The organism is Gordonia sp. AC31 (assembly GCF_031844505.1).
Taxonomy (GTDB): Bacteria; Actinomycetota; Actinomycetes; order Mycobacteriales; family Mycobacteriaceae; genus Gordonia; species Gordonia hongkongensis.
The window spans coordinates 56,202-112,398 of the sequence record NZ_JAUZVK010000012.1 but is presented as its reverse complement, the minus strand read 5'-3'; the positions used below and the strand labels follow the sequence as shown (position 1 = coordinate 112,398).

General features: G+C 68.7%; 52 protein-coding genes, 1 tRNA gene and 1 pseudogene (2 of these 54 only partly in view). 28 read left to right on the top strand and 26 right to left on the bottom strand.

Translation table 11 applies throughout. The features are described from left to right. Nucleotides 1-598, top strand: a pseudogene (locus Q9R39_RS15635) (putative zinc-binding metallopeptidase); it begins 555 nt to the left of the window's first position. Here the strand turns inward: Q9R39_RS15635 and otsB are convergent. The 4 genes from otsB to Q9R39_RS15615 all read right to left on the bottom strand — a co-directional run bounded on the left by otsB (nt 595) and on the right by Q9R39_RS15615 (nt 4,745). Beyond that, a complete protein-coding gene (gene otsB / locus Q9R39_RS15630) occupies nt 595-1,383 on the bottom strand; it encodes a trehalose-phosphatase (RefSeq protein ID WP_311277747.1) in 789 nt (262 codons plus the stop codon). The pseudogene Q9R39_RS15635 and the gene otsB overlap by 4 nt on opposite strands. Beyond that, on the bottom strand, nt 1,380-2,867 hold the full coding sequence (locus Q9R39_RS15625; RefSeq protein ID WP_171011667.1) for a trehalose-6-phosphate synthase: 1,488 nt from the start codon (nt 2,865-2,867) through the stop codon (nt 1,380-1,382). The genes otsB and Q9R39_RS15625 overlap by 4 nt, the downstream gene beginning before the upstream one ends. A 46-nt stretch (nt 2,868-2,913) precedes the next feature. Next, the gene (locus Q9R39_RS15620; protein WP_165630609.1) at nt 2,914-3,084 is read right to left on the bottom strand and encodes a hypothetical protein; all 171 of its coding nucleotides are present in this window, start codon (nt 3,082-3,084) and stop codon (nt 2,914-2,916) included. 164 nt (nt 3,085-3,248) lie between these two features. Beyond that, nucleotides 3,249-4,745, bottom strand: coding sequence for a threonine/serine exporter ThrE family protein (locus tag Q9R39_RS15615; RefSeq protein WP_137810482.1), 1,497 nt, complete (start codon nt 4,743-4,745; stop codon nt 3,249-3,251). Between the two features lie 167 nt (nt 4,746-4,912). On the opposite strand from Q9R39_RS15615, the gene Q9R39_RS15610 reads away from it, so the two are divergent. Together Q9R39_RS15610 and Q9R39_RS15605 are read left to right on the top strand one after the other, a co-directional pair. Further along, the gene (locus Q9R39_RS15610; RefSeq protein WP_277243828.1) at nt 4,913-5,299 is read left to right on the top strand and encodes a RidA family protein; all 387 of its coding nucleotides are present in this window, start codon (nt 4,913-4,915) and stop codon (nt 5,297-5,299) included. A 69-nt stretch (nt 5,300-5,368) separates the two neighbouring features. Beyond that, nucleotides 5,369-5,443: transfer RNA gene (locus Q9R39_RS15605), tRNA-Thr, on the top strand. A 70-nt stretch (nt 5,444-5,513) separates the two neighbouring features. Here Q9R39_RS15605 and Q9R39_RS15600 read toward each other — a convergent pair. After that, nucleotides 5,514-5,867, bottom strand: coding sequence for a Fe-S protein (locus Q9R39_RS15600; RefSeq protein ID WP_065631513.1), 354 nt, complete (start codon nt 5,865-5,867; stop codon nt 5,514-5,516). A gap of 72 nt (nt 5,868-5,939) precedes the next feature. On the opposite strand from Q9R39_RS15600, the gene Q9R39_RS15595 reads away from it, so the two are divergent. After that, nucleotides 5,940-7,577 carry a carboxylesterase/lipase family protein gene (locus Q9R39_RS15595; protein WP_207624922.1) on the top strand — a complete coding sequence of 546 codons (1,638 nt, stop codon included), beginning with the start codon at nt 5,940-5,942 and terminating at the stop codon, nt 7,575-7,577. 12 nt (nt 7,578-7,589) lie between these two features. On the opposite strand, the gene Q9R39_RS15590 is transcribed toward Q9R39_RS15595, so the two are convergent. Next, nucleotides 7,590-11,363, bottom strand: a complete 3,774-nt coding sequence (locus Q9R39_RS15590) for a hypothetical protein (RefSeq protein ID WP_311277746.1) — start codon at nt 11,361-11,363, stop codon at nt 7,590-7,592. Nucleotides 11,364-11,862: 499 nt separating this feature from the next. Between Q9R39_RS15590 and Q9R39_RS15585 the strand changes: the two genes are divergently transcribed. The 4 genes from Q9R39_RS15585 to Q9R39_RS15570 are packed head-to-tail and all read left to right on the top strand — an operon-like array spanning nt 11,863 to nt 14,961. After that, nucleotides 11,863-13,068 carry a winged helix DNA-binding domain-containing protein gene (locus tag Q9R39_RS15585; RefSeq protein WP_311277745.1) on the top strand — a complete coding sequence of 402 codons (1,206 nt, stop codon included), beginning with the start codon at nt 11,863-11,865 and terminating at the stop codon, nt 13,066-13,068. Nucleotides 13,069-13,110: 42 nt separating this feature from the next. Further along, nucleotides 13,111-13,473, top strand: a complete 363-nt coding sequence (locus Q9R39_RS15580; RefSeq protein ID WP_065631509.1) for a helix-turn-helix transcriptional regulator — start codon at nt 13,111-13,113, stop codon at nt 13,471-13,473. Continuing rightward, nucleotides 13,470-14,558 carry an ACR3 family arsenite efflux transporter gene (gene arsB / locus Q9R39_RS15575; RefSeq protein ID WP_311277744.1) on the top strand — a complete coding sequence of 363 codons (1,089 nt, stop codon included), beginning with the start codon at nt 13,470-13,472 and terminating at the stop codon, nt 14,556-14,558. Before Q9R39_RS15580 ends, arsB begins: the two co-directional genes overlap by 4 nt. Then, nucleotides 14,551-14,961, top strand: coding sequence for a low molecular weight phosphatase family protein (locus Q9R39_RS15570; protein ID WP_311277743.1), 411 nt, complete (start codon nt 14,551-14,553; stop codon nt 14,959-14,961). The genes arsB and Q9R39_RS15570 overlap by 8 nt, the downstream gene beginning before the upstream one ends. Before the next feature lie 324 nt (nt 14,962-15,285). Here Q9R39_RS15570 and Q9R39_RS15565 read toward each other — a convergent pair whose 3' ends face one another. Continuing rightward, nucleotides 15,286-15,771, bottom strand: a complete 486-nt coding sequence (locus Q9R39_RS15565) for an ArsI/CadI family heavy metal resistance metalloenzyme (RefSeq protein WP_311277742.1) — start codon at nt 15,769-15,771, stop codon at nt 15,286-15,288. 101 nt (nt 15,772-15,872) lie between these two features. Between Q9R39_RS15565 and Q9R39_RS15560 the strand changes: the two genes are divergently transcribed. Continuing rightward, the gene (locus Q9R39_RS15560; protein ID WP_137810475.1) at nt 15,873-16,235 is read left to right on the top strand and encodes an Rv2640c family ArsR-like transcriptional regulator; all 363 of its coding nucleotides are present in this window, start codon (nt 15,873-15,875) and stop codon (nt 16,233-16,235) included. Between the two features lie 37 nt (nt 16,236-16,272). Here the strand turns inward: Q9R39_RS15560 and Q9R39_RS15555 are convergent, their stop codons facing one another. Then, nucleotides 16,273-16,512, bottom strand: coding sequence for a three-helix bundle dimerization domain-containing protein (locus tag Q9R39_RS15555; RefSeq protein WP_311277741.1), 240 nt, complete (start codon nt 16,510-16,512; stop codon nt 16,273-16,275). A 157-nt stretch (nt 16,513-16,669) separates the two neighbouring features. On the opposite strand from Q9R39_RS15555, the gene Q9R39_RS15550 reads away from it, so the two are divergent. From Q9R39_RS15550 to Q9R39_RS15535, 4 genes are all read left to right on the top strand, one after another. Then, nucleotides 16,670-16,882, top strand: coding sequence for a hypothetical protein (locus Q9R39_RS15550; RefSeq protein WP_137810474.1), 213 nt, complete (start codon nt 16,670-16,672; stop codon nt 16,880-16,882). Nucleotides 16,883-16,968: 86 nt separating this feature from the next. Further along, entirely contained in the window at nt 16,969-17,655 is a 687-nt protein-coding gene (locus tag Q9R39_RS15545) for a DUF899 family protein (protein ID WP_311277740.1), read from the top strand. 93 nt (nt 17,656-17,748) lie between these two features. Next, complete coding sequence (locus tag Q9R39_RS15540) at nt 17,749-18,471, top strand: response regulator transcription factor (RefSeq protein ID WP_165630597.1); 723 nt, start codon at nt 17,749-17,751, stop codon at nt 18,469-18,471. Next, the gene (locus tag Q9R39_RS15535; protein ID WP_311277764.1) at nt 18,464-19,939 is read left to right on the top strand and encodes a HAMP domain-containing sensor histidine kinase; all 1,476 of its coding nucleotides are present in this window, start codon (nt 18,464-18,466) and stop codon (nt 19,937-19,939) included. Before Q9R39_RS15540 ends, Q9R39_RS15535 begins: the two co-directional genes overlap by 8 nt. On the opposite strand, the gene Q9R39_RS15530 is transcribed toward Q9R39_RS15535, so the two are convergent. After that, a complete protein-coding gene (locus Q9R39_RS15530) occupies nt 19,936-20,775 on the bottom strand; it encodes a hypothetical protein (RefSeq protein WP_165630595.1) in 840 nt (279 codons plus the stop codon). The genes Q9R39_RS15535 and Q9R39_RS15530 overlap by 4 nt on opposite strands. Nucleotides 20,776-20,792: 17 nt before the next feature. Further along, entirely contained in the window at nt 20,793-21,788 is a 996-nt protein-coding gene (locus Q9R39_RS15525; protein WP_211539139.1) for a DNA adenine methylase, read from the bottom strand. Nucleotides 21,789-21,988: 200 nt separating this feature from the next. Between Q9R39_RS15525 and Q9R39_RS15520 the strand changes: the two genes are divergently transcribed. Continuing rightward, complete coding sequence (locus Q9R39_RS15520; protein ID WP_277244257.1) at nt 21,989-22,414, top strand: HIT family protein; 426 nt, start codon at nt 21,989-21,991, stop codon at nt 22,412-22,414. A 91-nt stretch (nt 22,415-22,505) separates the two neighbouring features. Here Q9R39_RS15520 and Q9R39_RS15515 read toward each other — a convergent pair whose 3' ends face one another. After that, nucleotides 22,506-24,626, bottom strand: a complete 2,121-nt coding sequence (locus Q9R39_RS15515; RefSeq protein WP_165630592.1) for a RecQ family ATP-dependent DNA helicase — start codon at nt 24,624-24,626, stop codon at nt 22,506-22,508. Between the two features lie 137 nt (nt 24,627-24,763). On the opposite strand from Q9R39_RS15515, the gene Q9R39_RS15510 reads away from it, so the two are divergent. The 3 genes from Q9R39_RS15510 to purD are packed head-to-tail and all read left to right on the top strand — an operon-like array spanning nt 24,764 to nt 29,409. Beyond that, a complete protein-coding gene (locus tag Q9R39_RS15510) occupies nt 24,764-26,029 on the top strand; it encodes a bifunctional glycosyltransferase family 2/GtrA family protein (protein ID WP_165630591.1) in 1,266 nt (421 codons plus the stop codon). Further along, complete coding sequence (locus Q9R39_RS15505) at nt 26,026-28,101, top strand: glycosyltransferase family 39 protein (protein WP_165630590.1); 2,076 nt, start codon at nt 26,026-26,028, stop codon at nt 28,099-28,101. The genes Q9R39_RS15510 and Q9R39_RS15505 overlap by 4 nt, the downstream gene beginning before the upstream one ends. 54 nt (nt 28,102-28,155) lie before the next feature. Further along, on the top strand, nt 28,156-29,409 hold the full coding sequence (gene purD / locus Q9R39_RS15500) for a phosphoribosylamine--glycine ligase (RefSeq protein ID WP_207624921.1): 1,254 nt from the start codon (nt 28,156-28,158) through the stop codon (nt 29,407-29,409). Between the two features lie 74 nt (nt 29,410-29,483). Here the strand turns inward: purD and Q9R39_RS15495 are convergent, their stop codons facing one another. From Q9R39_RS15495 to Q9R39_RS15485, 3 genes are all read right to left on the bottom strand, one after another. After that, a complete protein-coding gene (locus Q9R39_RS15495) occupies nt 29,484-30,428 on the bottom strand; it encodes an alpha/beta hydrolase-fold protein (RefSeq protein WP_311277739.1) in 945 nt (314 codons plus the stop codon). Between the two features lie 80 nt (nt 30,429-30,508). Then, complete coding sequence (locus Q9R39_RS15490) at nt 30,509-31,000, bottom strand: nucleoside deaminase (RefSeq protein ID WP_311277738.1); 492 nt, start codon at nt 30,998-31,000, stop codon at nt 30,509-30,511. 53 nt (nt 31,001-31,053) lie between these two features. After that, nucleotides 31,054-31,809 (bottom strand): DUF6882 domain-containing protein, encoded by a 756-nt coding sequence (locus tag Q9R39_RS15485; protein ID WP_311277737.1) that lies wholly within the window; start codon nt 31,807-31,809, stop codon nt 31,054-31,056. Nucleotides 31,810-31,990: 181 nt separating this feature from the next. Here Q9R39_RS15485 and Q9R39_RS15480 point away from each other — a divergent pair, with 181 nt between their 5' ends. The 3 genes from Q9R39_RS15480 to purB all read left to right on the top strand — a co-directional run bounded on the left by Q9R39_RS15480 (nt 31,991) and on the right by purB (nt 34,577). Further along, nucleotides 31,991-32,584, top strand: coding sequence for a TetR/AcrR family transcriptional regulator (locus Q9R39_RS15480; RefSeq protein ID WP_175404307.1), 594 nt, complete (start codon nt 31,991-31,993; stop codon nt 32,582-32,584). A 100-nt stretch (nt 32,585-32,684) separates the two neighbouring features. Further along, complete coding sequence (locus Q9R39_RS15475) at nt 32,685-33,086, top strand: hypothetical protein (protein WP_058251411.1); 402 nt, start codon at nt 32,685-32,687, stop codon at nt 33,084-33,086. Nucleotides 33,087-33,149: 63 nt separating this feature from the next. Further along, nucleotides 33,150-34,577, top strand: a complete 1,428-nt coding sequence (gene purB / locus Q9R39_RS15470; protein ID WP_311277736.1) for an adenylosuccinate lyase — start codon at nt 33,150-33,152, stop codon at nt 34,575-34,577. Nucleotides 34,578-34,797: 220 nt separating this feature from the next. Here the strand turns inward: purB and Q9R39_RS15465 are convergent, their stop codons facing one another. Beyond that, complete coding sequence (locus Q9R39_RS15465; RefSeq protein WP_247451303.1) at nt 34,798-35,085, bottom strand: SelT/SelW/SelH family protein; 288 nt, start codon at nt 35,083-35,085, stop codon at nt 34,798-34,800. 89 nt (nt 35,086-35,174) lie between these two features. On the opposite strand from Q9R39_RS15465, the gene Q9R39_RS15460 reads away from it, so the two are divergent. Both Q9R39_RS15460 and Q9R39_RS15455 read left to right on the top strand, forming a co-directional pair. Beyond that, entirely contained in the window at nt 35,175-36,071 is an 897-nt protein-coding gene (locus Q9R39_RS15460) for a phosphoribosylaminoimidazolesuccinocarboxamide synthase (RefSeq protein WP_311277735.1), read from the top strand. After that, nucleotides 36,071-38,239, top strand: coding sequence for a S9 family peptidase (locus Q9R39_RS15455; RefSeq protein ID WP_311277734.1), 2,169 nt, complete (start codon nt 36,071-36,073; stop codon nt 38,237-38,239). The genes Q9R39_RS15460 and Q9R39_RS15455 overlap by 1 nt, the downstream gene beginning before the upstream one ends. Nucleotides 38,240-38,391: 152 nt before the next feature. Here Q9R39_RS15455 and Q9R39_RS15450 read toward each other — a convergent pair whose 3' ends face one another. After that, on the bottom strand, nt 38,392-39,939 hold the full coding sequence (locus Q9R39_RS15450; RefSeq protein WP_058251223.1) for a DHA2 family efflux MFS transporter permease subunit: 1,548 nt from the start codon (nt 39,937-39,939) through the stop codon (nt 38,392-38,394). A 132-nt stretch (nt 39,940-40,071) separates the two neighbouring features. Then, complete coding sequence (locus tag Q9R39_RS15445) at nt 40,072-40,578, bottom strand: MarR family winged helix-turn-helix transcriptional regulator (protein ID WP_058251222.1); 507 nt, start codon at nt 40,576-40,578, stop codon at nt 40,072-40,074. Nucleotides 40,579-40,704: 126 nt separating this feature from the next. Here Q9R39_RS15445 and Q9R39_RS15440 point away from each other — a divergent pair, with 126 nt between their 5' ends. From Q9R39_RS15440 to Q9R39_RS15425, 4 genes are all read left to right on the top strand, one after another. Next, complete coding sequence (locus Q9R39_RS15440; RefSeq protein WP_058251221.1) at nt 40,705-41,187, top strand: glutathione peroxidase; 483 nt, start codon at nt 40,705-40,707, stop codon at nt 41,185-41,187. A gap of 95 nt (nt 41,188-41,282) precedes the next feature. Continuing rightward, nucleotides 41,283-41,522, top strand: coding sequence for a phosphoribosylformylglycinamidine synthase subunit PurS (gene purS, locus Q9R39_RS15435; RefSeq protein WP_010844201.1), 240 nt, complete (start codon nt 41,283-41,285; stop codon nt 41,520-41,522). Between the two features lie 10 nt (nt 41,523-41,532). After that, nucleotides 41,533-42,213 carry a phosphoribosylformylglycinamidine synthase subunit PurQ gene (purQ, locus tag Q9R39_RS15430; RefSeq protein WP_058251220.1) on the top strand — a complete coding sequence of 227 codons (681 nt, stop codon included), beginning with the start codon at nt 41,533-41,535 and terminating at the stop codon, nt 42,211-42,213. 14 nt (nt 42,214-42,227) lie between these two features. Next, complete coding sequence (locus tag Q9R39_RS15425) at nt 42,228-43,520, top strand: M18 family aminopeptidase (RefSeq protein WP_311277733.1); 1,293 nt, start codon at nt 42,228-42,230, stop codon at nt 43,518-43,520. Between the two features lie 135 nt (nt 43,521-43,655). Here Q9R39_RS15425 and Q9R39_RS15420 read toward each other — a convergent pair whose 3' ends face one another. Both Q9R39_RS15420 and Q9R39_RS15415 read right to left on the bottom strand, forming a co-directional pair. Further along, nucleotides 43,656-44,420 carry a lytic transglycosylase domain-containing protein gene (locus Q9R39_RS15420; RefSeq protein WP_165630919.1) on the bottom strand — a complete coding sequence of 255 codons (765 nt, stop codon included), beginning with the start codon at nt 44,418-44,420 and terminating at the stop codon, nt 43,656-43,658. A gap of 218 nt (nt 44,421-44,638) precedes the next feature. After that, on the bottom strand, nt 44,639-45,949 hold the full coding sequence (locus Q9R39_RS15415; RefSeq protein ID WP_311277732.1) for a hypothetical protein: 1,311 nt from the start codon (nt 45,947-45,949) through the stop codon (nt 44,639-44,641). A 117-nt stretch (nt 45,950-46,066) separates the two neighbouring features. On the opposite strand from Q9R39_RS15415, the gene Q9R39_RS15410 reads away from it, so the two are divergent. Then, nucleotides 46,067-46,540 (top strand): anthrone oxygenase family protein, encoded by a 474-nt coding sequence (locus tag Q9R39_RS15410; RefSeq protein WP_311277731.1) that lies wholly within the window; start codon nt 46,067-46,069, stop codon nt 46,538-46,540. 1 nt (nt 46,541) lies between these two features. Here Q9R39_RS15410 and Q9R39_RS15405 read toward each other — a convergent pair whose 3' ends face one another. The 3 genes from Q9R39_RS15405 to Q9R39_RS15395 form a co-directional block, all read right to left on the bottom strand. Beyond that, on the bottom strand, nt 46,542-47,873 hold the full coding sequence (locus tag Q9R39_RS15405; protein WP_311277730.1) for a VOC family protein: 1,332 nt from the start codon (nt 47,871-47,873) through the stop codon (nt 46,542-46,544). Next, the gene (locus tag Q9R39_RS15400) at nt 47,870-48,364 is read right to left on the bottom strand and encodes an RNA polymerase sigma factor (RefSeq protein WP_396275675.1); all 495 of its coding nucleotides are present in this window, start codon (nt 48,362-48,364) and stop codon (nt 47,870-47,872) included. The genes Q9R39_RS15405 and Q9R39_RS15400 overlap by 4 nt, the downstream gene beginning before the upstream one ends. A gap of 118 nt (nt 48,365-48,482) precedes the next feature. Then, nucleotides 48,483-49,352, bottom strand: a complete 870-nt coding sequence (locus tag Q9R39_RS15395) for an alpha/beta hydrolase (RefSeq protein ID WP_311277728.1) — start codon at nt 49,350-49,352, stop codon at nt 48,483-48,485. A 68-nt stretch (nt 49,353-49,420) separates the two neighbouring features. Between Q9R39_RS15395 and Q9R39_RS15390 the strand changes: the two genes are divergently transcribed. Then, nucleotides 49,421-50,023, top strand: coding sequence for a TetR/AcrR family transcriptional regulator (locus Q9R39_RS15390; protein ID WP_165630577.1), 603 nt, complete (start codon nt 49,421-49,423; stop codon nt 50,021-50,023). A 13-nt stretch (nt 50,024-50,036) separates the two neighbouring features. Here the strand turns inward: Q9R39_RS15390 and Q9R39_RS15385 are convergent, their stop codons facing one another. The 4 genes from Q9R39_RS15385 to Q9R39_RS15370 all read right to left on the bottom strand — a co-directional run. Then, entirely contained in the window at nt 50,037-51,605 is a 1,569-nt protein-coding gene (locus Q9R39_RS15385; protein ID WP_311277727.1) for a GMC family oxidoreductase N-terminal domain-containing protein, read from the bottom strand. Beyond that, nucleotides 51,602-53,128 (bottom strand): aldehyde dehydrogenase family protein, encoded by a 1,527-nt coding sequence (locus Q9R39_RS15380; RefSeq protein ID WP_288816275.1) that lies wholly within the window; start codon nt 53,126-53,128, stop codon nt 51,602-51,604. The genes Q9R39_RS15385 and Q9R39_RS15380 overlap by 4 nt, the downstream gene beginning before the upstream one ends. Next, nucleotides 53,125-55,314, bottom strand: a complete 2,190-nt coding sequence (gene betT, locus Q9R39_RS15375; protein WP_288816277.1) for a choline BCCT transporter BetT — start codon at nt 55,312-55,314, stop codon at nt 53,125-53,127. Before betT ends, Q9R39_RS15380 begins: the two co-directional genes overlap by 4 nt. A 73-nt stretch (nt 55,315-55,387) precedes the next feature. Next, on the bottom strand, nt 55,388-56,197 hold the 3' end of the coding sequence (locus Q9R39_RS15370) for a DUF222 domain-containing protein (RefSeq protein ID WP_311277726.1). Its footprint extends 813 nt past the window's final position; only the last 810 of its 1,623 coding nucleotides appear in the window; its start codon lies off the right edge, out of view; it ends in the stop codon at nt 55,388-55,390.

Here is a 56,197-nt window from a genome sequence, read left to right as displayed (position 1 = left end):
CGACCTCGGCGAGCAGTACCGCACCATGCTCGGTCACTTCCGGCACGAGACCGGGCACTACTACGAACACGTCCTCGTCGAGACCGGCCCGGGTGCGGAACGCTACCTCGACCGGTGCCGGGACCTGTTCGGCGACGAACGCGCGAGCTACGCCGACGCGATCAACCGCCACTATCGGTTCGGGGCACCGGAGAACTGGCGGGAGTCGTACATCTCCGAGTACGCCACGATGCATCCGTGGGAGGACTTCGCGGAGTGCTTCGCGCACTACCTCCACATCACCGGGACCATCGACACCGCCCGGGAATCCGGGCTGAATCTCGACGCGCAGCAGGTCCGGTTCACCATGGACCGTGACATCGTGCCGCTCCGGTGGTACGCCGACGAGCCGATCGAACGGCTGCTGTACGACTGGAAGTGGTTGTCGCTCATGCTGAACCGGGTGAACGTGGCCATGGGACGCCGCCCGCTCTATCCGTTCACGATCCCCGAGCCCGTCGTGCGCAAGCTCGGCTTCGTGCACGAGGTGATCCGGGAGAGCGCGCGGCGGGCGGTGACGACGGACCCGCTCGTCGTCGCACCCGCCCAGCCGGCCTAGCGAGCCGAGGCCGTCCGCGCCCGCTGCTCGGCCACGAACGCGAGAACCGTTGCCACATCGTCGGTGTCGGCGATGCGATAGTCGGCGGCGGTGTCACCTTCGCCGACCTTGATGCCGATGTCACCGGTCTGTGGACGCAGGTGCGCGAAGGCCTTCTCGTCCGTGACGTCGTCGCCGAGATAGATGACCGCGTCGGCGCCGACGGCCGCGCGCAGGGTGTCGAGCGCGTGGCCCTTGCTGGTCTCGATCACTGCGAGTTCGAGAACGGCCTTGCCCTCGGTGGTGTGCACCCCCGGCCAGGAGGCCGGACCGGTGCGGGCGCGATCGAGCGCGGCGACGGCGTCGGACGCCGACGCGTTGCGCACGTGCAGCACCGTGCTCGCCGGTTTGACCTCGACCGTACTGCCCGGGAATTCCGCTGCGATGGAACGCAACTCGTCGATCAGTCGGGTCAACAGTGCGCGCGCTTCGTCGGTGACCTCGACCGCGAACCCGGACTCGAACTCACTGCCGTGACTACCGACCAGCACGACCGGGGCAGTGAGGCCGGACAGTTCCGCGAGCACGGCCCGTTCGCGGCCGGACACCACGGCGACGACGGTGTCGGGAAGTGCCGCGGCGGCGACGAGAGCGTCGATCGACGCGGGCTCGGGGACGGCGTCCTCGGGACGCGCGACGATCGGCGAGACACATCCGTCGTAATCGCTGGCCACGAGCAGCACCCCCACGCCGGCGGCCCGGACCAGCGCGTCGGCGAGTTCGGCGGGAATCCCGGTGTGGCTCACTCGGGCTCGTCCACCAGATGAACACCCCGGTTGGGCGACAGTTCGGTGTCGGAGTCGGCACCGAGGGTGCCGAGGAAGCTCTCCGCCCACTTCGCGACGTCGTGTGCGAGGACCTGCCTGCGTAGCGCGCGCATCCGCCGCCTGCCCTCGTGTTCGCTCTGTTCGGCCGCGGCCTCGATCGCGTCCTTGACGCCGTCGAGGTCGTACGGGTTGGCCTGGTAGGCCGAACGCAGTTCGGCTGCCGCGCCGGTGAACTCGCTGAGGACGAGCGCGCCGCCCAGGTCACCCCGGCAGGCCACGTACTCCTTGGCGACCAGGTTCATGCCGTCACGCAGAGGCGTGACCAGCATGACGTCGGCCGCGACGAAGAAGGCGACGAGTTCCTCACGCGGCACCGGACGGTGCAGGTACTGCACGACCGGCTGGCCCACGCTCGCGTAGGTGCCGTTGATGTTCCCGACGAGTTGCTCGATACCGGCGCGCATCTGCTTGTAGCTCTCGACGCGCTCACGGCTGGGCGTCGCGAGCTGCAGCATGACCGTGTCGGCGGGATCGAGTCGCTCCTCGGCCAGCAACTCGGAGATGGCCTTGAGCCGGACGTCGATGCCCTTGGTGTAGTCGAGCCGGTCGACGCCGAGCATGATCGTCTTCGGATTGCCCAGCTCACGGCGGATCTCGGCGGCGCGCTCCCGGATCTTGCGGGTCTTGGACAGCGCGTCGAGCTCCCCGGAGTCGATCGAGATGGGGAACGCGCCGACGCGCACGGTGCGGAATCCGACCTGCACCACGCCGAAGCGCGACCGCACCCCGACGGTGCCCTTGCTGGTGGCCTGCCCGGCGAGGCGTCGGGCGAGGAAGAGGAAGTTCTGTGCGCCACCCGGCAGGTGGAAGCCGATGAGATCGGCGCCGAGCAGGCCTTCGACGATCTCGGTCCGCCACGGCATCTGCATGAACAGCTCGACCGGCGGGAACGGGATGTGAAGGAAGAAGCCGATCTTGACGTCGGGCCGCAGCATGCGCAGCATCTTCGGCACCAGTTGGAGCTGGTAGTCCTGCACCCAGACCACGGCCCCCTCGCCCGCGGCTCGCGACGCCGCCTCGGCGAAGCGCCGGTTCACCTCGACGTAGGTGTTCCACCACTCGCGGTGGTACTCGGGCTTGACGATGACGTCGTGGTAGAGCGGCCACAGGGTGGCGTTGGAGAAGCCCTCGTAGTACTCGGCGATCTCTTGCGCCGACAGCGGGACCGCGTGGATGTCGATGCCCTCGATGTCGGGGTTGTCATCGGAGTCGGGGATGCCCGACCAGCCGACCCAGGCCCCGGTGTTGGCGCGCAGGATCGGCTCGAGCGCGGTCACGAGTCCGCCCGGACTCTGCTTCCAGTTGACCGTGCCGTCGGGAAGGACCTCTTTGTCGACGGGCAGGCGGTTCGCGACGACCACGAACTCGGCCCCGTCATGGGTGGACCGGTCGGTGCCGGTCACTCCGCCGGTGTCGGGGTTGGTTTCTCCTGCGCGCGGAGCCACCTGCTCAGGCGTTCTCGCCCGGCGCGATCCCCAGCATGGCGAACAGCATCCGGCACTCGTCGGCGTCGGTGGCGTACGCGGCGACGACTCGGCGCGCCGAGTTGGCGGTCTCGTCGGCCACCGGCTCCAGTTCGTCGTCGGTGATGTCGGTCGCGTCGGTGGTCTTCGCGGGCATGTGAGTCCCCTCGTTGTGCGGCATGGTGTGCGGTTCGGTGCGCGGTGACGAGGCGCAGCCGTGCGGTGTCTCGGTCCGTTGCTGACTGGAGCGGCCGTCCGATGACACGCCCGACTCCGCATTCTACCCGGACATCGGTGGTGCTCACGGCCACCCGTCCGGCGTCAGCGTCGTGGCGGTGGCGGCCGCCACCGGTTCGCCCGGGCCCGTCGTGCGGCCGCGTCGGCCTGCCGCGCCTCACGGGCTTCGCGCAGGGCGATCCGGCGGCGGAGACGCCAGTCCGGACGGGGTGGCAGCTGAGGGCGACGCAGCGACCGGGCGACGAACTCGCCCAGCGTGACCCCCGCAGCGAGGGCGCAGCCGATGGCCAGCGCGTTCGCGATCCAGGTGAATCCGTCGAGGGTCTGGTCGCCGAGGATGCCGTAGAGGCCGCGATACACCGCGAGACCGGGCAGCAGCGGGGTGATGCCGGCCACCGCGACGACCAGCGGCGGGGTCAACGCGCGGCGTGCCAGCAAGCCGCCGATGAGTCCGACGAACGCGGCCGCGAGACCGTTGGCGATGACGTCGCCGATGTCGGTGAACGTCGAGGCCGCCGCGACCGCGGTGCCGATGAAACCGCCGAGGAACGCCACCCCGAGGGCGCGCGTCTCGGCGTAGCTGGCCAGCGCGTAGGCGCAGGCGGCGACCGCGCCGGCGATCACCCGGATCGGCAGTTCGACGACCTCGAAGCTGGTGGTCGTGGTGATCGTGGGCAGGAAGATGCCGCCCGCCTCCAGGATTCGGATCGCGACGCCGACACCGGCGATGATGCCGCCGGTCATCAGCAGCAACTCGAAGAACCGGGCGACACCGGTGATCGGTGCGCCGGTGATCGCGTCCTGGACCGAGCCGACGAGGGACAACCCCGAGAGCAACACGACGATGCCGGCCGCGATGACCTGCGACGGCGCGATCTGCACACCGAGTCGTTCGGCCGCGGCGAAGACCAGGGCGGCCGGGACCACCGCGATGAAACCGCCGGTCAGCTGCTGGAAGAAGACCGGTGTTCCGATGCGGTTGAGCCAGCGGTTGACGGTCACCGTCACCACGGTCGTCAGGAAGGCGAGCGCGGCGACGAGGTATTCGCCGCCGAGGAGCACCGCGATGCCCGACGCCATGATCCCCCAGGCGGTCGTGGCCAGCCAGTGCGGATAGGGGTGCGGCGCGGTGATGATCTCGTCGACCATCTGGTGGGCGGTGGACGGGCTGATGAACGAATCGCGGATGCGGCGGACGAGCCGGTCGACCTGCGCGAGCCGGGTGAAGTCCATCGACCGGTAGTAGACCTGCTCCATGGTCGTGATCGGCGGGAGCGTCGCGCCGCGCCGCGCGCTGACGACGATCGTGTTGTAGGTGACATCCACGTCGACGTCCTCGAGGCCGTACACGCCGGCGACGAACTTGATCTGCGTCTGGGTGTCGATGGCCCCGGTGCCCGAGTCGAGCAGCACCGCCCCGATCTTCGTGGCGAGATCGAGGACCTCGGTGATCGCCGCGACGTCGAACGGTTCGATCGGCTTACGTGGCGACACCATGATGCTGCCCGGTTCGATGGTGTCGATCGTCGCCTGCCGGCTGCCGCTGAGCCGACGCAGGACACGGCCGATCTGTTCGCGCACGCAGGCCTCCTCGGGTCGATGGTGGAGTGCTCGCGGGGTAACCGACACCCGGCCGGTTCAACCCTGACAGGAGACTGGATACACCTCGTCCGTCCGGACGACTCCGGCAGGGTCGGCGGAGGAGCCGACGGCGGTGGTGACCGGGGTTGCTCGTCTACGATCGCGGCATGTCCTCGGTGCAGATCAACGGTCCGCGAGACGGCCACACCCGCAGTGCCACGGTGAGTCCCGGGAGTCTCGTCTTCACCGCCGGTGCGGCCCCCATCGACGACGACGGCGCCACCGTCGCACCCGGGAACGTTCGCGAACAGGCCGTGCAGTGCATGAGAAACCTCGAGGCCGCGCTGATCGAGTCCGGCGCGACGCTGCGCGACGTCGCGAAGGTCACCGTCTTCGTCGCCGAACACCTGCAGGCCGATCTGGTGGTCGCGTGGGACGCGGTGACCGAGGCCTTCGGCGACCACAGGCCGGCCGGCAGCCTGCTGGGCGTTTCGGTCCTCGCCTACGACGATCAGCTGGTGGAGATCGAAGCGGTCGCGGCCCTCCGGGGCTGATCGCGGCACGGCCGGTCCGCCGGGTGCGGATGAAGCGGGAGCGGTCCGGCCGATATACTCGCCCCGCGCGCCTCCTTAGCTCAGTGGTAGAGCACTCGCCTTGTAAGCGAGCGGTCGTCGGTTCAATCCCGACAGGGGGCTCCACGCACGAACGCCGCGCACCTGTTCCGGTGCGCGGCGTCTGTCGTCTCGCGGGTTCGGCTCGCGGACCGGGCTACCAGATGACGGCGAGGCCCGCGGCCAGCAGGGACAGGGCGCCGACGGACCAGAACAGGGCGCGCGGTACGGGTTCGCCGGTGCGCTTCTGCCGAGCGCTGCCCATGCCGAGGATTCCGCCGAGGACGAGCAGGATCACCAGCTTGATGCCGATCTTCGGGTAGTTCAGCTCGATACCGGCCGGCCACGGCGCCGCGAGCGCGAGCCCGGTCAGCAGGGACAGCAGCAGTCCGTAGTCCATCACGCGGGTGAACCGGAACTCGCGAGCCACGAGTTGGGTGACCCAGCCGCCGAAGGTCACGGCGAAGCCGATGATGTGCAGGAAGATTACGACGTTGCGTAGTAGCTCCATGCGGTCACCATACCCAGCAGACACGGCCGAGTTCTGGATTACGAGAACGGGTTCACGGTGCACGATGGACGGATGAAGCACGACGAACCGGGCACCTCCGCCAACTCGACGTCCCCGACCGACGGCGTGGCTCCGGACGGGACCCGCCCAACGGCCCAGACCCGGGTCGGCACCTTCCGCGGGGTCGCCGGGGAACGGGCCGACGTGTGGCGGGGCATCCGGTACGCCCGCCCGCCCGTGGGGGAGTTGCGCTGGCGCCGTGCGATTCCCCTCGAGGAGGCCGATGCGCCCGAGGACGTGGTGGATGCCTCGACCTTCGGCGCGGTCTGCCCGCAACAACTCAACCCCGCCGTACGTCTCGGTCCCGATGTGGTCATGGACGAGGACTGCCTGTTCCTCAACGTCTGGACCCCGCCGGGGGCCGCGGAGCACGCCGACGACGCCGTCGGACTCCCGGTCATGGTGTGGCTGCACGGCGGCGCCTACGTCCTGGGGTCGGGGGCCCAGCCGTTCTACGAGGGCTCGAACCTCGCCGCCACCGGCGACGTGGTCGTCGTGACGCTGAACTACCGGCTCGGTGTGCTCGGGTTCGCCGACCTGTCGTCGATCGACCCGCGGTTCGAGTCGAATGCCGGCCTCAGCGACGTACTCACGGCGTTGCGCTGGGTCCGCGACCACATCGCCGCCTTCGGCGGTGATCCCGACAAGGTGACCGTGTTCGGCGAGTCGGCGGGCGCGGGACTGGTCACCGCGCTGCTCACCATGCCGGCCGCGGCCGGGCTCTTCGGCCGGGCGATCGCGCAGAGTTCGCCCGTGACGTCGATGTACGGTGCCGACCGGGCCGCGCGGGTCGCCGACCAACTGCTCGAGGCCGCCGGCATCGACGCCGGTGGACTCGACACCGGCGAGATCGTCGGGCGTCTCGAACAACTCGACGGCATGACCTGTTCGGCGATCACCACCACCCTGTTCGAGAAGGTCCCCACCGAGGTGCCGGGGACCATCGCGTTCGCACCGGTCATCGACGGCGATCTGCTGCCCGAACATCCCCTCGACGTCTATCGCGCGGGTCGGGCGCATCCGGTGCCGCTGATCATCGGGACCAACCGCGACGAGGCGAATCTCTTCAAGTACATGAAGTCGCCGCTGATGCCGATCACCACCGCCGACATCGAGCGCATGTTCGCCGGGATGGCGAAGGAGTATCCGGACGTCGTCCTGCCCGAACGTGCGCAGGTGCTCTCCGCGTATTCCGGTCTGCGCCCGAAGGTCACCGGACTCGGCGTGGCCCGTGACGTGGCGTTCCGCATGCCCACGCTGTGGCTCGCGGAGGCGCATGCGCGTTCGGCGCCGGTCTATGTCTACCGCTACGACTGGACGACGCGAATGTTCCGGCTGCTCGGTCTGGGGGCCGCCCATGCGACCGAGGTCCCGTACGTGTGGGGGAATCTGGGCAACGGGCCGAAGGACATCACGTTCCTGCTCGGCGGGCGTAAGCAGGGAGAAGCGGTGTCGGAGAGGATGATCCGACGGTGGACCGCATTCGCACACGGTCAGGAGCCGGACGCCGGGGCGCTCGGGGATCCCTGGCCGACCTACGACACCGGCCATCGCCCGGTGTTGCGCATCGACGCCGAGGACCGGGTCGTGCAGAACCTCGACGGCGACATCTGGGAGGCGTGGGGCGACGAGGTGCTCGGCTTCCGCTGAGCCGCAACGGCTTCAGTCCCGACGGCAGTCCGCGCGAACGTCGATGTGCGGGAGATAGGCGTCGCGCTGGGCGTCGGTGACGGGTGCGGTGCTGGCGCAGATCCAGTCGCGGGCCTCGTCGAGATCGAGCGTGTGCAGGTAGACGTTCCCGGTGGTGTCGCCGCCGGAGATGATGTCCTCGTCGGTGGGGAGTCGGGCGGGTAGTTGCCAGGTGGTGGTCGTGTCGGTGGTCGCGAGCAGCGTCCCGACCGGTTGCGGGTCGGTGAGCCGGCCGTCGTCGTCGAGGGCGAAACTGATCAGCTCGTGCGTCGCGGTACCCACCGTGAGGCGGTTCGGCGCGACGGACACCGTCGAGGCGAACATGTCCTCCTCCCGGTCGATCAGTTCGGGTTCGGCGTCCGTGCCGGCCGGCGGGAGCCGCCACGTGGAGAGGTCGCGGGAGGCGACCACCAGCACATCGCCGTCGAATACGGCCTGGGCGGCCGGCGCCTCGGTGGTGATGACGTCGACCGGGTCCGCGCCCGGCGACGTCAGGTCGTACAGGTAGACGCGTTTGTCGTCGGAGGTGACCGCGACCCGCAAGCCGTCGGAGCTGAAGGCGACGTTGCGGATGAGGTCGGTGGGTCCGCGCAGCGGTGCGCCCACGCGTCGCGGGGAGCCGGGCACCGAGGTGTCCCACAGGGCCACGGTGGTGTCGGTGTCTCCGGTCGCGAGCAGATGGCCCGACGGCGCGAAGGCGACCGGGAACGAATAGCGGGTGGCGACGTCGAGGGCCGCGGCGCGTCGCGGGGCCGCGGTGTCGGTGATGTCCCACAACTCGACGAGCCCGCCGTTGTTGTTGGCGGTCGCGGCGAGGGTGCCGGGGCCGTTGAGGCTGACCCGCGGATGGTCGTTGACCCGACGCTGGATGGGCGTGCGCGATCGCAGGGTGAGGCCGTCGGACATCGTCCACAGGTTCAGGGTGGTGTCGGCGCCGACCGTCGCCAGGACTCGTTGGGCGTCGTCGGTGTCCACGCCGGTGATGGTCCCGCCGCGGTCGGGTTCGGTTCGGCCGGGCAGGCTCCAGACGTCTATCGTCCCGTCGGAGCGGCCGGAGACGAGTTGGCGGCCGCTGGGGTCGAACCGGGCCGCGAAGGTCCGCACCGAGCCCTGTTCGGAGGTCGTCTGCAGCGCCCACTGCAGGATCGGCGAGGCCGGGTTCGCGGTGTTCCACACCCGGACCAGGCCGTCGGCCCGGGCGGAGGCCACCTGCGCACCCGAACCGTCGAAGGCGATCGACCACGACCCGGCCGTGCTGTTGGGCAGCGACGTGCTCAGCGGGCGGGGTGCGAGCGGGTCGGCCACGTCCCAGAGTTGGGTGTTCGGACTGTCGCCGGTGATCGCCAGCGAGCGGCTGTCCGGGCTGAACGCGACGGCATGGGTGATGCTGGGGAAGCCGGTCAGCGGCCCGCCCAGCGGCTGCGGCGATTCGCCGGTCGTCCACAGCCGGACGGTCCGGTCGTCGCCGCCGCTGGCCAGGACGCGTCCGTCGGGGCTGAAGGAGAGGGTGCGCGCCGCGGCGGTGTGGCCGCGCAGGACGGCCGTCTCCCGGATCGCTCCGGTCGGTGAGACGGCGTACATCGTGATCGTGCCGTCGTCGGACGATGCGGCCAGGGTCCGCCCGTCGGCGGCGAACCGCACCATGTAGACGGTGCCGTGGCCCGGGGACACCGTCGTCGCCAGCCGCGGGTTCAGTGCGTCGGTCAGGTCCCACATCCGGACGGAACCGTCCCCGCTGCTGCTCGCCAGCAGTTGCCGTGTCGGGTGGAAGTCGGTGCTGGTGACGTAGTTGCCGAAGCCGCGCAGGACCGCGACCTCCCGATAGTCCGACGAGCCGGACCGGGCCCAGACGCGCACGGTCCGGTCGCCGCTCGCCGACGCGAGCTGCGTGCCCGTCCGGTTGAACGACAGGTCGTAGACCGGGCCGGTGTGGCCGGTCAGCGGGGCCACCAGGGGCGTCGTCGCGGCGCCGCGCAGACGGCTCTGGACGGTCGGGTCGTCGGGATAGACCTCGTGGGCGACGAGCAACAGTCGCGCGGCCAGCGACGGGTTGGAGTACTGGATGCTGTCGATGTGCGACAACAGCGCCGAGCGTTCGGCGGCGTTGCGCTGTTCGCGCAGGTCGTGGGCCTGTCGGAAGCCGATGGCGGCGGTGATGGACGCCGCGATGGCCAGCACGACGATCACCGACACCGCGCCGACGCGCGTGATGCGGCGCCGCTGCTGCATGGCGACCGCCGCGTCGAGGAAGGCGTCGTTCTCGTTGCTCAGCAGATGCAGGTAGTCGCTGCGCAGGGTTCGTCGCCGGCGCTTGGCGTCCTCGAGGCGCGACCCGGTGTAGAGGAACGACCGGCCGCGCCCGTTGGCCAGCCACGCCGCGGTGTCGGCGTCGACCTGCTGGCGCCAGAGGTGGTTGTCGGTGTCGTCGGCGATCCACTCGGCCAGACGCGGCCAGGCGGTGAGCACCACGTCGTGCACGAGCATCACCGAGTCGGTGGACACCGTGAGCAACCTGGCCTGGGCGAATTCGTCGATGACGGTCGCGACCTCGGGCGGGAACCGGTTCGCGATGGTCGCCGTGGACAGCGGCACGCGCAGCGCGATGCCGGCCGGGCCGACGTGCACCAGGGCGAGGAGGACTGCACGCGCGAGATCCCGATGACGCGGATCGATCGCCGCCCAGGCCGTCTCGGCGGTGTCGGCGACCGCGCGGGCGATACCGCCGGTGGCCCGGTACCCGGACAGCGTCATGCGGTTGCCGGTGCGGCGTGCCCAGGTCGCCTGGAGAACGTGCGCCAGCAGCGGCAGGCGGCCGGCGCGGTCACCGCCGGTCGACGCCTCGTACAGCTCGGTGATCATCACGTCGGCGAGTCCGGTCTCGATGCGGCCGCCGGCGAGTCGGACGGGCGCGGTGATCACCTCGCGCAACTGCGTGCGGGTCATCTCCGAGACGATCACGCAGCGGTGCTGCCACGCATCGGCGAGGAACGGATGCTCGACGCACTGACTGAAGAAGTCCGCTCGCACGCCGACCACGACCACGACGTCGGACGCCAGTTCTTCGACCTCGCGCAGCGTCTCGGTCCGCAGCGGGTCCTCGAGCGAGAAGACGTTCTCGAACTGGTCGATGACGATGACCGCGTCCCCGGTCGTCGAGGCCGGCGCATCGGTGTCGCCCGGCACGTCCGGGTCGGCGATGACGAGCCCGCTCGGGGTGATCTCGCCGAGTCGGGGCGACGACAATCGCGTGTCCCGGGCGAGACCGGCACGGAGCAGCGACGACTTGCCCGATCCCGAGACCCCGGTGACCACCACCAGTCGCGACGCGGGGGACAGCGGTGGCGGTCCGGAGCGGGCCGACAGGATCGCATCGACGAGGGTGCCGACGACGTCGTCCCGGCCGAAGTACATCTGACTGTCGGCCGCGGTCAGGGTGGCGAGGCCGGGGAACGGCCGGGCATGCTGCGGTGCGGGCGGCTCGGCGGTCGGGGTCTCGTCGGGCGTCCGGCGGTCCCACATCTCCCGCCACTGCGGGATGGTCAGGACGTCGTCGGCCCCGGCGGCGACGGCGCGTGCGGTCAGCCAGACGAGCAGCGGTTCGACCGTCGCGAAGTCGCGGGGGAGATGACGGCCGTTGCGCCAGTCACTGATCCGTTGCGCCGAGACCCGGGCCCGCGTCGCCGCGGCGCGCAGCGTGGGACGTCCCGCTTGCACGAACAGACGCGTGAGTGCCTGACCGAAATCCACTCAGCTGTCCTTGTGCTCGCCCCGACAGATCGACCGCACCATCATGCGATAGCCGAACCCACCGCGCCACCATCGGCTATCCGATGTGGTGACGGCCACACCGCGGACCGCGGATCACCGGACGTGGCAAGCGGATCCGGAACCGGTTCTGTCCGGTCCGGATAGTCCGTTAGCGGCTTGATCTGCGCTTATGTACCGGTTTCCGGAACGGGGGTGGAGTGGGTCGCGTTCGTGGGGTCTGCTGGTGGGGCGCAACTCGACGGGGGTCGGGAAGCGCACAGGTTGCGTCGGTCGAAGGACACACCGAAAGTGTCGCGAAACACTGCCCGTCGGGGGCTGTGTGTCGTTCGGCCCACACGACCGCGCGGGTGCCGGACACCGGGTCGACGGGGGTCGGCGGTCTCCGGCACCCGCGTCCCCTCCTCGCCTGCCGGGTCACCCGTGCTGTCGGCGTCGATCACTACGATCTGTCCATGCGACCACCCCGGGTACCCGTGCGATGAGCCGCCTGTTGATCTCCGACTCGCAACGCCGCACTCGCCTCATGCGCCGGCAACACCTCGATGTCTCGTCTCGAGCCGCCGACTCCGTAGAAGCCGCTGCCACGATGGTCGGTCTGCACGCCACCACACCGTCGACCGTCCACCTGGCCGCATGGGCCCGGGTCGATCCGGAGCTCTCGCGCGAGTCGGTCGACGCCGCCCTCTACGACGACCGGTCGCTCGTCAAGCACCTCGCGATGCGTCGCACGTTGTTCGTCTTCCCGCGGGACATCCTGGCCGAGTCCGTCGGAGCCCTCGGGCCGCGGATCTCGGCGTCGGAACGTACCAACATGTTGCGCGACCTCCGGCGCAGTCCCGACTTCGACGACCCGGAGGGCTGGATCGAGACCGCCCGGCAGGCGGTCCTGGCCGAACTCGCCGGTGGTGAGTCGCTGACCTCCACCGAACTCCGCGAGCGTCTGCCCGCACTCGACGGTTACATCAGCCACGGCGTGGGCACCACGTGGGCGGGCCGCGCCCCGATGGTGCCGCGCGTGCTCAACATGCTCGACGCCGAGGGGGCGATCGTCCGCGGACCCAACCGGCTGCGCTGGCATCTGTCGCGGCCGGCGTGGACGTCCATGCCGCTCTGGCTCGGCGAGGACCTGCCGTCGATGAGCGTCCACGACGGGCACTGCGCGCTGATCGGACGCTGGCTGCGGACCTACGGACCCGGCACCGAGACGGACCTGGTGTGGTGGCTGGGGTCGACCAAGACCGCGGTGCGCGCGGCGCTGGCCGAACTCGAGACCGTCCAGGTCGACCTGGAGGGTGGCGGAGTCGGCCACGTCCTGCCCGACGATCTACCCGAGGGCACCGGAGCCGACGGCATGGGGGACGAGCCGGTCGAACCGCAGGCCGTGCTCCTGCCGGAACTCGACCCGACCACCATGGGCTACAAGGAGCGCGGCTTCTATCTCGGCGGCCACGCGCCGCAGGTCTTCGACTCCGCGGGCAACGGTGGCCAGACCGCCTGGTGGGATGGTCGCATCGTCGGTGGCTGGTATCGCCGCGCCGACTCGACGATCGACGTCGTCCCGCTCGAACCGTTGTCAAGGGAAGCGCGTCGGGCTCTCGATGCCCGGGCCGAGGAGCTCGCGGCGTGGCTGGGGGACGAACCGCTGAAGACCGGCTACACCGCGCCGTATGCGAAAGGGTTGTAGGTCGACGCTTTCGCTTGGTTCGGCATCTGTCAATATTGATGAATGTCGAACCAGAACCTGCTGGCGACGGTCTCCCGCGGCATGACGACCGACGAGGCGGAGACCGTCGCTCCGGCGTTGAAGGCACTCGCGGACCCGGTCCGGTTGCGGTTGTTGTCCGAGATCGCCGCGCATCCGGGAGGTGAGGCGTGCGTGTGCGACATCTCCGGACCGTTCGACCTCTCGCAGCCGACGATCTCGCACCATCTGAGAGTGCTTCGCGAAGCCGATCTGGTGACGAGCGAGCGACGCGCGACCTGGGTGTACTACCGTGTGAACACTGGTGCGCTACAAGAACTGTCGGGGCTGCTCGGCTGTCTCGCCACAGTTCTGGGGGAAGCACGTTCGTGTGAGGCCGGACGATGAACGTCACGGAAACCGCCGTCGCGGGCAGGCTGTCGATGCTCGACCGGTTCCTGCCGGTGTGGATCGGCGCCGCGATGGTGGTGGGTCTGCTGCTGGGCCGCAGTGTTCCCGGAGTGGGCAACGCGCTGGCGGCCGTCGAGCTCGACGGCATCTCGCTGCCGATCGCACTCGGGTTGCTGATCATGATGTATCCGGTGCTGGCCAAGGTGCGCTATGACCGGCTCGACTCGGTCACCGCCGACCGTCGCCTGCTGCTCGGGTCGCTGGCATTGAACTGGATCATCGGCCCGGCGTTGATGTTCGCGCTGGCCTGGCTCTTGCTGCCGGACCTGCCGGAGTACCGGACCGGACTGATCATCGTCGGGCTCGCCCGCTGCATCGCGATGGTCATCATCTGGAACGACCTGGCATGCGGCGACCGCGAAGCCGCTGCCGTCCTGGTCGCGCTGAACTCGGTATTCCAGGTGATCATGTTCGCCGTGCTGGGCTGGTTCTACCTCTCCGTGTTGCCCGGCTGGCTCGGCCTCGAACAGACGACCATCGACGCCTCGCCGTGGCAGATCGCGAAGTCGGTGCTGATCTTCCTCGGCATCCCGCTGGTGGCCGGATACCTCACCCGTCGTATCGGAGAGCGCGCCAAGGGCCGCGAGTGGTACGAGTCCGCGTTCCTGCCGCGTCTCGGGCCGTGGGCCCTCTACGGTTTGTTGTTCACCATCGTCATCCTGTTCGCATTGCAAGGTGAGCAGATCACGTCGCAGCCCTGGGACGTCGCGCGTATCGCTCTGCCGCTGCTGATCTACTTCGCGGTGATGTGGGGCGGTGGGTTCGTGCTCGGCGCCGCGATGGGTCTGGGGTATGCGCGCACCACCACGCTCGCGTTCACCGCCGCCGGCAACAACTTCGAACTCGCCATCGCCGTCGCGATCGCCACCTACGGTGCGACCTCCGGCCAAGCGCTCGCCGGGGTCATCGGACCGCTCATCGAAGTGCCGGTCCTCGTTGCCCTCGTGTACGTGTCCCTGGCACTGCGGAAACGGTTCTCGGCAACACCCGACTCGACTGGGGAGCCCGCGCGCCATGTCTGACCCCCTCAATGTGCTGTTCGTGTGCGTCAGCAACCGTGGCAAATCCGTGATGGCCGAATGTCTCTCGTCAACGGTCACCGACCGGATCGCGGCGTCGTCCGCCGGAACCAGTGCGAAGATCGGTGGGCAGGTCAACGAACTGTCCGCGCAGGTGCTCGCCGAGGTCGGAGCCGACGCCGGCGGACACCGGCCACGACAGCTCACGGACGAGATGATGCGAGCCGCGGACCTGGTCGTGGTCGTCGGCACTGCCGAGGTCACCCCGCCCGACGGGGTCCGTGTCGAGGTGTGGAACACCGACGAACCCTCCGATCGAGGCATCGACGGCCTCGAACGGATGCGGTTGATCCGCGACGACATCACAACTCGTATCCGCGACCTCGCCGACCGCTTGGAGGGGTGAGCGTTCAGAACGGTGCGGGGTTGGCGGGGTGCCCGCAAGCCCACCCCTTTTCCAGATTCCCACCACGCTCGGACCAGGTGGATTCACGGAAAAGAGGTGGGTTTGCCGGAATGTGGCGGGTGCGGTGTTCGGTACGGCGTAGGTGATCGACGCGCAGTGGGTGATGACGTCCACGAGTTCACCGGCGGACAACTCGGTAACGGAAAGCGCTGCAGACAGCGACATTTCGTCTCCGGGCTCGATACCCGAAGCGCCTGTGTCATCGCCCCCGAACTGCATGACATCACCGTACGACCACCCACCGACAAGTACGACGACGCTCGGTCAGCAGCAGGCTGTGCGAGCGTCGGCGGGGTCGGTGGCGCTACCGCCGCAGCACACCGACCCCTCGGTGGATTCGTCGACACCGCTCTCGGCCAACAGCTTCGGGCTGGTTCCGAAGGTGTCGGAATCCGCGAGCACGGTGTAGATCTCCCACTTTTCGTCGCTCGGACCGGTGACCCACACCTTGTCTTGCGTTGCGAAACAACAGGTGGAGTTGATCTCCTGCTGTGTGAACAGGCCCTCGCCGGACAGTCGGGCAATCTCGGCATGCACCGTCTCGCTCGATTCGACCTCCACCCCGAGATGGTTGATCGTGCCTCCCTGACCCGGATTCTCGAGGAGCACCAATTTCAGCGGGGGTTCGACGATCGCAAAGTTCGCGTATCCGGGCTTTCGCTTGGCCGGCGGGGTGTCGAACAGCTTGGAGTAGAACTCGATCGCGGTATCGAGGTCATCGACATTGAGTGCGAGTTGCATGCGGGACATGAGGGGAACCACCTTCACCTGTGAGACATATGTCGAATAATGACGTTTTTGCAGAATGCCACCTTTTCGACATATGTCAATAGTGGGGGTAGGGTCGGACCATGCCCAAGACTTTGCCGATGGTCGACATCAGCGCACCGATCTGCTGTGCGCCTGTATCAGCGGCACCACTCGACGACGCCACGGCTCTCGAGATCGCGTTGCGGCTCAAGGCTCTTGCCGATCCGGTGCGGATCAGGCTGGTCTCGATCCTTCTCTCCGACGGCGGTGACGGGATCTGCACCTGCGACCTCGCGACCGCGGTCGGGCTCACCGAAGCAACGACGAGCCATCACCTGGGTCAACTACGCAAGGCCGGGATGGTCTCCCCCGAACGTCGCGGGATGAATGTCTATTACCGCTCGAGGCCAGAGTCTCTGGAAGCGCTGCGCCAGGTACTCAATGCGACCACCGGGTGCTGCTGACCACCGGGACCTCCCACGGACGCGACCCCGGCCCGGCTCACTCCCCGACGTGCGGCGGGACAGTGGTCGGGTCGGCCATCACGTCGGTGTCGCCCAGTGCTTTGTTGGCGCGACGTTCCACCAGCAGCGGCACGAAGTCGCGGACTTCGGTCCCGCTGAAGTGCTCGTAGGCCTGCTCGACCGCGGCGGCGACGTCTTCTGGTCGTCGGTGCGAGTAGAGGCCGATCAGCCGGTCCTGCACTTCGCTGATCTGACGCCGCTCGTCATTAGCATCCATGCACACAATTTAGTGCGAATGCGACAACGTCGACTGTCACGACGGATGGATTCACTGACAGTTCATCTCGCCGCCATCGAGACTCAATCTCGACCGGCCCGTACGCACCGCTGATGATCGTGGGCGGTTGACGATCGGAGAACCTACGATGACACCCATGGTTCCGTCACGGCGACCCATCGACCCGGCCGCGCAGGCGCAGGCGCGGGTGCTGGTCGAAGAGCTGGAACGCGTCGCGGACTCGCTCGTGGACCGGCTGCAGGCCGGTGTCGGTGGCGAGAAGGCGCAGCGAGCAGCGCGCCGGGAACTGTACGAGGTCCGCGAACACGTGCGCCGACTCCAGAGCACGTACGCCCTTTCCCCTTCGTAGAGCTGTGCCCCCTTTCCGATGAATTCCGCCACGGGCGCGGGTCAGACCCGGTGGACTGTTCTCACCACCGAGCGAAAGGCTTCGTCATGACCGCGGCACTCCCACCCGTAGCCGACCGCGAGACCTGGGCGGCGGCGCTGGCCGACCTACGCCGCCGCGAGAAGGCGGCCACCCGCGAACTCGACGCGGTGGCGGCACAGCGTCGTCGACTCCCGATGGTCGAGATGGACGATTACGTCCTCACCGGGCCCGACGGGCCGATTCGACTCGTCGACGTCTTCGACGGACGGTCACAGCTGATCGTCTACAACCACATGTGGACCGACGGCGCCCGGTTCCAGTGCCCGGGTTGTACCGGGTTCACCACCCAGTTCTCTCGGCTCGACTACCTCGCCGACTACGACGCGCGGTTCGTCATCATCACGCACGGGCCGATGGACGAGATCCTCGCCTACAAGCGGCGCGTCGGAAACCGCATGGACTGGTACTCGTCGGCGGGTACGACCTTCTCCGCCGACGTCGACGCCGCCCCGGGCGAAGGCTTCGCCCTCAACGTCTTCCTCCGAGACGGTGACACCGTGTATCGCACCTGGCACTCGACCGGTCGTGGTACCGAACAACTCGGATTCACCTTCGGACTACTCGACGTCCTGCCCTACGGACGCCAGGAGGAGTGGCAGGATTCCCCGGACGGCTGGCCGCAGAGCCCGACCTACTCGCGCTGGCGCGGTTCGGAGGAGATGGCCGCCGCGTACGGTGACCCCGACGCGTGACCCCCGGCCGCGCAGAACCCGCTGGTCAGCGTTCACAGGAATCTCCCAGCGTGCCTACAGTGAGGTTCCAGGGCCGGCTGGGACTCTGGTCGTGTGAGTGAAGTGGCGAAACAGAACAGCACGCGCGGCGCGAAGGTCCTCGTGGTCGACGACGAGGAGAACATCCGTCAATTGCTGTCGGTGTCGCTGAAGTTCCAGGGCTACGAGGTCGAGACCGCCGCCGACGGTCCGGCGGCCCTCGACCGATGCCGCATCGCCAAACCCGACGTCCTTGTCCTCGACGTCATGATGCCGGGGATGGACGGGTTCGGACTGCTGCGCCGGCTGCGTGCCGACGGGGTCGAGGCGCCGGCCCTGTTCCTGTCGGCGCGCGACACGGTGGAGGACAAGATCAACGGCCTCACCATCGGCGGGGACGACTACGTCACCAAACCGTTCAGTCTCGAAGAGGTCGTCGCCCGGTTACAGGTGTTGCTGCGCCGCAGCGGTTTCGACGACCAGAAGCGCGCGTCGTCGAAGATCACCTTCGCCGACATCGAACTCGACGACGAGACCCACGAGGTGTTCAAGGCGGGCGAGCTGGTGGCCCTCTCGCCGACGGAGTTCACGCTGTTGCGCTATTTCATGGTGAACGCGGGCACCGTGTTGTCGAAGCCGCGCATCCTCGACCATGTCTGGAACTACGACTTCGGCGGCGAGGTGAACGTCGTCGAATCCTATGTGTCGTACCTTCGGCGCAAGCTCGACACCGGGGACAAGCGACTCATCCACACCCTCCGCGGCGTCGGCTACGTGATGCGTGAGCCCCGTGACTGATGCGGCGGTGACGAGTACCGGCCGTGGCACGCGGAAGCGCGGTGTCCCACTGCGGGTCTCGCTGGTGGCGCTGACGGTGCTGCTCGTCGCCATCGGACTCCTCGCCTCCGGTGTCGCGGTGACCTCGTCGATGCGGCAGGACCTCATCTCCCGTGCCGACGAGGGGCTGGAGAACTCGGTGCGCACGTGGGCCGAACCCCGTGGTCTCCTCGGCGACGGCCCCGGCCCGCCCGGGCCGCGTCGGCCGCCGTCGCCCTATTACGTCGAGTCGGTCGTCTACGGGCCCGGCGGGATGTCGGCCGACAACGTCTACAACCAGTTCGACGACGCACCCGACCTGAGTGGACTGACCGGTGACAACGCCGGACCCGTCACCGTCCCGTCGGTCGACGGGGACGGGCCGCAGTGGCGGGTCATCAAGCACAGCAACAGCTTCGGCAGATCCATCGTGGCCACCCCGATGTCCGACATCGACGACACGGTCAGCAGGTTGATCTGGCTGCAGCTCGCGATCGGTGCGCTGGTCCTCCTGCTCATCGGGGTGCTGAGCTACGTGCTGGTCCGCACGAGCCTGCGCCCGCTTCGCCGGGTCGAGGAGACCGCGCACGAGATCGCGGAGGGCAATCTGACACGGCGCGTCCCGCCGGCACCGCCGAACACCGAGGTCGGCAGTCTGTCGGATTCGCTGAACCGGATGCTCGGCCAGATCCAGCATGCGTTCGCCTCGACCGCCGCGTCCGAACAGCAGGCCCGCGCCTCCGAGGAGCGGATGCGCCGTTTCGTCGCCGACGCCAGCCACGAACTGCGGACCCCGCTCACGTCCATCAAGGGCTTCGCCGAACTCTATTCGCGCAGCGGCGTCTCCGACGTCCCCGATCTTCCCGATGTCACCGACGCGATGCGGCGCATCGACGACGAGGCCGGCCGGATGAACCTGCTGGTGGAGGACCTGCTGATGCTCGCGCGCCTCGACGCGCAGCGGCCGCTCGACTCGGCGCCCGTCGATCTCCTCGGCCTGGCCGCCGATACCGTGCAGAGCGCCCGTGTCGCCGCCCCCGAGCGCGAGATCCGGCTCGACGTCGTCCCGGGCGACCGTCCGCCGGTCGTCCTCGGCGACGGGCCGCGCCTCGTGCAGGTGCTGCGCAACCTCATCGGCAACGCCGTCAACCACACCCCGCCGGACGCCTCGATCACGGTCGGGGTGGCCGTCGACGACGGTGCAGGCGAAGCGGTGCTGACCGTCGCCGACACGGGTCCGGGCATCTCGGCGGAGGATGCCGAGCACGTCTTCGAGCGCTTCTACCGCGGCGACTCGTCCCGACATCGCGGCTCCGGCGGCGGTAGCGGCCTCGGCCTCTCGATCGTCGCGGCACTGGTCGCCGCGCACGGCGGCCGCGTCGGCGTGGACACGAGCCCCGGTGTGGGAGCCACGTTCTGGGTGCGCCTACCGCTCGCGGAGGCCGATTAGATCAACCGGCGCAACGTGGCGAACTCGGTGACGTCGTCGCGGAACCGGTCGAGTCCGACGAGCGTGTACATCCCGTCGATCTGCCGGTTGGCCCACAGCTGGTGGATGCGGCGTAGGTCGGATTGCCGTGACTTCCAACCGATCCCGTCGATCACCGCGAGGACGAGCTGGGTCGGCAGCCGCACCTCGGCCATCTCCTCGATCTCACGGACCGCGTCGGTGAGTTTGGAACCCGTCGAGTCGAAGCCCTTGGCCGCCACCACGATGTCGGCCGACGCCGGATCGCCGACGATGAGGTCGGCGGGCGCGGTCCGGCCGTTGCGTCCCGCGAACCGCGAGCGGGTGACGTAGTCGAGCCCGATGTCGCGGGCGATGTCCTCGATCTCGTCCTCGATACGCCGGCCTGATGCGCCCGCGCGGGTGGCGGTGGCGCGGGTGCCGGCGCGGGCCACGAGAATGTCGGCGAAGGTGAACGTGCGGGACAGCTGGGTGCGCAGCATGCGGACCAGGTCGAACTCGGTGTCGAGCCAGGTCACCAGCTCGACCGGTTGTGCGCGCGCCAATGCATGCCAGCCGCTGGTGTCGAACCGGTCGCGCAGGGCGTTCTTCAGCTTCTCCTGGGACAGCCCGACGGCGAGCCCCAGTACGGGGACATCGGTGGGGTTGTCGCGCACCCACGCCGCCAGTCCCGCGATGTCGGTGTCGAGCAGTTCACCGAGACGCGCCGTGGCCTGGGTGATCCGCTCGGCCTCCGGCGTCGACGCGGTCGGGTCGACGTGAGACGTCAACCGTCCCAACGATTGCAGATAGTCGTCGAAGTCGCCCGCGGTGCTCATCGTGGAGAGTCGTCCGCTCAGTCCCGGCCGATGAACAGGTACTCGCTCACGTCGCGGCGGGTCGCGGCCGCGTGGGTGCCGAAGCTGTACTTGTGGTCGATCGCGATGACCTCCACCGACGGCTTGACCTTCCCGAGCAGGTCGACGATGCGATCTTTGCCCGGCAACGCATTCGACGAGTACGACAGCACGATGGCGCCGGCGTCCTCGAAATGCTCGAACGTACGCAGCAGCGCGTCCTCGATCGTCCGCTTGTAGGCGAACGGCGTGAAGCGTTTCGGCAGCTTCTTGGTCTTGGTGTTCTCCATGATGCTCATCCCGCGCCAGTAGGCCGACAGGCCTTCGAGGAAGTGGTAGCGCTTGATGTAGTCGTTGTCGTCGGTCGGCGGGGCATACGGGGGGTCGAGGTACACGAGGTCCGGTGCTGCCCAGGGTAATTCGAGGTCGAAGATGTCGCCCTGCACGCTCCGGCTGTTGCGTCCGTTGCTGAACACGGTGGCGTTGTAGTCCGCGGCCGCCCGCAGACGGAAGTGGTCGCGCAGCGACATCGTCAGGTCGCGACGACCGTCGGCGTAACGCGTCGAGTCGGTGAAGGTGAACACGCCACGGGGCTGTTTGCGGGCGGCCGAGAGAACGAGGGCGGCGATCGCGAGATCGCGTCGGTAACCGCGCAGTGCGTCGATGTGCGACCACGCGGAGTCCAGGAACGCACGGTCCTCGGTGGTGAAGTACAGCCCGTCGAAGGTCCGCGAGATGTAGTCGCGATCGTCGGCGGGCGGACCGCAGATGGCCTCGATCAGTTCCGGCTCGAGCCGGACACTCGAATTGGCCACCGACGCGCGGGTGATGATGTGCGGGAAGTTGAGGAAGTCGTTGCTGACGACCTCGAAGCCCTGCGCCTTCAGCAGATAGGACACGACTCCGGAACCGGAGAACGCGTCGACCGCGGTGGACCCGCCGATCTCGGCGAAGGTGCGTTCGAGGTGGGGCAGCAGCCGGTACTTCGACCCCATGTACCGGAGGCGGGGGAACCGTTGGGCGCGGGCCAGGACGTCGCTGGATCCGACGACGGCTCGGGAGGTGCGTCCTGCCCGGGATGATTCTGGCCCACTCACACCGAAAAGAATGTCATGGACCCCCGACATCCCGGGACAACACTCGCCGTCGACCGCAGCGTCACCGTGGCGACGCCCGCACCACCTAGACTCGGCCCATGGCATCGGTCTTCAGCATGATCATTAATGGCGATCTCCCCGGTCGATTCGTCTGGAAGGACGGCGAGGCGGTCGCGTTCCTCACGATCGAACCGGTCACGCCCGGTCACGTCCTGGTGGTTCCCCGCGCCGAGGTCGACCACTGGGAGCAGATGGACACCGCCGCGTTCGCGCACCTCAGCGCCGTCGCGCAGAACGTGGGTCGCGCGGTGAAGGACGCCTTCGACGCGCCGCGGATGGGCCTGCTCATCGCCGGCCTCGAAGTCCCGCACGTGCATGTCCACGTGTTCCCGGCGCTGACGCTCGAGACCTTCGACCTCGCGAACGCGAACAAGAACGCCCGCCCCGAGGACCTCGACGCCGCGGCCGAGAAGATCCGCGCGAGCCTGCGCTCGCTCGGTTACGGCGAGTACGTCGCCGACTGACCCGACCGTCCGGCAAACCCACCACTTTTCGGCGAACCCACCCCGTCTCAGGGTGCTGGGTTTGCCGAAAAGGGGTGGGTTTGCGGAGGGCTCACACCGTCCGGTGGATCAGCAGCGGTAGCACCGCGGTGGCGCCGGCTTCGCGGAGGGCGGCGGCGGCCAGGGTGATCGGCCAGCCCGAGCCGTTGGCGTCGACCACGAGCAGCACGGCGCGGCCCGCGACGTCGGGCGGGTCGCCGAGGTGGTCCCGCCAGTAGGCGGCCTCGACCGCGCCGGTCGCGTCGGCGGGCGGATCGCCCATGCGCACGGGAAAACTGCCGCCCTCGCGTTTTCCGACCTTCCGCAGGTGGTCGGCCAGGGTCTCGGCGAGGTCGGTGCCGGTCAGACGGAGCGACACGATGACGTCGGCCCGGATGCCTGTGTCGCGTACCCACGCGGCCAGCGTCGCAACCGCGGCGTCGCCCAACTCGGCGAGTGCGCGCTCGTCGCCGTTGCGGGCCGCGGCCAGCACCTCGACCCACTCCGGGGCGTCGGCATGGGCCAGGACGCGACCCGGCTCGGCCAGGAGATCGGCGGAAATTCTTCCGCGACGCCCGAATTCGCCACCGGGCCACATCTTGCGGGGGTCCAGGGTCTGGGCCTTGCGACGCAGCGTCGAGGTCACGGTGCGGACGATCTCGGCGTCGACCGAATCGGGGAGTCCTTCGCTGAGGGCGCCCCGGCAGACCGAGCAGCGTCCGCAGTCCGCGGCCTGCGGGTCGTCGAGGGATTCGGTCAGCAACCGCATGAGGCACGTGCGGCCCGCGATGTAGGCGCGCATGATGTCGGCCTCCCGACGGCGCACGGCGAGGATGCCGTCGTAGTGCTCGGCGTCGTAGGTCCAGGGCTTGCCGGTGACGACCCACCCGTCGGCGGTCCGGTCGGTGACGCCGTCGACCGCCAGTTGCTTGAGCATCAACTCGATACGCGTGCGCCGGAAGCGGGTGGCGGCCTCGAGCTGCACCACCGACTGCGGCTCCGCCGCGGATTCCAGGGCGGCGAGCAGATCGCGCATCTTGTCCGGGTCGGGGATCGTCGCGGTCGCGAAATGGTCCCAGATCCGGTCGTCGGTCTGCGACGCCAAGAGCATCACGACGGCGTCGTCGAGGGCGCGTCCGGCACGGCCGACCTGCTGGTAGTAGGACACCGGCGACGGCGGCGACCCGACATGCACCACGAAGCCGAGATCTGGCTTGTCGTAACCCATTCCGAGCGCCGACGTCGCGACCAGCGCCTTGACCTCGTTGCGCAGCAACGCGTCCTCGAGTTCATGGCGGCGGTCGGCGTCGAGCTGGCCGGTGTAGGCCGCCACCGCGACGGCGTCGCCATGGACGGCCCGGATCGCCTCGACCAGGCGGTCGGCGTCGGCGACGGTCAGCACGTAGACGATGCCTGACCCCGGCAGCGAAGGCAGCGACTGCGCGACCCACCCGTACCGCTGGACCGGGGAGAGGCCGTCGAGGACATTGAGATGCAGGGACTTCCGCGCCAGCGGTCCGCGGAGGACGAGTGTCGGCTCACCACCGGAGCCGGCATCGAGCTGAGCGGCGACGTCGTCGGTGACGCGGGCATTGGCGGTGGCGGTGGTGGCCAGGACCGGCGTCGTCGGGTTGACGGTACGCAGCACGTCGGCGACGCGGCGGTAGTCCGGGCGGAAGTCGTGACCCCAGTCGGACACCGCATGTGCTTCGTCGATGACGAGCAGGCCGAGGTTGCCGGCCAAGGCGTCGAGAACCCGGCGACCGAAGCCCGGATTGGCGAGCCGTTCCGGTGACACGAGCAGCACGTCGAGGTCGCCGGCGCGCAGCTGTGCCTCGATCATCGACCACTCGTCGACATTGGACGAGTTGAGCGTCGCCGCCGACAACCCACCGCGAGCGGCGGCGGCGACCTGGTCGCGCATGAGCGACAGCAGCGGTGACACGATGAGCGTCGGCCCCCCGCCACCCGCCCGGATGATCGCGGTCGCCGACCAGTAGACCGCCGACTTGCCCCACCCGGTCGCCTGGACGACCAGCACGCGGGCGCCGCGCTCGGTGGGATCGGCGGGCCGGCCGGCCAGTGCGGTCACGGCCCGGAGCTGGTCGTCGCGCAGCGCGGCGCCCTCACCGGCCAGGCTGGTGATGACACGGTTGGCGGCGGTCAGCTGGTCCGGGGCGAGGGTTGCGGCCATGCGCCCCAATGTAGTGGCGCCCTCGGACACGCCGACGCGGTCCGTCCACACCGCGGCGTGTACCCGGCGAAGCGTTCACAGGAACCTGGCAGTTCACATGCAGGGTGACGCGAGGCTGGGAATCGAGAGTTGTCCGCATGATCCCAGAAGCACCGCCGGGCGCCCCGGCGCAGATGTACAGCGTCGCCGACACCTCTACGCCGAATCCAGTACTCGACATCGTGGTCCCCGTCTACAACGAACAGGACGACATCGCCTCGTCGGTGCGACGCCTGGCCGACCACCTGCGCGCGCATGTGCCGTACGCGTCGCGGATCACCGTCGCCGACAATGCCAGCACCGACGAGACCCTCGAGATCGCCGTCGCACTGGCCGGTGAACTCGAGGGCGTTCGGGTCGTCCATCTCGAGCAGAAGGGCCGCGGACGCGCGCTGAGCGCGGTGTGGCAGCACAGTGACGCCGAGATCGTCGCGTACTGCGACGTCGACCTCTCGACCGACCTCAACGCCCTGATGCCGCTCATCGCCCCGCTGGTGTCGCGGCACTCCGACATCGCGATCGGGACGCGCCTCAACCGCTCCGCACGCGTGGTCCGAGGACCCAAGCGCGAGTTCATCTCCCGCTCGTACAACCTGATGCTGCGTACTGCGATGGGCGCCCGGTTCTCCGATGCGCAGTGCGGATTCAAGGCCATGCGCACCGACATCGCCCGCGAACTGCTGCCGTTCGTCGCCGACACCGGCTGGTTCTTCGACACCGAGCTCCTGGTCCTCGCCGAACAGATCGGTCTGCGCATCGCCGAGGTGCCGGTGGACTGGGTCGACGACCCCGACAGCACCGTCGACATCGTGCCGACCGCGATCGCGGATCTGAAAGGCTGTGCGCGCGTGGGCCTCGCACTCGCCATGGGCCGGTTGCCGATCGCCCAGCTGCGCGCCTCCATCGGCCGCGACCGGGCCGCGGGACCGCAGCTCGACGGCGTGCCGGCGGGCATGGTCGGTCAGCTCGCCCGCTTCTGCGTGGTGGGCGTGGCCTCGACGCTCGCCTACGCGGTCCTGTTCCTGGCGCTGCACTCGTTCCTGGGCGCCCAGGTCTCCAACGTGGTCGCGCTCGCGATCACCGCGGTCCTCAACACCGCCGCCAACCGGCGCTTCAGCTTCGGCATCCGCGGACGCGACAACGCCCTGCGCCACCAGCTCTTCGGCCTCGGCGTCTTCCTCTTCGGCTGGGTCGTCACCTCGGGTGCGCTGTTCGTTCTCCACACCGTCGCCCCCGACGCGACGAAACACATCGAACTGATGATCCTGGTGATCGCGAACCTGGTGGCGACGCTCACCCGGTTCGTCGGTCTCCGCTGGGTGTTCCGCAAGGCACCCGCTCACCACACGGAGGTTGCCGCATGAGTACCACCCTCGTCTCCCCGGCGGGCTCCGTTGCGCCCGCGGACTCGTCAGGAGTGACGCGCTCCCCGGCGAAAAGTGCCATCTGGGAACGTCTCTCGCTGGCGGCGCTACTGGTCGGCACCACGGTGGCCTACCTGTGGAACCTGTCTATCAACGGGTGGGCCAACTCCTTCTACTCGGCTGCGATCCAGGCCGGTTCCCAGTCGTGGAAGGCGTGGTTCTTCGGGTCGTCGGACATGGCGAACTCCATCACGGTCGACAAACCGCCTGCCTCGCTGTGGATTCCGGGGCTCAGCGCCCGGATCTTCGGGGTCAACCCGTGGTCGATCCTGGTGCCCGAGGCGCTGATGGGCGTCGCCTCGGTGGCGCTGCTCTACCTCATCACCCGGAAGTACTTCGGCCACTGGGCCGGCATCGTCGCGGGGGTGACCCTCGCGGTGACACCGGTCGCGGCGATGATGTTCCGCTTCGACAACCCCGAGGCGCTGCTCATCCTGCTGATGATCGCCGCGGTCTGGTCGATGATGAAGGGACTCGAGGACGGACGGTGGCGATGGCTGGTTCTGACCGGCGTGTTCGTCGGATTCGGATTCCTCACCAAGCAACTCCAGGTCATGCTGATCGTGCCGCCGCTGGCGGTCACCTACCTCGCCTTCGGGCCGCGCGGTTGGTTGCGCCGGATCGGACAACTGTTCGCCGCGCTCGGCGCGATGATCGTCAGCGCCGGCTGGTGGATTCTCGCCGTCGAGCTGTGGCCCGCGTCGTCGCGTCCGTACATCGGTGGCTCGCAGAACAACTCGATCCTCGAGTTGACCCTCGGCTACAACGGCCTGGGCCGGCTCAACGGCAACGAGACCGGCGCCGTCGTCCCCGGTGGTGGGGGAAACGCGATGGAGGGCATGGGCGGTGGACCGGGTGGCCCCGGCGGCGGGGGCGGCGCGTGGGGCGAGACCGGCTGGCTGCGGATGTTCGAACCCGCGCAGGGCGGTCAGATCGCCTGGCTCATCCCGACCGGCCTGATCCTCGCCGCCGTGGCACTCGTACTGATCGGCAGGGCCCGACGAACCGACCCGCGTCGTGCGTATCTGGTCGTCTGGGCGCTGTGGCTGCTGGTCACGATGGGTGTCTTCAGCTTCATGGCCGGGATCTTCCATCAGTACTACACGGCGGCACTGGCTCCCGCGGTCGCCGCGGTCGTCACCGGCGGCGCGGCGGTGTGCTGGTCGCACCGGGACCGGCTGTGGGTGCGGATCGCGCTCGGGATCTCCGTCGCGGCCGCCGCGATCTGGGGCTTCGTTCTGCTCGATCGCACACCCGACTTCGTGCCGTGGCTGCGATACGCGGTCCTCGTCGTGGGGCTGCTCGCCGCGGTGGCCATGGTCTTCACCCAGCGTCGGACCGTCGCGGCCGCAGCGCTCATCGGGGCCATCATGGCGGGCCTGGCCGGGCCGGTCGCCTACACCGTCGACACGATCGCGACCGAGAAGAGCGGATCCATCATCACCGCCGGACCGCGCGTCGAGGGCGAATTCGGTCCCGGTGGCGGTGGACCGGGTGGACGAGGTGGCCCGGGTGGACCCGGCGGACGGGGCATGCCCGGCATGCCACGGCAGGGATTGGGAGCACCCGGGCAGGGGATGCCCGGTATGGGTCAACAGGATGGGGGCGGTCGCGGTGGCGACGGCGCTGGAGGACTGCTCCGCGGTTCGACGCCGTCGGCGGCGCTCGTGGACAGGCTCACCGCCGACGCCGACGAGTACACGTGGGTCGCAGCTGCCGTGGGCTCGATGTCGGCGTCGGGCTACCAGCTCGAGACCGGACACTCGGTGATGCCGATCGGCGGATTCAACGGCAGCGATCCGTCGCCGACCCTGGCCGAATTCCAGCAGCTCGTGGCCGCGAAGAAGATCCACTACTTCATCGGTGGCGGTTCCGGTCCCGGTATGGGGGGCGGCATGGGCGGCAACTCGTCGCAACCGTCGTCGCAGATCAGCACCTGGGTGCAGGAGAACTTCACCGCCGTAACCGTCGACGGCGTGACCCTGTACGACCTCACCCAGCCCACGAGCTGACCGGCGCCGACACCGTTTGGGCGGTCACGGGTACCGGCGTTTAGAGTCATGGACGTGCGCGTACTCGTGATCGGCTCGGGCGGCCGCGAACATGCCCTCCTCATCGGTCTGGCGAACGATCCGGCGGTCACCGACCTGCACGTCGCCCCGGGCAACGCCGGCACCTCGTCGATCGCGACGAACCATCCCGTCGACGCCGTCTCCGGCGACGCGGTCGTGGCGCTGGCACGCGAGATCGGCGCCGACCTCGTGGTCATCGGTCCCGAGGTGCCCCTGGTCCTCGGGGTCGCCGACGCCCTGCGCGCGGCCGGCGTCGCGACTTTCGGTCCGAGTGCCGAGGCCGCGCAGATCGAGGGGTCGAAGGCGTTCGCGAAGGACGTCATGAAGGCCGCGGGGGTCACGACCGCCCATGCCGAGATCGTCGACAATCCCGCCCGGCTCGACGCCGCGCTCGACCGGTTCGGCCCGACCTGGGTGGTCAAGGACGACGGTCTGGCCGCGGGCAAGGGCGTCGTCGTCACCGCGGACCGTGACGTCGCCCGCGATCACGCGGCCGAGTGTCTCGAGAGCGGCCACCCCGTCCTGCTGGAGAGCTTCCTCGACGGGCCGGAGGTGTCGTTGTTCTGCCTCGTCGACGGCGAGACCGTGGTGCCCCTGCTGCCCGCGCAGGACCACAAGCGCGTCGGGGACGGCGACGCCGGACCGAACACCGGCGGGATGGGTGCCTACACGCCGTTGCCCTGGCTGCCCGCCGAGATGACCACGCGCATCGTCGACGAGGTCGTCAAACCCGTTGCCGCCGAGATGGTTCGACGAGGCATCCCGTTCTCCGGCCTGCTGTACGCCGGTCTGGCGATCGGGTCGGACGGGCCCGCCGTCGTCGAATTCAACTGTCGTTTCGGCGATCCGGAGACCCAGGCGGTGCTGGCCCTGCTCGAATCGCCGCTCGGGCAGGCGCTGCACGCGACCGCCACCGGCACCCTCGCCGACCTCCCGCCGCTGCAGTGGCGCGACGGGGCCGCGGTCACCGTCGTGGTCGCCGCGGAGAACTACCCCGGCAAGCCGCGCACCGGCGACCTCATCACCGGTGCCGACACCGACGGGGTGCTGCACGCCGGCACCGCGCGGAACGCCGACGGCGCCGTCGTCTCCTCGGGTGGGCGGGTGCTCGCGGTGGTGGGCACCGGCGCCGATCTCGCCGAAGCTCGCGAGCAGGCCTACGCGCGGATCGCGAACATCAAGCTCCCCGGTTCGCACTTCCGCCGCGACATCGGCCGCAACGCCCTCGAGGGCCGGATCAGCATCTGAGTCTCGCTCCCTCGTTCCCGTTCCCGCTCACCGAAATCGGTTGAGCGAGAACGAAATAGGGAACGACGGGCGACTCAGACCGCCAGGTTCCGTCCGAGGAACTCGACCTGCTCGGGCAGGACGCTGCGCCAGTAGCGGTTGGTGTGACCACCCGCCGCGGTCCCGAACGCCGCCGGCGGGCGGAGTCCGGCGGCCCACTGCCGCGTGTAGGTGTAGAACTGGTCGCTCGAGCCGATGTTGATCAGCAGCGGGATCTTCGCGAACTTCGGCTGGGCCCCGAACAGCGAGTTCGCCTGGTAGTCGGCGAGGCCGTCGAAGGCGCGCGGCGGGAAGTTGCGCGGGTCGGCCCACATCGCGGGGGAGCTGACCGCGACCGAGGCGACACGCGGCGAACCCAGCATGGCCGCCAGGCGCAACGCGCCGTACCCGCCCATCGACCATCCGAACAGGCCGATGCGTTCGGTGGACAGGTCCAGGTCGGGGTTGCTCGCGAGCATCGGCAGGAACTCGTCGAGGATCATCGCGCCCCCGTCGGCGCCGTCGGTGCGTCGGTGGTAGTAGTTGCGCCCGATGTCGGCGGCGGCCAGCGCGAACGGCGCGTTCCCGGCGTCGACGTACTGCTGCATCACCGACTGCATCTCGAGCTTCGGCCCGAAGATCGACTTCTCGTTGGTGTTGAGCGCGTGCAGCACGACGACGACGGGCAGGGTGCCCGTCACCCCGTTGGGCCGGGCGACGGCCCAGCGCGTGTCACGCCCGGCCATGCGCGCCGAGCGGAAGCTGCCGGTGATCAGCGGTGGGCCGCCGGTGACCGGTGGCGGCGACGCCTCGACCGGTAGTTCATCGTCGGCCCGACCCTCGAGCTTGCGGGGCTCCACCGACGTCGGCGGGGTCGACCCCGAGCACGCGGCGATCCCCAGGGCGGCGGCGCCGAGGCCGGCGGCCAGGACAGCACGACGCCCGACGAACGCACGGGCGTGTTCGTCGGGATTGCTGGGGAGGGGTGGCACTCGGGTCATCGAGTCAACAGGGTAATGGCCGACCCCCGTCCCGCCGCAACGGAATGGCTCCCGACGCGCACCGTTGTGAGGAATTCCTCTCAGCTGTGCTGCCAGAAACCGTCGTGGACCTCGTGTGCGGCGTCGATCGCGAACGGACCGCGTACCACGATCGGCCGACTGCCCGCCTCGAAGATCCGTCGGCACGGCATCGCCAGCGTGGGATTGGCGGGATCGTCGCCGGTCATCTCCCGCAGGTCGTCCTCGCCGAGCGCGTAGACGACCGTCCCGACCCCGGCCCAGTAGATCGCGCCGGCGCACATGGCGCACGGCTCGGTGCTGGTGTACAGCGTCAGCTCGGCGCGCGTGTCGAGATCGAGGTGCCCGACCGCGCGGACGACGTTCGTCTCGGCATGCCCGGTCGGGTCACCCGAGGTGTCCACGGAATTCATCGCTTCGGCGACCACGCTGCCGCCCGGCGCCACCAGTAGTGAGCCGAACGGGTGGTCGCCGCGCGTCCGGGCCCGGGCGGCGAGGTCGATCGCCTGCCGGAGATGGGTGATGTCTGGGTCCTCGTGACTGTCGGGGGACATGTCCCGATCGTCGCACGGTTCCGCACGCCGGCGTGGGGCGAACGGCGAGTGTCTCAGGCCTGCCCGACGAGTTCACAGCTGAAGTCGACGGGCCGCGCGCGCCGGTCGAACTCGACGTGCGCCACCGACTCGCCGTCGGTGACGTCGCAGATCGGCGACCGGCCGCCGTCGGAGCCGGTGCGCCAGCTGATGTGCCAGCCGCGTCGCGCGGCCATCCCGTGGATCGCGACCCGATGATCGTTGACCGCAAGTGATCTCATCACCGTCGGCATCGTGGTGGCGAAGTCGGCGAAGGTCGGTTCGGGCAGCGCGACGTCGTCGAGGAGGTACACCGCGAGATCCCCGTCGTCGTGCTGTGCCGTCCAGTACGGACTGATCCCGGTGCTCTCGACCGCGGCCGCGGCCACGATGTCGATCGCCTCTGTCCGGTAGTCGGCGATCTGGTCGCGAGACAGGCTGGGCGGCAACGACACCCGGGGAACGGCGAAATCATCGACGCCGAATCGGGCGCCGACGTCGCGCAGCGCGGCGGCTGGACCCGCCGGTTCGCCGCGGGGATGGGCCCACCCCCACACGATCGCGTCCGATTCGATGACCGCGATCAGCGTGGCACGTGAACGGACACAGTCGCGCTGCCCGCCCGGGTCGGACGAGGCCGTCGAGGTGAAGACGACGGACCGCTCCGCCGGGTCGCAGCGCGACTCGAAGCTACCGAGCCGTTCGCGCAGGAAGTCGGCGAACGCGACCTGCCGCAGACAGGTGTAGAGCGCCGCGTAATCGGCGACAGCATGGAGGCCGTCGAACTGCATGAGGTCACGGTAACCGCGGGTGTGGTCGTCGTACCCCTCTGTCCGACGTCCGACTGACGGTCGACCGCCGTCGGGCATTCCGCCGAGGTCAGCGGGCTTATACGGGAATCCGCCTGGGCGTGTATCGCTTTGGTGAAAGCGATACGACGGTACCGGCCCTTTGGCAGCATTGACTCCCATGATGACCTCGGCGGCGACACCGAAGGGTGCGCGGCGGCGGTCTCGACTGATCGAGGCTGCCGGCGAGTTGCTGCTCGAAGGAGGCTTCGATGCAGTGCGTCATCGCGCGGTGGCCGAGCGCGCGCAACTACCGCTGGCGTCGACCACCTATTACTTCGGTTCCCTCGACGACCTGATGGCCGAGGCCGCCGCCTATCTGTGCGCGCACGACGAGACCGCAGTCGCCGCCCGCTGCAACGCTCTTCCGCGCCGGCACCGGGGCAGCACGGCGACGGCGGGTGCCCTCGCCGACGTCTTCGTCGGTTCCGACACCACCCTTCAGCAACTGTCCGCGCGGTACGAGATGATCGCGCTCGCGGCGCGGTATCCGCTACTGCGCGAGGTCGTCGCGAGTCGGGGACAATCGCTCGCGTTCCATCACTGCGAGGTCTTGGTGAAGTCGCACCGGGTCGCCGATCCGGCGCACATCGCGCAACTGATCGGTATCGAGGACGGAGCGATCGTGGGAGCGTTGTCCCAGACGGCCGTACGACCGGTCGACGCGGTGCGCGACGCCCTGCTCGACGTCGTCGACGTCCTCGCCCCACGGGAGTGACCGGACGGAGTGTCCGGGGCCGAACCTCGCGAACTCACCGCGCGGTGGACGCGGCGATGACACGATGGGTCGTCAGGTCACCGACGGGGAAGGGGATCGCGTGTCAGCGAGACGATGGATGGTGGGAGTCGGGGCCGCGCTCGGCGCGGCCGTCATGGCAGCGACGGCGTTCGTCGCCCCGACAGCGCAGGCCGCGCCGGCCGGGCGGGTCGATGCGTCGGTCCCGTTCTCCTCGGCGGTCTACGGCACCGGCTGCACCTATCCGCTGACCGTGGCGGTCAACTCGTCCGGCTGGGTCGAGTTCTTCGAGGTCAAGGCGGGTCTGCCGCCGCGCTTCGTCGGACGCGACCTGCCGCAGGGTGCGCTCGCCTCGACCACCTGGGTGCCGCACCGGACCGGTGACAAGTATCTGTATGCCGTGCAGAACGGGAAGGTGTCGGCGCCGACGTTCGTCCGCGTGCGACAGGGTTACGGGTCCAACGGGGCGTGCATCGCGTTCTGACGGTGTGTGCGCGGCCCTCTCCGGGTTTTGAGGATCGCGACGGCCGCGACCTACACTGACCGGGTGTCGAAGCCCGTCATCGCCAACGTCCTGGCCAGCCGCTATGCCTCCGCCGATCTCGCCGAACTGTGGTCGGCGAGCACCAAGATCGAGCTCGAACGGCGACTGTGGATCGCGGTCCTCAAGGCGCAGCGCGACCTCGGCATCGACGTACCGGCCGACGCCATCGCCGACTACGAGCGCGTCGTCGACCAGGTCGATCTCGCATCCATCGCCGAACGTGAACGGGTCACCCGCCACGATGTGAAGGCCCGGATCGAGGAGTTCAACGCCCTGGCCGGCCACGAGCAGATCCACAAGGGCATGACCAGCCGCGACCTCACCGAGAACGTCGAGCAGCTGCAGATCCTGCGTTCGCTCGAACACGTCCACGCCCACGGCGTGGCAGTGCTCGCGCGCATCGTCGCACGCGCCGCCGACTACTCGTCGACGGTGATGGCCGGACGCAGTCACAACGTCGCCGCCCAGGCCACCACGCTCGGCAAGCGGTTCGCCTCGGCCGCCGACGAGCTGATGATCGCGCTCACCCGGTTGCGCGAACTCATCGACCGCTACCCGCTGCGCGGGATCAAGGGGCCGATGGGCACCTCGCAGGACATGCTCGACCTGCTCGGCGGCGACGCGGTGAAGCTCGCCGACCTCGAGGGCCGGGTCGCCGATCACCTCGGGTTCGCCCGCTCGTTCACCTCGGTCGGCCAGATCTATCCGCGGTCGCTCGACCACGACGTGGTGTCGGCACTCGTGCAGCTGGCGGCCGCGCCGTCGTCGCTGGCCCACACCATCCGGCTGATGGCGGGCCACGAGCTGGTCACCGAGGGCTTCCAGCCCGGTCAGGTCGGCAGCTCGGCGATGCCGCACAAGATGAACACCCGCAGCTGCGAACGCGTCAACGGGCTCGCGGTCGTACTCCGCGGATACGGCTCGATGGCCGCCGAACTGGCGGGCGCGCAGTGGAACGAGGGCGACGTCTTCTGCTCGGTCGTCCGTCGCGTGGCCCTGCCCGACGCGTTCTTCGCGATCGACGGACTGATGGAGACCTTCCTGACGGTGCTCGACGAGTTCGGCGCCTACCCGGCCGTGATCGCCAACGAACTCGACCGTTATCTGCCGTTCCTCGCGACCACCAAGGTCCTGATGGCCGCGGTGCGCGCCGGCGTCGGGCGGGAGACCGCGCACGAGGCGATCAAGGAGACCGCGGTCGCGGTCGCGCTCGCCATGCGGGAGGAGGGACGCGAACCCGACCTCCTCGACCGGCTCGCCGCCGACGACCGCATCCCGCTCGACCGCGCGCAGCTCGACGCGTTGCTGGCCGACAAGACGGCCTTCGTCGGTGCCGCCGAACAGCAGGTCGCCGACGTCATCGCGGCCGCGGAGAAGATCATCGGGCAGTACCCCGACGCCGCGGGCTACTCGCCGGCGCCGATCCTGTAGCTCTCCGCCATCTCACTCCGGCGCGGTGACGTCGGAGTGCCTGCTACCCCCTGCTCCCTGAGCGCGACCCCGTCTGCTCCCTGAGGTGCGAGCGAAGCGAGCCACGAAGGGCTCCGCAACGTGTCTCACCAGGCCCTTCGTGGCTCGTCGCTATCGCTCCTCACACCTCAGGGAGCAATGGGGTCGTTCTTTCGGATCAGGGAGCAGAAGGTCGGCTCTGTCACTCGGGGGTCGAGACGTCGGAGTGCCCGAGGTTCCAGTCCGGGAGGGCGGTGTCGCGCACGCGACGCTTGAGTTCGGGAGCACCGGGGAAGCCGCCGTCGCGCTTGCGTTCCCAGATCTGGGTGCCGTCGACGTCGATGGCGAACACCCCGCCCGTGCCGGGGACGAGGGTCACCGCGCCGATCTCGGTGCCGAAGGTGTTCAGCAGTTCCGAGGCCATCCACGACGCTCGCAGCAGCCAGTTGCACTGCGTGCAGTAGGTGATGGTGATGTGCGGCTCGCTCATCGGTCCAGGATCGCAGACCCCGGGGCCCACGGCCGGACGGGTGGTCCCTGCCGCCCCGCGGGGTCACCTCACCCTCTAGGGTCGAGTCCATGCGTCCTGAACTGCAGTCCTACCGTCATCTGGCGTCGGGGAAGGTCCGCGAGATCTACGAGATCGACGCCGACACCCTGCTGCTGGTGGCGTCCGACCGGATCTCGGCCTACGACCACATCCTCAGTCCCGCGATCCCCGACAAGGGGCGCATCCTGACGGCGATGAGCTTCTACTGGTTCGACGAGCTCGGCGTGCCCAACCATTTGGCCGGCGGCCCCACCGACGAACGGATCCCGGCGTCGGTCGTGGGCCGGTCGATGGTGGTCCGTCGACTGCCGATGGTGCAGGTCGAATGCGTCGCCCGTGGCTACCTGACCGGGTCCGGCCTGCTCGACTACCAGGCGACCGGGTCGGTGTGCGGCGTCGAACTGCCGGCGGGACTGTCGGAGGCGAGCAAGCTCCCCGAACCGATCTTCACGCCGGCCACCAAGGCCGAGCAGGGTGAGCACGACGAGAACATCAGTTTCGAGCGGGTCGTCGAGCAGGAGGGGGAGGAGCTGGCGAAGGCCCTGCGGTCGGCCACCCTCGACATCTACGCGCGCGGCGCCGCGGTCGCCGCCGAGCGCGGAATCATCCTCGCCGACACCAAATTCGAGTTCGGCCGCGGGGCCGACGGCGAACTCGTCCTGGCCGACGAGGTGCTCACCCCCGACTCGTCGCGGTACTGGGAGGCCGCGACCTACGAGGCCGGCGAGGTGCAGCCCAGCTTCGACAAGCAGATCGTGCGGAACTGGCTCACCGGTGCCGAATCCGGGTGGGACCGGGCCTCCGATGTCGCGCCGCCGCCGTTGCCCGACGACGTCGTCGACCGCACGAGGCGGCGCTATATCGACGCCTACGAATGGATCTCGCGAAAGTCCTTCGCGGACTGGCCCGATGCAGAGGTGATCTGATGACCGACGAGAAGACCACCATGAACGCAGCGCCGGTCACCGCGCCGGTGGCCAAGAAGGTGCCCACCGAACGCACCCACCACGGTGACACCTTCGTCGACGACTACGAATGGTTGCGCGACAAGGACGATCCGGAGGTCATCGCCTACCTGGAGGCGCAGAACGCCTTCACCGAATCGCACACCGCGCAACTGGCGGACCTGCGCACGCAGATCTTCGGCGAGATCAAGAGCCGCACCAAGGAAACCGACATGTCGGTGCCCAACCGGCGCGGGCGGTACTGGTATTACGGGCGAACCCATGAGGGCAAGCAGTACTCGACGTCGTGCCGGTGCCCGATCCGGTCCGAGGACGACTGGACCCCGCCGGAGGTGGGCGAAGACCCGCTGCCCGGCGAGGAGATCCTGCTCGACGCCAACGTCGAGGCGGAGGGTCACGATTTCTTCAGTCTCGGGGCGCTGACCGTCAGCGACGACGGCAACTGGCTCGCCTACAGCATCGACATCGTCGGGGACGAGCGATACACCCTGCGCGTCAAGGACCTTCGCACCGGGGAACTCCTCCCCGACGAGGTTCGCGACACCGCGGGGGGTGCGGTGTGGTCGGCAGACGCCCGGCACGTGTTCTACTCGACGGTCGACGCCGCCTGGCGCCCGGACACGGTGTGGCGCCACGACATCGGTGCCGGGACGGCCGACGTCAAGGTCTTCCACGAGCCCGACGAGCGGTTCTGGGTCGGGATGGGCACCACCCGGAGCGACAAGTACCTCGTCATCGGCGTCGGGTCCAAGATAACCTCGGAGAGCTACTTGCTCGCCGCCGACGACCCGACGGGTGAATTCCGCAGCGTCGCACCGCGGGTCGACGGGGTCGAGTACAGCGTCGAGCATGCCGTCATCGGTGGCGAGGACTATCTGGTCATCGTGCACAACGAAGTCCGCGACGGGCAGAAGGCGGACAACTTCGCGATCGATCTCGCGCCGGTCGCCGACCCGTCGGACCGTCGTCCGCTGATCGCGCACGACCCGCAACGCCGGATCGAGGACCTCGACGCCTTCGCCGACTACCTGGTCCTGTCCTACCGCCGAGATGCGTTGCCGCGTCTCGCCATCGCCGATCTGCGGCAGATCGACGGCATCCCGGTCGAATCGGATTTTCGCGAGGTGACCTTCGACCAGGAACTCGGCTCCGCGGGCCTCGGCGCCAACCCGGAATGGCGTGCCCCGAGGCTCCGCATCGGATACGGCAGTTTCATCGAACCGGCGGAACTGTTCGAGCTCGACGTCGCCTCCGGCGAGCGGACCCTGCTCAAGCGGCAGCCGGTGCTCGGCGGTTACGACCCGGCCGACTACGTGCAGTCGCGGGAGTGGGCCGTCGCCGAGGACGGCACCCGGATCCCGTTGTCGGTGGTGCGGCGCAAGGAAACCGACGCCGCCAAACCGGCGCCCCTGCTCCTCTACGGCTACGGCTCCTACGAGGCGAGCATCGACCCGTACTTCTCGGTGGCGCGACTGTCGATGCTCGATCGCGGCATGGTCTTCGTCCTCGCGCACATCCGCGGTGGCGGGGAGATGGGGCGCTACTGGTACGAGAACGGCAAGGAACTCAGCAAGCGGAACACCTTCACCGACTTCGTCGCCGCAGGACGGCATCTCGTCGACACCGGGTGGACGACACCGCAGCAGATGGTCGCCGAGGGCGGGTCCGCCGGCGGATTGCTGATGGGTGCGGTCGCGAACCTCGCGCCCGAGTTGTTCAACGGGATCCTGGCGTCGGTGCCGTTCGTCGACGCGCTGAACTCGATCCTCGATCCGTCGTTGCCCCTCACGGTGATCGAGTGGGACGAGTGGGGTGACCCGCTGCACGACCCGAAGGTCTACGAGTACATGAAGACCTACACGCCGTACGAGAACGTCGACGCGAAGCCGTATCCGCCGATCCTCGCCTTGACCTCGCTCAACGACACCCGGGTGCTGTTCACCGAGGCGGCGAAATGGGTTGCGCGACTGCAGGAGAAGACCACCTCGGACAACCCGGTACTGCTGAAGACCGAGATGTCCGCCGGCCACGGCGGCGTCAGCGGACGCTACAAGCAGTGGGAAGAGGTCGCCTTCGAGATCGCGTGGATCCTGCAGCAGTCGGGCGCGCTCGATACTCCCGCTGGTTGAGCTCACCTTCCGCTGGTTGAGCTCACCTTCCGCTGGTTGAGCTCACCTTCCGCTGGTTGAGCTCACCTTCCGCTGGTTGAGCTTGTCGAAACCACAAAGCCCCACCGACCCGGGAGTCGGTGGGGCTTTGGTTTGCGATCAGCAAGAGATGATCAGTGCATCATGATCGGACCGCGGTCCATGTCCTCTTCGGTGAGAGGCGACGCGATCTTTTTGCGGGGCAGGAAGAACGCGGGGATCAGGGTGAGGACGATCAGGACCACCGAGATGGTGAACGTACTCGAGAACACGTCCGCCGCGGTCTCGAAGAACGACTCCGGCAACGGGTTCGGCACGCCCGGCGGCAGCGGATCGTCGGAGGTGTTCGCCATGATCGCCAGTCCCGCCTCGGGTCGGCTCGCCAGACTGCTGGCCAGGATCACCGAGATGACGGCCGTACCGATCGACGTGGCCGACTGCTGGATGACGTTCAGCAGCGTCGAACCGTCCGGGACCTGCGGGTTGCTGAGTGTCGCGAGAGCCGCGGACATGATCGGCATCATCGTCATGCCCATGCCGAGACCCTGCACGAACAGCGAACCGCAGATCAGCCAGTACGAGGTCTCGGCGCCGAGGAACATGAACGTACTCAGGCCCAGCACGATCAGGACGATGCCGGCGAGCACGAACTTGCCCGGGCCCATCTTGTCGGTGAGGCGGCCGGCGATCGGCATGGTGAGCATGGCGCCGATGCCCTGCGGGGCCAGCAGCAGACCGGCGGTCAACGTGGACTCGCCGCGCACGCCGATGAAGTACTGCGGGAACAGCAGCGCCGCACCGAAGAACGCGACCATGAACAGCACCATCGTGATGACGGAGATGCTCAGTGTGCGGTTCGCGAAGAGCCGCAGGTCGAGCAGCGGGTTCTTCTTGCGCAGGGCGTGCACGATGAAGGCCACGATCAGGAGTGCACCGATGATGGTCGGCACCAGAACCGATGCGGTGACGAAGGTGCGGTGCTCGGCGCTCGAGGAGATACCGAACAGGAACAACGCGAGACCCGGCGACAGGAGCAGCAGACCGACGACGTCGATCGAGGGGCGGCTGGTCTCCGCGTCATCGCGCAGGACGATCCACGAGTAGACCAGCGCGATGATGCCGATCGGGACGTTGATCAGGAAGATCCAGTGCCAGCTCAGCTGCTCGATGAGGACGCCGCCGAGGATCGGGCCCGAGATCGGACCCAGGAGCATCGGGATACCGAGCACGGCCATGACCGAACCGACGCGCTCGGGACCGGCCGCCTTGGTCAGCATCATCATGCCGATCGGCATCAGCATGCCGCCGCCGAGTCCCTGGATCACGCGGAAGGCCACGAGCATGCCGATGTTCGGCGCCAGCGCGCACAACACCGAACCCACGGTGAACAGGACCAGCGAGACGAGGTAGACGCGCTTGGTGCCGAAACGCGATGCCGCCCAACTAGACAACGGGATCACCGCCGCCAGTGCCAGGGTGTAACCGGTCGCGGTCCAGGCGGCGCCCGCGGCGTCGGTGCCGAACTCCTGCTGGAAGGTGTTCTGGGCGACCGCCACCACGGTGACGTCGAGGATCGACATGATCGCGCCGAGCACGACCACGCCGGCGACCAGCAGGACGTGACGGTCCAGCTTGGTGTCGGGTGGGCCGTCGTGCAGATGGCCACCTGTGGATGAGGTCATTCGCGTGTTCCTATCGGTCGGGCGAGAAATGGGCGTGCCGCGGCCATCCGCGGCAGAGAAGTCTGTGGGCTCGTTCGACCCCGTGAGGGTCGGTGGTCAGAGATCAGGGAGCGACGAGGTAGGAGAGGGGAGTCACGAGGCCTGCCGTCCGTCGGTGGGCAGACAGAAATGGTCGACGCCGTCGTCGACGATGGGACGCAGTGCCGCGCAGAGGTTGTCGCGCATGTCTGCGGGCAGGTTGGCGACGAAGTGCCGGATGGTCCCGCGCTTCACGGCCAGATGGGTCTCGAGGTAGCGCCGGCCCGCGTCGGTGAGGGAGATGCGCTTGACCCGACGGTCGGACGGGTCCTCTCGACGGTCGACGAGACCTCCGGTCACCAGCTTGTCCACCGTCCGGCCGGCGGCCGCGAGGGACAGCTGAACGTGATCGGCGATCGCGTTGACCGGCATCGGCCCGGGCTGGCATGCAAGCGTGGAGAGGATCCGGAGCTGCGAGAACGTGACCTCGCTTGCCGCCAGACTCTCCAGCGCCTCGGGCCGGCTCAGATCGATGAGCCGCTCGAGGAAGGCGTTGAGCGCCGACGACGCAGCGTTCACCGACTCGTCGGCGCCGCTGTTCGACCTGCATTCTCCGGACACCGAAAGATGCTAACCCGAATGCAACTATTGCCGAAACGCAATTAACGGTGACCTTGCGCATACCGTGGCGGCACCTGTGACCCGGGTCTCCCGAAGGCGGCGCGGGCGCCGTCTAATCTGGCAGCCATGGCCAACATCAAGGACATCCCCGTTACCGCTCTGGACGGCTCCGATGTCTCGCTGAAGGACTTCGGCGGACCGCTGCTCGTGGTGAACGTCGCCAGCAAGTGCGGCCTCACGCCGCAGTATGCCGGCCTGGAGGAACTCGCCAAGACGTACGGAGACAAGGGACTCACCGTCGTCGGAGTGCCCTGCAACCAGTTCATGGGGCAGGAGCCGGGTACCGCCGAGGAGATCGCGACCTTCTGCTCGGCGACCTACGGGGTGACCTTCCCGCTGCTGGAGAAGACCGACGTCAACGGCGAGGCGCGTCACCCGCTCTACGCCGAACTCACCCGGCACGCCGACGCCGACGGGGAGGCCGGCGACATCCAGTGGAACTTCGAGAAGTTCCTCGTCAACGCCGACGGTGAGGTGGTCAACCGCTTCCGTCCGCGCACCGAGCCGACCGATCCGACGGTCGTCGCCGCCATCGAATCCGTGCTCTGAGCCGATTTGGTGCACCCGGTAAGCTGACCGGCGTGAACTGATCGGGAGAACACCGGTCAGGCGACAACCGACCAGCAGACATTGAGGAGCGATCCATGGCGCGAGTGGTGGTCGACGTGATGCCCAAAGCCGAGATTCTCGACCCGCAGGGGCAGGCCATCGTCGGCGCCCTGGGCCGGCTCGGGTTCAGTGGGATCGGCGACGTCCGTCAGGGCAAGCGCTTCGAGCTCGAGGTCGACGACACGGTCGACGACACGACGCTGGAGCGCATCGCCGAGGAGTTGCTGACCAACACCGTCATCGAGAACTTCAACGTCTCGCGCGTCGCGGAGTAGAGAGCAGCACATGACAGCACGCATCGGGGTCATCACCTTCCCCGGCACCCTCGACGACGTCGACGCCGCCCGCGCGGTCCGGCTGGCCGGCGCCGAACCGGTCGCGCTGTGGCACGGCGACGCCGACCTGAAGGGCGTCGACGCGATCATCGTCCCCGGCGGATTCTCCTACGGCGATTACCTGCGCGCGGGGGCCATTGCCCGCTTCGCTCCGGTGATGGGATCGGTCGTCGAGGCAGCCGGCAAGGGGATGCCGATCTTGGGAATCTGCAACGGTTTCCAGGTGCTCTGCGAGGCCGGGCTGCTGCCGGGTGCCCTGACCCGTAACGAGGGCCTGCACTTCATCTGTCGCGACGAGTGGCTGCGCGTCGAGTCGAACACCACGGCCTGGACGACCCGCTTCGAGCAGGGTGCGGAGATCCTCATCCCGCTCAAGTCCGGCGAAGGACGTTACGTGGCCTCGCAGCGCAAGCTCGAGGAGCTGGAGGGTGAGGGGCTCGTCGTGTTCCGGTTCCCCGAGCGGAACCCGAACGGTTCGTCCCTCGACATCGCCGGTATCTCGAGCCCTAACGGGCGGATCGTCGGCCTGATGCCGCATCCCGAGCACGCCACGGAGCCGCTCACCGGACCCAGCGACGACGGCCTCGGCCTGTTCTACTCGGCGATCGACTCGGTCCTCGCCTCGGCGTGAATGCGCGTTCGTCGATGAGTGCGTCCGCCAGGATTCCGACCAGCGCGACCGCACGCGGCCTCGGCGAGTTCGTCGACGCCTCGCCGTCGCCGTTCCACGTGTGCGCGACGGTGGCCCGCGAACTCGAAAGCGCCGGGTACACGCGGCTGTTCGAGGATCAGCCGTGGGCGGACGCCGGTCTCGACGCCCCGTCGGCGCGGTACTACGTCATCCGCGGCGGCTCGATCATCGCCTGGGAGACCGGGCAGACCGGCGCCGTCCGCATCGTCGGCGGACACACCGACAGCCCCAACCTGCGGCTCAAGCAGCATCCCGACCGCTTGTCGGCCGGAGTGGCGATGGTCGCCCTCGAACCCTACGGCGGCGCCTGGCTCAATTCCTGGCTCGACCGCGATCTCGGCCTCTCCGGCCGCCTCGCGTACCGATCGGGGAACTCGGTGGCGCACACGCTGGTTCATGTGACCGAACCGGTGGTGCGGGTACCCCAACTCGCCATCCACCTGTCGGAGGACCGGAAGGGCGTGTCGCTCGATCCGCAGCGGCATGTCAACGCGGTGTGGGGAATCGGCGACGACGTCCCCGACGTCCTCGGCTGGGTGTCGGAGTACGCGGGCATCGACCCGGACGCGCTCCTCGGCTGGGAACTCATGACCCACGACGTCGCGCCGTCGGCGATCATCGGAGCCGACGGAAACCTGCTCAGCGCACCGCGATTGGACAACCAGGGCACCTGCTATACGGGTCTGCGGGCGCTGCTCGACGCCGGCTCGTCGGCGCACACGAAGATGCTGGTGCTGTTCGATCACGAGGAGGTCGGCAGCGGTTCGGAGCGTGGTGCCGCCTCGGACTTCCTGGGGTCGATCTGCGAACGAATCGTGCTCGCGCGCGGCGGATCACGCGCGGACTTCCTCCAGACGATGGCCGCGAGCATCTGCCTGTCCGGCGACATGGCCCACGCGACCCACCCGAACTATCCCGAGCGCCACGAACCCGGGCACCGCATCTCGATCGGCGGCGGACCGGTGCTGAAGGTCAACCAGAACCTGCGCTATGCGTCGGATGCGGTGGGAGAGGCCGTCTTCGCGCTCGCGTGCGACGCCGCGGGCGTCCCCATGCAGCGATATGTCCATCGCGCGGATCTGCCGTGCGGGTCGACGATCGGGCCGATCACGGCATCACGCACCGGGCTCACGACGATCGACGTCGGCGCGCCGCAGCTCGCGATGCACTCCGCGCGTGAGCTCATGGGCGCCGACGACGTGCCGATGTATTCGGCTGCGCTGCAAGCGTTTCTGACGCAGGACTAGGAACGACGCGCGAGCAGGCGAGCGCCTCACCTCGCTCCCTGAGGAGCGAGCCTGCGAGCGTCGCCTACCGCTCCCTGAGGAGCGCCCGGAGCTTGCGGAGGGCGCGTCACGAAGGGTCCTGCTGAGGTAGCGGGATCAGTATTCGCGGGCGAACCCGAGGACCTTGTTCACGTACTCCATCGAGTTGTTGTACCGCAGGACAGCGGTCACCAACGAGGACGAGTCCCGCAGGTCGAGATCGTCGTCGCACAGGTAGTTCGCGGTGGTCAGCGCGGCGTCGAAGATGTTCTGCGGGTCGGACTTGCCGTCACCGTTGCCGTCGGCGGCGTACATCTTCCACGTCGACGGCAGGAATTGCATCGGGCCGACCGCGCGGTCGTAGACCGGGTCGCCGTCGAGTTCGCCGCCGTCGGTGTCACCGATGACCTGGTTGCCGGCGAGGGAGCCGTCGAGGCGCGGACCGAAGATCGCGCTGCGCAGGACGCCGTCGGGGTTCACGTTGCCCTGGTCGGCGTGGTGGGACTCGACCCGGCCGATCCCGGCGATGACCTTCCAGTCGATGCCGCAGCGCGGGTGGGTGCTCGTGACGGACTTCGCGGCCGCCTCATACGCGTCGTAGTTGGTCACCGGGACCGCACCGGTCGTCACGCTCGCCGGACGGACCGGCGGCGGCGGGGGAGTGGGTGCCAGTGGGTGTGCCTTCACAGCCGGTGTCACGGACGGTGGCGTGGTCGGGGCCTCGGACGTCACCTGCGGCGCGGACACCGGCGTGGGGGCCAGCGTGTTGCCGGAGAGTTCGGCCCCGGCGGTCGCCGCGCCGGCCAGAACGCCCACCGGTAGCAGAGCGGTGGCCCACAACGGTGTGCGTGACCTCTTCCGTGGCTTGGAGTGCTTACCCAAAACTGATCGACCTCGCGTGTACATCTCGTGGTTCGTGGTTGCGGAACCGAGCCGACCGTACACGCGGCCGTGAGCAAAGCGTTACCTTGTCGTGATCAATTCAGGTCTGGACACCACCACCGATTTGTGTCTTTGCAGGTGAGGCCGGAAGCTCGGCCCGGCATGTGAAACGGCCCACAAAGGGGATTGAGACCCTCGGGTTAACGGGAAGACCGGGGTCAATTCGGGCGGAGCATCGACAGGGTGCTGCCTTCGCTGACGACGATGTATCCGTCGACGACCCGCACGAGTCCGGGGGAAGACAGGCCGCGCTCCCAGGCCGCGGTGTTCGCCGGGGTGAGCCCGGTCAGCAGGCCCTGGTTGACGACGACCATGGTGGTGCCGCTGGACCCGACGCACCGCGGGTTGGCGAGGATCGGCCGCTGCGGTCCCGGCGGCGGTCCGCTGCCGATGTGCGTGCCGTCGGCGAGCGCGTATGTCGTCCGCGAACCGTCCAGGCGGCCGAAGTTCACGAGGGACCCGCACGCGATGGCATTCGCCTTGGACAGTTCACCGTCGCGGATCTGCCACAGTGCCCCCGGACGTGCCGGGTCGCGGACCTCGTACTGCCCCTCGGCGGCGAAGACCAGGTTCGCCGCGTTCAGGACCGGGAGGGTCGACGGCCCGGGCAACACGCTCAGACCGTCGGCCTCGGCGACCGGATCGGCGTCCACCCGGCCGTTGACGGTGGCGTAGGTGACCACCTTCTCCTCGCCGTGCGTCTGGTGGTCGACGGTCACCCCGGTCGGGTAGAGCTTGATGCTGCACTGATCGCAACCGATGCGGTCCTCACCGGTGGCGGGGTTGACCAGGTGTTCGCTCGCGTCGGCGGTCCTGATGACCACGGTGTCGCCGGTGACCTCGATACCGACGACCGGCGCCGCGAAGGTCCGAGCCCAGATGCCGTTGCCGGCCGGTGTGTTCAGGGTGACCTGGTGCCCGACCCGGTTGACGCGCAGGAAGTTGTTGCCGAGGCCCTCCACCGATTTGGTGTCCAGGTATTCGGCGGTGCGGGTCGGGATGCCGGCGTCGTCGACGAGGTAGAAGCCGTCCTCGAGAGGGGTGCCGAGCTGTACCGCGCAACCGACCTGGCCGGCCTCGTTGACCGCGCAGTCGCCCTGCCCCGCGTTGATGGGGCTGTCCCACAGCAGGTTTCCCGATCGTCGGTCCACCATCACGAACGAGCGCCCCAGCCCGGAGGGGTAGGTGATGAGCCATCCCTCGTCGGAGGTGTCGGCGATCTCGATGGTGACCTCGCCGGAGTAGTCCGGTAGATCCTCCTGCCCGACTATCGTCCAGGCGGTCCCCGGTTCGCGTTCGTAGCCGCGCAGCTCGCCGTAGGCGTAGTCGCCGTCGTCGGTCTGGGCGGTGCCGCTCGCCAGCACCACGCCGCCGGTCACGACCAGCGCGGCGCACAGGGCGAAGACGACGGTCCCGATGCCGAAGGGCAGACGCGCGGACAGGGCCCGGACGCGGGAGCGAGAGGACATGGGTAAGAGTCAACCATGACGGTGGTGGCCGCTCCGGAGCCGGGAGCCGGACGGCGGAGCAGGAAATTCGCCGGTCCGGTCATGGTTTTCGCGCCCGCAGGGCACTGGACTGTTCCCATGGACCTGTTGCGTGATGTGTTGGTGACCCTGACGGTCGTGACCACCGGCCTCAGTGCCGGCGTGCTGGCGGGGTTCGGCTATGCCGTGATCCCCGGCCTGACCCGGGCCGGCGCCGACGTCGCGGTCGCGGCGATGCAGCGGATGAACAGCGCCATCCTCAACCCGCTCTTCGCGGTGATCTTCGGCGGCGGCGTGGTGTTCGGCGCGCTGACCGTCTGGGCCTCGTGGGGTTCCGGGCTCCGATGGTGGGTCCTGACCGCGACGGTCCTGACCGCGCTCGGTGTCGTCATCACGATGGTCGTCAACGTCCCGGCCAATGACCGCCTCGACGCCGCGGGTGTTGTCCGCGGCGACGAGGCGGTGCGGGTCTGGACGCGGTTCACCGCCGTCTGGGGGCCGTGGAACATCGTGCGGTCCGTGCTGACCACCGCCGCGGTGGCGGTGCTCGTCGTCGGGTTGGCCGTGGGGTGACTCAGAGCAACTGACCGAGGTAGAACTGAGCGCCCTGGTCGTCGGTGCACCGCGCCGAGATGCCGTAGGGCGCGGTGCTCGGTTCCTCGAGCACCGTGCCGCCCGCGGCCCGGACACGTTCGACCGTGGCCACGACGTCGTCGGTCGTCCACATCGGCACCGCCACCGAGCTCTCGGCGCCGCCCGCGAGCCCGACCTGCGGTCGCGAGTCGTCGACCTCCCAGCCGTCGTCGATGCGTCCGCCGTGGAACGTCCAGCCGAGGACCGATCCGTAGAACGCGCGGAAGCGTCCGCTGTCGGGCGTCAACACCGTCAGGTAGGTCATGGCCCCGGGATCGCGCGGGTGTGCCTGCGGCCGTTCGTCGGCGGGGTTCGCGGCGTAGACCGCGAACCGGACGCCCTGATCGTCGACGGCGTCGACCAGGCGATGACCGTCGGGGCTCGAACCGAACTCGCCCCGCCCGCCCGCTGCGACGATGCGCTCATGTGCGGCCTCGAGATCGTCGACGGCGTACGCGCAGAAGATCGTCGGTGCGCCGTCGGTCTCGAAGATGCCGAGGCGATGGCCGACATTGGTGACGCGTCGGCCCTCGGCGTCAAATTCCCAGCCCAGGACGTCGCCGTAGAAGCGCCGGGCGCGGGCCGCGTCGGGCGTGTTCAGGGACATGTAGCCGATGTCGCCCTGATGGACCATCTCGGTGCCCACGGTCTTCGACGGCCCGCTCAGCATCCAGCGGTGGCCGAACGGGTCGACGATGACCGCGGTGCGGGTGCCGTGGGCTTCGTACGGCTCTCGGGTCACCGCGGCTCCCGCGCGGGCGGCCGTCGCGACCGCGTCGTCGGTGTCGTCGACGGCGACCATCAGGCTGACCGAGACCTGTCCGGGTGCGGGCGCCCGGAGTCCGAGGTCCGGGAACTCGGCGGCGAGATAAACGGCGCCGCCGCCCAGTTCGAGTTCGGCGTGACCGATCACGCCGTCGGACATCACGATCGGCTCGCCGCGCAGCCGGGCGCCGAGCGTGTCGACGTACCAGTCGATCGCGGCCTGCGGTTCGGCGACGACGAGATACGGGAGGGCGCCGGGGCGTTCGACCGTCGGTTCCGGTCGGGCGGGCGCCTCGGTCCGGACGGTCTCGGTTGTGTCGAGTTGTGTTGCGGTGGCCATGACGACTCCTTCGGGTAGGGTCGCCCCGCGCTCGAGGCGGTCCCGCAGCGCGGCGGCGAAATCCAGGTCGGGACGGACCGGATCGTCGAAGCCCGGCGTGCGCGCTGCGTTCAGGACGTGCAGCGGATCTCGTGCTGCGTCGAAGCGCGAGCTGTTCCGGGTGCTCATGCGTGACCTCCTCTCCCGCTGGGCTGGGGTTGTGTTTCGGGGTACGCGGCGCGAAACGCCCGCTTGGCCCTGGTGAGTAGCGCCTCGGTCGCGCCGACCGTGCGGCCCAGGATCTCCGCGCACTCGCCGACGGGGAGGTCGTCGACGTAGCGCAGCGTCAGCACCGAACGGTGCACCGGCGACAACTGGCCGAGGGTGTGATGGGCGACCATCCGGTCGAGTTCGGTGTCCCACGGGTCGTCCCCGTGGTCGGGCAGGTCGTCGACCGGTTCCGGCGTGCGCTGTGCACGTCGCCAGTGGTCGGCGAGCTTGTGCCGGGCGATCCCGATGAGCCACGGAGTGGTCGGTTCGGTGTCGCGGCGTCGTCGGACGGAGTCCATGGCGGCCAGGAAGGTCTCCGAGGTGACGTCCTCGGCGGTACGACGATCCGTGCAGCGCCGCACGACGAAGCCGTACACCTCCGGCAGTGCCTGGTCGTAGACCGCCAGCAATCCCTCTGGTCCCCGGGCCGAAGAAACCGGTTGGTCGCTGCTCACATCTCTATCGTCGCGGCCGGACCCGATGATCCGACGCCCGTGGCGAAAAAAACTTGCGCCGTTCTCCGGGCGGTCACGGAGCGGTGCGTTCTCCGACGGTGAGCTCGATGATCTCGTCGGCCAGAATCTGTGGCTGGTCGAGTGAGACGAAGGTCCGGGCGTCGGGAACCTCGACGAACGGCGCCCCGCCCGGGAAGACGGCGGCCAGGCGGCGTCCGTGGGCCGGGGTGAAACACCGGTCGTCGCGACCCCACACCATTCGAACCGGGAGGTCGACGCGCGACATCCGCGGGGTGATCTGCGCCAGTTCGGCGGGGCGGATGCCGCGGAGGAACGCGATGAAGTCGTTGCGGATGCGTACGTCGCGCTGCAGCGGTTCGAAGACCGAGCCGGTGAGGTCGGGATCGGGATCGTTCAACAGCAGACCGACGCCCAGCGCGGAATGGCGCAGTGCACGCAGGCGCATCGCCTCGGCCAGCGGTTTCAGCAGAAGTCGGTGCTTCATCAGCGCGAAGTACAACCGGAACGGCTGCGGCGGAAAGAGATCGAAGGCATCGCAGTTGGTGAACACCAGCCGGCTGACGAACGCAGGATCGTCGTCGAGGGCGAATTGGGTGATGGCGCCACCGGAGTCGTTGGCCACGAGGGTCGCGTCCGACAGGTCGAACCGGTCGACGAACTCACGTAGGAGCGTGCTCATCCCGCGCGGCGAGCGGTCGGCTCCGGGGCCGAGCGGGATGCGGTGCGAGCCCAGCGGCATGAGGGGCACATGGCACCGGAATCCGCGCTCGGCGAGCAACCGTGCCGTCGGTTCCCACAGCCGGTGGTCGACGACGGCGCCGTGGACGAAGACGACCGGCGGATGCGCCGAGTCGTCCGGACCGTAGGTCGCGTACTCGATTACGCCGGACGGAAGTTCGACGGTCGGCAATGCAGTCGTCATGGCGAGACCCGCTTCTCGTAGACTCGGTAACTTACGAACACTCAGTACGAAAGTTACGTGCAACCTGTATGAAAGTCAACCGTCGTACCCAGGCCGAGCGGACCGCGGCGACCCGCGCGTCGTTGATCGGCGCCGGCCGGAAGCTGTTCGGCGAACGCGGCTTCGCCGACGTCGGCACCCAGGAGATCGTCGCCGAGGCCGGCGTGACGCGCGGTGCGCTCTACCACCAGTTCGACGACAAGAAAGGGCTGTTCGTCGCCGTCTACGACGACGTGGAACAGTCGATCGTCGCGCAGATCGCGGCGGCCGTGGGGGAGCGCGCCGGCGAGGACCCGCTCGCCGCGCTGAAGACGGGTATGCGTCTGTTCCTGCGGCTGTGCACCGAGCCGGAGGTGCATCGGATCACGCTCGTCGAGGCGCCGTCGGTGCTCGGATGGAGTGAATGGCGTGCTCGCGGAGAAGAATTCGGATTCGCACTCGTCGAAGGCCTGATCGCGGCCGCGATCGCCACGGGCCAGGCGGTCGAGCAGCCCACGCGCCCGCTGGCCCACGTCGCGATCGGCGCGCTCGACGAGGCGGCGCTCTTCGTCGCCGCCGCCGACGATCGCGAGGCCGCCACCGAACAGGTCGCCGCCGTCCTGGAACGGATCGTCGACTCCTTCGCGACCTAGTCGCTCCTGGCGGTCAGTTGCCGCCGGCGCGCACCAGCTCGGCGCAGCGTTCGCCGACGAGCATCACGGTGAGGTTGGGGTTCACCGTCGTGTGTTCCGGGAACACCGACGCGTCGGCCACCCGAAGTCCTGCAACACCTTTCACGCAGAGTTCGGGATCGAGCGGCGACAGCTCGTCGTCGGGCGCACCCATCCGCACGGTGCCGACCGGGTGGTAGACGGTGTTGTGGGTGCGGGTGATGTAGTCGGCCAGTTCGGCATCGCTCGTGGCGGCGGGGCCCGGATAGAGTTCGCGCGCAACCCACGTCGCCAGCGGCTCCGCGGCGGCGATCTCCCGCGCCTTGCGCAGGCCCGCGATCATGATCCGCATGTCGTAGCCCTCGAGATCGGAGAAGTACCGCGGGTCCACGCGGGGCTTGTCGCGGAAGTCACGGGAGCGCAACCGCACCGTGCCCCGTGACCGCGCGTGCGTCACGTTCGGTGTCAGGCAGAAGGTGTTGTCACTGGTCGGATAACCCTGGCGAAGGGTGTGCATGTCGAACGGCACGCTGCCGTAGTGCATCATCAGGTCCGGCCGGGTCAGACCCGCATCGACGGTGGTGAAGATGCCCGCCTCCCACCACTGGGTCGACTCGCGGACCATCGGCTTCGCGGTCTCGAACCCGATCACCCCTTCGGGGTGGTCCTGCAGGTGTTCACCGACCCCCGGCGCGTCGACGAGGGCCTCGATCTCGTGCTCGCGCAGATCGTCGGCCGGCCCGATTCCCGAGAGCATCAGCAACTTCGGGGAGTCGATCGCCCCCGCCGACACGATCACCTCGCCCCGGGCCTCGATCCGTGTCGTGCGACCGAACGCGTTGTCGGTGATGTCGACGCCCACGGCACGCAACTCGCCGTCGACCCGCTCAATGACCACCCGTTTTGCCCACGATCCGGTGCGGATGGTGAGGTTCGGCCGCTCGAGGTGCGGGTGCAGATAACTGACCGACGACGAGGCGCGCACACCGTCGGGTCGTCGGTTGATCTGGAAGAAGTTGGCGCCGTTGACAACCGTGCTGCCGCTGTTGAACTCGACGCGGGGGATGCCGACCGACTCGCAGGCGTCGAGCAGGGCGACCCCGCACGGGTCGTTCGGCGGCACCGTCATGAGGTGGACCGGACCACTGCGACCGTGGTGCGCGCCCGGTGCGTCGTTGGTCTCGATCTGCGGGTAGAGGCGGTACAACTCCGCCGAACCCCATCCCGCGCACCCGAAGTCGCGTTCCCAGGAGTCGAGGTCTTCGCGCGGCGCCCAGAAGGCGATGCAGCTGTTGTGCGAACTGCACCCGCCGAGGACCTTCGCCCGGGCGTGGCGCATGAAGTCGTTGCCGTTCTCCTGCGGTTCGATGGGATAGTCCCAGTCGTAACCGGATTCGAGGAGTTCCATCCACCGGTCGAGCCGCAGGATCGCGTCGTCGCCGACATCGGACGGACCCGCCTCCAGCAGGCACACCGTGACCGAGGGGTCCTCGGACAGCCGCGACGCCACCACGGCACCCCCGGAGCCGCCGCCGACGACCACGTAGTCGTAGGTCTCGCTCATCGTCGCTCCTCGCCGTCTCCGGACCGGTCCGCGAACCAGCCGGTCACGCCCGGTCGGAGATTCTCGTAGACATGTTTGGCTTCGCGGTACTCCGCCAGACCGGACGGTCCGAGCTCCCGCCCGAAGCCCGACTGGCCGTAACCGCCCCACTCGGCTTCCGGCAGGTACGGCCCGAAGTCGTTGACCCACACCGTTCCGGCCCGGATTCGTCCGGCGATGCGGCGGGCGCGTGCCGCGTCGGCCGACCAGACGGCCCCCGCGAGACCGTAGACGGTGTCGTTGGCCAGGGTCACGGCCTCGTCCTCGGTGGCAAAGGTCTCCACGGTGACGGTCGGTCCGAACGCCTCGTCGTGCACGCAGGCCATCGAACGGTCGGCGCGATCGATCACGGTGGGCAGATAGAACCATCCGTCGTCCAGGCGCCCCGAACCCGCATCGCCCGTGGCGAACGCGCCACCGGTGCGGATGATCGCGCCATCCGCACGAGCCTGTTCGACGTAGGCGTGCACCTTGTCTCGGTGTGCCGCCGAGATGAGCGGTCCGGTCTCGGTGCCCTCGGAGTAGGGCAGGCCCAGCCGGATCTGCTCCGCGCGGCGGACCAGCTCATCGACGAAGCGATCGTGAGCGGACTCCTCGATGATGAGCCGGGCTCCGGCCGAACACACCTGCCCCGAATGCAGGAACGCCGCGTTGAGTGCGTTGTCGACCGCTGCCGCGAGGAGCTCGTCGGTGGCGCAGGCGTCGGCGAAGACCACGTTCGGGTTCTTGCCCCCGAGTTCGAGCGCGACCTTCTTCACCGTCGCCGCCGCCTCGCGGGCGATGACCCGGCCGGTCACGAGCCCACCGGTGAACGAGACCAGGTCGACGTCGGGATGAGATGACAGCGGAGCGCCGGCCTCGGCGCCCGCGCCCAGGACGAGGTTGCCCACGCCCGCCGGGAGACCGACCTGCTCCAGGACCTGCATGAGCAGGATCGACGTGTGCGGGGTGAGTTCGGCGGGCTTGAGCACGAAGGTGTTGCCCGCGGCCAGTGCTGGCGCGACCTTCCACGCCGCCTGCAGCAGCGGGTAGTTCCACGGTGTGATCAATCCGCAGACGCCGACCGGTTCGTACACGATGCGCGAATCGGCGTCGGGGGACCCGGTGTCGACCACACGCCCGGCGTCGGCCGCCGCGAGCTTGCCGAAGTACCGGAAGCAGTTCGCGATGTCGGTCATGTCGATGTCCGACTCGTAGGGCCGCTTGCCGGTGTCGAGGGTCTCGGCGCGGACGAATTCGTCTCGGCGCTCGTCGATCTGGGCGGCGACGCGGAGAAGGAGGTCCCCGCGGGCGGCGGCGGGTGTGGCGCTCCACTCGCCCGCGTCGAACGCGCGGCGGGCCGCCGCGATGGCCTGCTCGGTGTCGGCCACCCCGCCCTCGGCCACCACACCGACGAGCGAGTTGTCTGCGGGACAACGGATCTCACGGGTCTCGCCGGAGGCGGCGGGCCGCCAGCGGCCGTCGATGTAGAGGGTCTCGCTCATCGAGCCGGTGCTCCTTCGGAACTGCTGTCGGGGATGTCCGTGTCGCTGTCGGGCACGGTACCGTCGCCGGCGGCCGCATCGGGTTCGGGGTCGTGGTGATCACCGGCCGCATCCCGCAGATGCAGGTAGCCGAGATGGCGTTCGTACTGGTCGAGGATGTCACCGATGATCTGGTCGCGGGTGTATCCGGTGAGTGAGTAGCCCTGGGACCCCTCGGTGAGATAGACCTCGCACCGGAAGTAGCGATCGTCGGATCGCTGGGTCCGGACCGCGTACGTCGGGGTCGGCGCCGAGACCGGCCACACGCAGTACTCGAACCGGGGGACCTCGGCGAGTTCGACGACCAGGCGCGGCGACGGCAGCCCTTCGTTCTCGGCCGACTCGTCGACCGTCGCGGTGATCCCCTCGCGACCGAACTGTTCGGCGACCTCGGTCATCGCCGGAACGACGCTGGCCCCGATGAACTTCCGAGTGGCGACCGGACCGGGGAAGCGGAGGGTCCCGACGAGTCGCTGCCGCCAACTGCCGTGTTCGGTGGGACCGCGCCCGACGGCGATCACCTTCGGCAGGGTCGTCCGGAAGCTGTCGAGTTTGACCGACTCGTTGCGGACGGCGCGCAGCAGCGAGATGCCGATCAGCCCGAGGACGAAGGAGAACGGCAGCCCCATGATCACCGTCGCGGCCTGCAGGGTCAGGATCGACCCGTCGCCGCCGCCCGCGAACAGCATCGACAGCGTCAGCAGGCCGATGGCCACCGACCAGAAGATGCGCAGCGAACGGGCACAATCGGCCATCGGGTCGCCGAGGCGACTGGTGAAGTTGCCCATCACGAGCGAGCCGGAGTCGGCGCTGGTCACGTAGAACAGCAGGCCGGTGATGGTTGCGATCCCGATGAGCAGCGTCGAACCCGGGTACTGATCGAGCAGCGAATAGAACCCGGCCTCGGGTGTAGAGGCCGTCGTCTCGGCGAAATCCGCATCGCCGCGGGCCACCTGCAGGGCACTGTTCCCGAAGATCGAGATCCACACCAGGATGAAGCTGAACGGGACCACCAGCACGCCGAAGATGAACTGCCGCAACGTGCGTCCGCGCGAGATGCGGGCGAGGAAGAGTCCGACGAACGGCGCCCAGGCCACCCACCACGCCCAGAAGAACAGGGTCCAGCCGTCGACGAAGGCGCGGGCGTCGTTGCCGGGCGGCGGGTTCACCTGGTCCCAGGCGAAGGTGTCGAGTGTTCGGTCGGCAAATGTGGACACATAGTCGCCCGCGTTCTGGACGAGCCCGTTGAGCAGGAAGTCCGCGTCTTTGGCGACCGTGATGTATATGAGCAGGCAGATGGCCAGGATGACGTTGATCTCGGAGAGGCGTCGAATGCCCCTGTCGACACCAGAGGTCGCAGACGCGGTCGCGATCACCACAGCCAGGACGATCAGGCCGATCTGAGCCGCCTTGCCCTGTTCGATCCCGAAGATCTCGTTCAGCCCGAAGTTGAGCTGGACGACCCCGATCCCCAGTGAGGTGGCGATGCCGAAGATGGTGCCGAGGACGGCCGCGACGTCGATCGCGTCGCCCCAGCGGCCTTCGACACGTTTGCCGAAGATCGGGTACAGCGCTGCCCGGATCGTCAGCGGGAGATTGTGGCGGAAGGCGAAATACGCGAGCGCGCCACCCATGAGCGCGTACATCGCCCAGCCGGTCACGCCGTAGTGGAAGACCGTCCACGTGACCGCCTCGCGCGCAGCCTCGTTGGTCTCCGCGGGCCCGGTCGGCGGGTTGAGGAAATGGGTCACCGGTTCGGCGACCGAGAAGAACATCAGATCTATGCCGATCCCCGCGGCGAACAGCATCGCCGTCCAGGTGAACAGGCTGTACTCGGGGCGCGATTCCTCCGGTCCGAGCCGGTAGCGCCCGTACTTGCTGAGGCCGAGGAACACCACGAGACCGACGATGGCGGTGGCGAGGATGAAGTACCACCAGCCGAACCAGCGGGTGATGAAGTCGCGTACGTCGTTGATCGTCGACTCGGCCGCTGCCGGTGCCGCCAGCGCCCAGACGGCGAAGGCGACCACGATGACAGCCGAGGCTATGAAGACGGTCAGATTGACCCGGCGCGTGGGCAATCGCCGCTCGCCGGTCTTGGTCTCGGCATGGACCGACGTGGACGGTCGAGCGGCGTCATCACTCATGGACCACGACGCTAGTCCGATCGCCGATGGGGCGGACCGTTTGGACGGATCCGTGTGAGTTGTTCTACCCGGTTCAGTGGGTGGCGAGTAGCTCCATGAGGTGTGCTTCGACGAGGGAGGGGCGGACCTGTCGTCGGCCGGGTCGGGGTGGTCGGACGTCGATGACGTGGCTGACTGTCGCCCATGAGCGGCGTGCGTCGTCGTGGGTGTGGCCGTCTGGGCGTGGTTGATCGCCGGGCCGGGTTGGTGGTCCGTGGATGTCGTCGCGCACGGTGTTGAGGTGGTGTGCGAACCGCCTGGGTATGTCGGGTCGGCGGTTGAGGCGTTCGGGGTTGGGTGGTGCGCCGGGTTCGGCGTTCAACCGCCAGAGGCAGCGGCCTTCGTCGGGTCCGGACCGGACGATCCGGGTGGTGTATTGGCCGGGTTGGTCGCCGACCATGCGGTTGTGGCGTGGGCAGGCGGGGGCGAGGTCGTCGATGTCGGTGAGTCCGCCCTTGGCCCAGTCTTTCTGTGCGTGATGCATGTCGACGTGGGTGGCGGGTTGGTCGCATCCTGGTGCCGAGCACACTTCACCGTCGGGGCGGGCAAACGACGCCAGGCGTTGTTCGCGGGTGGCCAGACGCTTACCGCGCCCGAAGTGCAACGGGACGGTGGTGTGGTCTTTGAAGATCGCCAACCACGGCTGAACATCACCGGCCATCGCGATGAGGTCGCGGATGGGTAGCAGGGTGCCCGTGGCGGTGGTGGCGAGGCCGGCTTCGCGGACGAGGTCGGAGAGGTCGGCTTTGACGATCAGTTGCACGGGCAGGCCGCGATGCGAGGTGCCGAGTGTGCCGTCAGCAAATTTGGCGGCCAGTGCGGCGTCGAGGGCGTCGTGATTGGT

What these genes read in the sequence shown, in the direction of transcription:
- Q9R39_RS15565 (WP_311277742.1), bottom strand. Translation starts at nt 15,771, where the DNA reads ATGTCCCGCATGCAACTCGCACTCAATGTCGATGACCTCGATACCGCG.
- Q9R39_RS15465 (WP_247451303.1), bottom strand. Translation starts at nt 35,085, where the DNA reads ATGAGCGAGCCGCACATCACCATCACCTACTGCACGCAGTGCAACTGG.
- Q9R39_RS15585 (WP_311277745.1), top strand. Translation starts at nt 11,863, where the DNA reads ATGAGCCGCCTGTTGATCTCCGACTCGCAACGCCGCACTCGCCTCATG.
- Q9R39_RS15480 (WP_175404307.1), top strand. Translation starts at nt 31,991, where the DNA reads ATGACCTCGGCGGCGACACCGAAGGGTGCGCGGCGGCGGTCTCGACTG.
- Q9R39_RS15425 (WP_311277733.1), top strand. Translation starts at nt 42,228, where the DNA reads ATGAGTGCGTCCGCCAGGATTCCGACCAGCGCGACCGCACGCGGCCTC.
- Q9R39_RS15545 (WP_311277740.1), top strand. Translation starts at nt 16,969, where the DNA reads ATGACCGCGGCACTCCCACCCGTAGCCGACCGCGAGACCTGGGCGGCG.
- Q9R39_RS15495 (WP_311277739.1), bottom strand. Translation starts at nt 30,428, where the DNA reads ATGACCCGAGTGCCACCCCTCCCCAGCAATCCCGACGAACACGCCCGT.
- Q9R39_RS15440 (WP_058251221.1), top strand. Translation starts at nt 40,705, where the DNA reads ATGGCCAACATCAAGGACATCCCCGTTACCGCTCTGGACGGCTCCGAT.
- arsB (WP_311277744.1), top strand. Translation starts at nt 13,470, where the DNA reads ATGAACGTCACGGAAACCGCCGTCGCGGGCAGGCTGTCGATGCTCGAC.
- Q9R39_RS15610 (WP_277243828.1), top strand. Translation starts at nt 4,913, where the DNA reads ATGTCCTCGGTGCAGATCAACGGTCCGCGAGACGGCCACACCCGCAGT.
- Q9R39_RS15550 (WP_137810474.1), top strand. Translation starts at nt 16,670, where the DNA reads ATGGTTCCGTCACGGCGACCCATCGACCCGGCCGCGCAGGCGCAGGCG.
- Q9R39_RS15490 (WP_311277738.1), bottom strand. Translation starts at nt 31,000, where the DNA reads ATGTCCCCCGACAGTCACGAGGACCCAGACATCACCCATCTCCGGCAG.
- Q9R39_RS15450 (WP_058251223.1), bottom strand. Translation starts at nt 39,939, where the DNA reads ATGACCTCATCCACAGGTGGCCATCTGCACGACGGCCCACCCGACACC.
- Q9R39_RS15595 (WP_207624922.1), top strand. Translation starts at nt 5,940, where the DNA reads ATGAAGCACGACGAACCGGGCACCTCCGCCAACTCGACGTCCCCGACC.
- Q9R39_RS15515 (WP_165630592.1), bottom strand. Translation starts at nt 24,626, where the DNA reads ATGGCCGCAACCCTCGCCCCGGACCAGCTGACCGCCGCCAACCGTGTC.
- purS (WP_010844201.1), top strand. Translation starts at nt 41,283, where the DNA reads ATGGCGCGAGTGGTGGTCGACGTGATGCCCAAAGCCGAGATTCTCGAC.
- Q9R39_RS15510 (WP_165630591.1), top strand. Translation starts at nt 24,764, where the DNA reads ATGATCCCAGAAGCACCGCCGGGCGCCCCGGCGCAGATGTACAGCGTC.
- Q9R39_RS15395 (WP_311277728.1), bottom strand. Translation starts at nt 49,352, where the DNA reads ATGACGACTGCATTGCCGACCGTCGAACTTCCGTCCGGCGTAATCGAG.
- purQ (WP_058251220.1), top strand. Translation starts at nt 41,533, where the DNA reads ATGACAGCACGCATCGGGGTCATCACCTTCCCCGGCACCCTCGACGAC.
- Q9R39_RS15380 (WP_288816275.1), bottom strand. Translation starts at nt 53,128, where the DNA reads ATGAGCGAGACCCTCTACATCGACGGCCGCTGGCGGCCCGCCGCCTCC.
- Q9R39_RS15570 (WP_311277743.1), top strand. Translation starts at nt 14,551, where the DNA reads ATGTCTGACCCCCTCAATGTGCTGTTCGTGTGCGTCAGCAACCGTGGC.
- Q9R39_RS15530 (WP_165630595.1), bottom strand. Translation starts at nt 20,775, where the DNA reads ATGAGCACCGCGGGCGACTTCGACGACTATCTGCAATCGTTGGGACGG.
- Q9R39_RS15525 (WP_211539139.1), bottom strand. Translation starts at nt 21,788, where the DNA reads ATGGGGTCGAAGTACCGGCTGCTGCCCCACCTCGAACGCACCTTCGCC.
- Q9R39_RS15410 (WP_311277731.1), top strand. Translation starts at nt 46,067, where the DNA reads ATGGACCTGTTGCGTGATGTGTTGGTGACCCTGACGGTCGTGACCACC.
- Q9R39_RS15520 (WP_277244257.1), top strand. Translation starts at nt 21,989, where the DNA reads ATGGCATCGGTCTTCAGCATGATCATTAATGGCGATCTCCCCGGTCGA.
- Q9R39_RS15505 (WP_165630590.1), top strand. Translation starts at nt 26,026, where the DNA reads ATGAGTACCACCCTCGTCTCCCCGGCGGGCTCCGTTGCGCCCGCGGAC.
- Q9R39_RS15390 (WP_165630577.1), top strand. Translation starts at nt 49,421, where the DNA reads ATGAAAGTCAACCGTCGTACCCAGGCCGAGCGGACCGCGGCGACCCGC.
- betT (WP_288816277.1), bottom strand. Translation starts at nt 55,314, where the DNA reads ATGAGTGATGACGCCGCTCGACCGTCCACGTCGGTCCATGCCGAGACC.
- Q9R39_RS15600 (WP_065631513.1), bottom strand. Translation starts at nt 5,867, where the DNA reads ATGGAGCTACTACGCAACGTCGTAATCTTCCTGCACATCATCGGCTTC.
- Q9R39_RS15460 (WP_311277735.1), top strand. Translation starts at nt 35,175, where the DNA reads ATGCGTCCTGAACTGCAGTCCTACCGTCATCTGGCGTCGGGGAAGGTC.
- Q9R39_RS15385 (WP_311277727.1), bottom strand. Translation starts at nt 51,605, where the DNA reads ATGAGCGAGACCTACGACTACGTGGTCGTCGGCGGCGGCTCCGGGGGT.
- Q9R39_RS15405 (WP_311277730.1), bottom strand. Translation starts at nt 47,873, where the DNA reads ATGAGCACCCGGAACAGCTCGCGCTTCGACGCAGCACGAGATCCGCTG.
- Q9R39_RS15555 (WP_311277741.1), bottom strand. Translation starts at nt 16,512, where the DNA reads ATGGATGCTAATGACGAGCGGCGTCAGATCAGCGAAGTGCAGGACCGG.
- Q9R39_RS15485 (WP_311277737.1), bottom strand. Translation starts at nt 31,809, where the DNA reads ATGCAGTTCGACGGCCTCCATGCTGTCGCCGATTACGCGGCGCTCTAC.
- Q9R39_RS15415 (WP_311277732.1), bottom strand. Translation starts at nt 45,949, where the DNA reads ATGTCCTCTCGCTCCCGCGTCCGGGCCCTGTCCGCGCGTCTGCCCTTC.
- Q9R39_RS15455 (WP_311277734.1), top strand. Translation starts at nt 36,071, where the DNA reads ATGACCGACGAGAAGACCACCATGAACGCAGCGCCGGTCACCGCGCCG.
- Q9R39_RS15620 (WP_165630609.1), bottom strand. Translation starts at nt 3,084, where the DNA reads ATGCCCGCGAAGACCACCGACGCGACCGACATCACCGACGACGAACTG.
- Q9R39_RS15580 (WP_065631509.1), top strand. Translation starts at nt 13,111, where the DNA reads ATGTCGAACCAGAACCTGCTGGCGACGGTCTCCCGCGGCATGACGACC.
- Q9R39_RS15560 (WP_137810475.1), top strand. Translation starts at nt 15,873, where the DNA reads ATGCCCAAGACTTTGCCGATGGTCGACATCAGCGCACCGATCTGCTGT.